The sequence below is a fragment of the Aneurinibacillus sp. Ricciae_BoGa-3 genome, assembly GCF_028421645.1.
Lineage (GTDB): Bacteria > Bacillota > Bacilli > Aneurinibacillales > Aneurinibacillaceae > Aneurinibacillus_B.
The window spans coordinates 57,672-110,378 of sequence record NZ_CP116888.1; the positions used below are offsets into that span (position 1 = coordinate 57,672).

At 36.5% G+C, this 52,707-nt stretch carries 81 protein-coding genes (2 of these 81 running past the window's edge); 24 read left to right on the forward strand and 57 right to left on the reverse strand.

Annotated elements, in window-relative coordinates; genetic code table 11:
* The 4 genes from PP175_RS25590 to PP175_RS25605 form a co-directional block, all read right to left on the reverse strand.
* Window positions 1–154: the 5' portion of a hypothetical protein gene (locus PP175_RS25590; RefSeq protein WP_272443938.1), read on the reverse strand. The gene continues 95 nt to the left of window position 1, outside the view; the window shows 154 of its 249 coding nt (coding positions 1–154); it begins with the start codon at window positions 152–154; its stop codon lies off the left edge, out of view.
* 63 nt (window positions 155–217) lie between these two features.
* A complete protein-coding gene (locus PP175_RS25595; protein WP_272443939.1) occupies window positions 218–619 on the reverse strand; it encodes a DUF6908 domain-containing protein in 402 nt (133 codons plus the stop codon).
* Window positions 620–827: 208 nt separating this feature from the next.
* Entirely contained in the window at window positions 828–1,004 is a 177-nt protein-coding gene (locus PP175_RS25600; RefSeq protein ID WP_272443940.1) for a hypothetical protein, read from the reverse strand.
* A gap of 18 nt (window positions 1,005–1,022) precedes the next feature.
* Entirely contained in the window at window positions 1,023–1,262 is a 240-nt protein-coding gene (locus PP175_RS25605; RefSeq protein WP_272443941.1) for a hypothetical protein, read from the reverse strand.
* Window positions 1,263–1,451: 189 nt separating this feature from the next.
* Between PP175_RS25605 and PP175_RS25610 the strand changes: the two genes are divergently transcribed.
* A complete protein-coding gene (locus tag PP175_RS25610) occupies window positions 1,452–3,149 on the forward strand; it encodes a methyl-accepting chemotaxis protein (RefSeq protein WP_272443942.1) in 1,698 nt (565 codons plus the stop codon).
* 215 nt (window positions 3,150–3,364) lie between these two features.
* Here PP175_RS25610 and PP175_RS25615 read toward each other — a convergent pair whose 3' ends face one another.
* The 5 genes from PP175_RS25615 to PP175_RS25635 form a co-directional block, all read right to left on the reverse strand.
* The gene (locus tag PP175_RS25615; protein WP_272443943.1) at window positions 3,365–4,147 is read right to left on the reverse strand and encodes a DUF4046 domain-containing protein; all 783 of its coding nucleotides are present in this window, start codon (window positions 4,145–4,147) and stop codon (window positions 3,365–3,367) included.
* 105 nt (window positions 4,148–4,252) lie between these two features.
* Window positions 4,253–4,750, reverse strand: a complete 498-nt coding sequence (locus PP175_RS25620; RefSeq protein ID WP_272443944.1) for a site-2 protease family protein — start codon at window positions 4,748–4,750, stop codon at window positions 4,253–4,255.
* Window positions 4,751–4,800: 50 nt separating this feature from the next.
* Complete coding sequence (locus tag PP175_RS25625) at window positions 4,801–5,067, reverse strand: hypothetical protein (RefSeq protein ID WP_272443945.1); 267 nt, start codon at window positions 5,065–5,067, stop codon at window positions 4,801–4,803.
* 76 nt (window positions 5,068–5,143) lie between these two features.
* A complete protein-coding gene (locus PP175_RS25630; protein WP_272443946.1) occupies window positions 5,144–5,587 on the reverse strand; it encodes a hypothetical protein in 444 nt (147 codons plus the stop codon).
* Between the two features lie 135 nt (window positions 5,588–5,722).
* Window positions 5,723–5,938: a hypothetical protein gene (locus PP175_RS25635; RefSeq protein ID WP_272443947.1), complete on the reverse strand. Its 216-nt coding sequence runs from the start codon at window positions 5,936–5,938 to the stop codon at window positions 5,723–5,725.
* Between the two features lie 370 nt (window positions 5,939–6,308).
* Between PP175_RS25635 and PP175_RS25640 the strand changes: the two genes are divergently transcribed.
* Window positions 6,309–6,515 carry a hypothetical protein gene (locus PP175_RS25640; protein ID WP_272443948.1) on the forward strand — a complete coding sequence of 69 codons (207 nt, stop codon included), beginning with the start codon at window positions 6,309–6,311 and terminating at the stop codon, window positions 6,513–6,515.
* Window positions 6,516–6,659: 144 nt separating this feature from the next.
* Here PP175_RS25640 and PP175_RS25645 read toward each other — a convergent pair whose 3' ends face one another.
* Window positions 6,660–7,892, reverse strand: coding sequence for a type IV secretory system conjugative DNA transfer family protein (locus PP175_RS25645; protein WP_272443949.1), 1,233 nt, complete (start codon window positions 7,890–7,892; stop codon window positions 6,660–6,662).
* Between the two features lie 387 nt (window positions 7,893–8,279).
* On the opposite strand from PP175_RS25645, the gene PP175_RS25650 reads away from it, so the two are divergent.
* Window positions 8,280–8,648, forward strand: a complete 369-nt coding sequence (locus tag PP175_RS25650; protein WP_272443950.1) for a hypothetical protein — start codon at window positions 8,280–8,282, stop codon at window positions 8,646–8,648.
* 142 nt (window positions 8,649–8,790) lie between these two features.
* The gene (locus PP175_RS25655; protein ID WP_272443951.1) at window positions 8,791–9,945 is read left to right on the forward strand and encodes a tyrosine-type recombinase/integrase; all 1,155 of its coding nucleotides are present in this window, start codon (window positions 8,791–8,793) and stop codon (window positions 9,943–9,945) included.
* 364 nt (window positions 9,946–10,309) lie between these two features.
* Here PP175_RS25655 and PP175_RS25665 read toward each other — a convergent pair whose 3' ends face one another.
* The 4 genes from PP175_RS25665 to PP175_RS25680 form a co-directional block, all read right to left on the reverse strand.
* Window positions 10,310–10,699, reverse strand: coding sequence for a hypothetical protein (locus tag PP175_RS25665; RefSeq protein ID WP_272443952.1), 390 nt, complete (start codon window positions 10,697–10,699; stop codon window positions 10,310–10,312).
* Window positions 10,700–11,129: 430 nt separating this feature from the next.
* Window positions 11,130–11,321, reverse strand: coding sequence for a hypothetical protein (locus tag PP175_RS25670; RefSeq protein ID WP_272443953.1), 192 nt, complete (start codon window positions 11,319–11,321; stop codon window positions 11,130–11,132).
* A gap of 257 nt (window positions 11,322–11,578) precedes the next feature.
* Complete coding sequence (locus PP175_RS25675) at window positions 11,579–12,340, reverse strand: uracil-DNA glycosylase (protein ID WP_272443954.1); 762 nt, start codon at window positions 12,338–12,340, stop codon at window positions 11,579–11,581.
* Window positions 12,341–12,356: 16 nt separating this feature from the next.
* Window positions 12,357–12,482, reverse strand: a complete 126-nt coding sequence (locus PP175_RS25680) for a hypothetical protein (RefSeq protein ID WP_272443955.1) — start codon at window positions 12,480–12,482, stop codon at window positions 12,357–12,359.
* A gap of 237 nt (window positions 12,483–12,719) precedes the next feature.
* On the opposite strand from PP175_RS25680, the gene PP175_RS25685 reads away from it, so the two are divergent.
* The 3 genes from PP175_RS25685 to PP175_RS25695 all read left to right on the forward strand — a co-directional run bounded on the left by PP175_RS25685 (window position 12,720) and on the right by PP175_RS25695 (window position 14,248).
* Entirely contained in the window at window positions 12,720–13,016 is a 297-nt protein-coding gene (locus PP175_RS25685; protein WP_272443956.1) for a hypothetical protein, read from the forward strand.
* Window positions 13,017–13,383: 367 nt separating this feature from the next.
* On the forward strand, window positions 13,384–13,881 hold the full coding sequence (locus tag PP175_RS25690; protein WP_272443957.1) for a hypothetical protein: 498 nt from the start codon (window positions 13,384–13,386) through the stop codon (window positions 13,879–13,881).
* A 157-nt stretch (window positions 13,882–14,038) separates the two neighbouring features.
* Window positions 14,039–14,248, forward strand: a complete 210-nt coding sequence (locus PP175_RS25695; protein ID WP_272443958.1) for a hypothetical protein — start codon at window positions 14,039–14,041, stop codon at window positions 14,246–14,248.
* Here PP175_RS25695 and PP175_RS25700 read toward each other — a convergent pair.
* Both PP175_RS25700 and PP175_RS25705 read right to left on the reverse strand, forming a co-directional pair.
* Complete coding sequence (locus tag PP175_RS25700) at window positions 14,245–14,895, reverse strand: hypothetical protein (RefSeq protein WP_272443959.1); 651 nt, start codon at window positions 14,893–14,895, stop codon at window positions 14,245–14,247. The genes PP175_RS25695 and PP175_RS25700 overlap by 4 nt on opposite strands.
* Window positions 14,896–15,153: 258 nt before the next feature.
* Window positions 15,154–15,366 carry a hypothetical protein gene (locus PP175_RS25705; protein ID WP_272443960.1) on the reverse strand — a complete coding sequence of 71 codons (213 nt, stop codon included), beginning with the start codon at window positions 15,364–15,366 and terminating at the stop codon, window positions 15,154–15,156.
* A gap of 200 nt (window positions 15,367–15,566) precedes the next feature.
* On the opposite strand from PP175_RS25705, the gene PP175_RS25710 reads away from it, so the two are divergent.
* Window positions 15,567–15,875 (forward strand): hypothetical protein, encoded by a 309-nt coding sequence (locus tag PP175_RS25710; protein WP_272443961.1) that lies wholly within the window; start codon window positions 15,567–15,569, stop codon window positions 15,873–15,875.
* 19 nt (window positions 15,876–15,894) lie between these two features.
* Window positions 15,895–16,221, forward strand: coding sequence for a hypothetical protein (locus PP175_RS25715; RefSeq protein ID WP_272443962.1), 327 nt, complete (start codon window positions 15,895–15,897; stop codon window positions 16,219–16,221).
* Window position 16,222: 1 nt separating this feature from the next.
* On the opposite strand, the gene PP175_RS25720 is transcribed toward PP175_RS25715, so the two are convergent.
* Window positions 16,223–16,810 (reverse strand): hypothetical protein, encoded by a 588-nt coding sequence (locus PP175_RS25720; protein ID WP_334314240.1) that lies wholly within the window; start codon window positions 16,808–16,810, stop codon window positions 16,223–16,225.
* Window positions 16,811–17,290: 480 nt separating this feature from the next.
* Between PP175_RS25720 and PP175_RS25725 the strand changes: the two genes are divergently transcribed.
* Window positions 17,291–17,461, forward strand: coding sequence for a hypothetical protein (locus PP175_RS25725; protein WP_272443963.1), 171 nt, complete (start codon window positions 17,291–17,293; stop codon window positions 17,459–17,461).
* A 129-nt stretch (window positions 17,462–17,590) separates the two neighbouring features.
* Here PP175_RS25725 and PP175_RS25730 read toward each other — a convergent pair whose 3' ends face one another.
* The 8 genes from PP175_RS25730 to PP175_RS25765 form a co-directional block, all read right to left on the reverse strand.
* Window positions 17,591–17,851 (reverse strand): hypothetical protein, encoded by a 261-nt coding sequence (locus PP175_RS25730; RefSeq protein ID WP_272443964.1) that lies wholly within the window; start codon window positions 17,849–17,851, stop codon window positions 17,591–17,593.
* A 122-nt stretch (window positions 17,852–17,973) separates the two neighbouring features.
* Window positions 17,974–18,243, reverse strand: coding sequence for a hypothetical protein (locus tag PP175_RS25735; protein ID WP_272443965.1), 270 nt, complete (start codon window positions 18,241–18,243; stop codon window positions 17,974–17,976).
* Between the two features lie 111 nt (window positions 18,244–18,354).
* On the reverse strand, window positions 18,355–18,693 hold the full coding sequence (locus tag PP175_RS25740) for a hypothetical protein (protein ID WP_272443966.1): 339 nt from the start codon (window positions 18,691–18,693) through the stop codon (window positions 18,355–18,357).
* A 28-nt stretch (window positions 18,694–18,721) separates the two neighbouring features.
* Entirely contained in the window at window positions 18,722–18,913 is a 192-nt protein-coding gene (locus tag PP175_RS25745) for a hypothetical protein (RefSeq protein ID WP_272443967.1), read from the reverse strand.
* Between the two features lie 46 nt (window positions 18,914–18,959).
* A complete protein-coding gene (locus tag PP175_RS25750; protein WP_272443968.1) occupies window positions 18,960–19,097 on the reverse strand; it encodes a hypothetical protein in 138 nt (45 codons plus the stop codon).
* 446 nt (window positions 19,098–19,543) lie between these two features.
* Window positions 19,544–19,741, reverse strand: a complete 198-nt coding sequence (locus PP175_RS25755; RefSeq protein WP_272443969.1) for a hypothetical protein — start codon at window positions 19,739–19,741, stop codon at window positions 19,544–19,546.
* Between the two features lie 141 nt (window positions 19,742–19,882).
* The gene (locus tag PP175_RS25760) at window positions 19,883–20,197 is read right to left on the reverse strand and encodes a hypothetical protein (protein ID WP_272443970.1); all 315 of its coding nucleotides are present in this window, start codon (window positions 20,195–20,197) and stop codon (window positions 19,883–19,885) included.
* A 223-nt stretch (window positions 20,198–20,420) separates the two neighbouring features.
* Complete coding sequence (locus tag PP175_RS25765) at window positions 20,421–20,786, reverse strand: hypothetical protein (RefSeq protein WP_272443971.1); 366 nt, start codon at window positions 20,784–20,786, stop codon at window positions 20,421–20,423.
* A 210-nt stretch (window positions 20,787–20,996) separates the two neighbouring features.
* Between PP175_RS25765 and PP175_RS25770 the strand changes: the two genes are divergently transcribed.
* Window positions 20,997–21,473 (forward strand): hypothetical protein, encoded by a 477-nt coding sequence (locus tag PP175_RS25770; protein WP_272443972.1) that lies wholly within the window; start codon window positions 20,997–20,999, stop codon window positions 21,471–21,473.
* 249 nt (window positions 21,474–21,722) lie between these two features.
* Here PP175_RS25770 and PP175_RS25775 read toward each other — a convergent pair whose 3' ends face one another.
* From PP175_RS25775 to PP175_RS25840, 14 genes are all read right to left on the reverse strand, one after another.
* A complete protein-coding gene (locus PP175_RS25775; RefSeq protein ID WP_272443973.1) occupies window positions 21,723–21,998 on the reverse strand; it encodes a hypothetical protein in 276 nt (91 codons plus the stop codon).
* Between the two features lie 171 nt (window positions 21,999–22,169).
* Window positions 22,170–22,772, reverse strand: coding sequence for a metallophosphoesterase family protein (locus PP175_RS25780; RefSeq protein WP_272443974.1), 603 nt, complete (start codon window positions 22,770–22,772; stop codon window positions 22,170–22,172).
* A gap of 494 nt (window positions 22,773–23,266) precedes the next feature.
* Complete coding sequence (locus tag PP175_RS25785; protein ID WP_272443975.1) at window positions 23,267–23,539, reverse strand: hypothetical protein; 273 nt, start codon at window positions 23,537–23,539, stop codon at window positions 23,267–23,269.
* A gap of 251 nt (window positions 23,540–23,790) precedes the next feature.
* The gene (locus tag PP175_RS25790; protein ID WP_272443976.1) at window positions 23,791–23,961 is read right to left on the reverse strand and encodes a hypothetical protein; all 171 of its coding nucleotides are present in this window, start codon (window positions 23,959–23,961) and stop codon (window positions 23,791–23,793) included.
* 24 nt (window positions 23,962–23,985) lie between these two features.
* A complete protein-coding gene (locus PP175_RS25795; RefSeq protein ID WP_272443977.1) occupies window positions 23,986–24,792 on the reverse strand; it encodes a hypothetical protein in 807 nt (268 codons plus the stop codon).
* A 238-nt stretch (window positions 24,793–25,030) separates the two neighbouring features.
* Window positions 25,031–25,351 carry a hypothetical protein gene (locus PP175_RS25800; protein ID WP_272443978.1) on the reverse strand — a complete coding sequence of 107 codons (321 nt, stop codon included), beginning with the start codon at window positions 25,349–25,351 and terminating at the stop codon, window positions 25,031–25,033.
* Window positions 25,352–25,383: 32 nt separating this feature from the next.
* A complete protein-coding gene (locus PP175_RS25805) occupies window positions 25,384–25,737 on the reverse strand; it encodes a helix-turn-helix domain-containing protein (RefSeq protein WP_272443979.1) in 354 nt (117 codons plus the stop codon).
* Between the two features lie 57 nt (window positions 25,738–25,794).
* Window positions 25,795–26,376 carry a hypothetical protein gene (locus tag PP175_RS25810; protein WP_272443980.1) on the reverse strand — a complete coding sequence of 194 codons (582 nt, stop codon included), beginning with the start codon at window positions 26,374–26,376 and terminating at the stop codon, window positions 25,795–25,797.
* A gap of 250 nt (window positions 26,377–26,626) precedes the next feature.
* Window positions 26,627–27,343 carry a hypothetical protein gene (locus tag PP175_RS25815; RefSeq protein ID WP_272443981.1) on the reverse strand — a complete coding sequence of 239 codons (717 nt, stop codon included), beginning with the start codon at window positions 27,341–27,343 and terminating at the stop codon, window positions 26,627–26,629.
* A gap of 123 nt (window positions 27,344–27,466) precedes the next feature.
* Entirely contained in the window at window positions 27,467–27,691 is a 225-nt protein-coding gene (locus PP175_RS25820) for a hypothetical protein (RefSeq protein WP_272443982.1), read from the reverse strand.
* Window positions 27,692–28,218: 527 nt separating this feature from the next.
* Entirely contained in the window at window positions 28,219–28,449 is a 231-nt protein-coding gene (locus tag PP175_RS25825) for a hypothetical protein (RefSeq protein ID WP_272443983.1), read from the reverse strand.
* A gap of 61 nt (window positions 28,450–28,510) precedes the next feature.
* Window positions 28,511–28,867: a DUF6891 domain-containing protein gene (locus tag PP175_RS25830; protein WP_272443984.1), complete on the reverse strand. Its 357-nt coding sequence runs from the start codon at window positions 28,865–28,867 to the stop codon at window positions 28,511–28,513.
* A 316-nt stretch (window positions 28,868–29,183) separates the two neighbouring features.
* A complete protein-coding gene (gene arfA / locus PP175_RS25835) occupies window positions 29,184–29,381 on the reverse strand; it encodes an alternative ribosome rescue factor ArfA (RefSeq protein ID WP_272443985.1) in 198 nt (65 codons plus the stop codon).
* A 143-nt stretch (window positions 29,382–29,524) separates the two neighbouring features.
* Window positions 29,525–29,809, reverse strand: coding sequence for a hypothetical protein (locus tag PP175_RS25840; RefSeq protein WP_272443986.1), 285 nt, complete (start codon window positions 29,807–29,809; stop codon window positions 29,525–29,527).
* A gap of 227 nt (window positions 29,810–30,036) precedes the next feature.
* Here PP175_RS25840 and PP175_RS25845 point away from each other — a divergent pair, with 227 nt between their 5' ends.
* The 3 genes from PP175_RS25845 (at window position 30,037) to PP175_RS25855 (ending at window position 31,461) form a co-directional block, all read left to right on the forward strand.
* The gene (locus PP175_RS25845) at window positions 30,037–30,273 is read left to right on the forward strand and encodes a hypothetical protein (protein ID WP_272443987.1); all 237 of its coding nucleotides are present in this window, start codon (window positions 30,037–30,039) and stop codon (window positions 30,271–30,273) included.
* A gap of 104 nt (window positions 30,274–30,377) precedes the next feature.
* Window positions 30,378–31,091 carry a hypothetical protein gene (locus PP175_RS25850; RefSeq protein ID WP_272443988.1) on the forward strand — a complete coding sequence of 238 codons (714 nt, stop codon included), beginning with the start codon at window positions 30,378–30,380 and terminating at the stop codon, window positions 31,089–31,091.
* Between the two features lie 97 nt (window positions 31,092–31,188).
* Window positions 31,189–31,461 carry a hypothetical protein gene (locus tag PP175_RS25855; RefSeq protein ID WP_272443989.1) on the forward strand — a complete coding sequence of 91 codons (273 nt, stop codon included), beginning with the start codon at window positions 31,189–31,191 and terminating at the stop codon, window positions 31,459–31,461.
* Between the two features lie 233 nt (window positions 31,462–31,694).
* On the opposite strand, the gene PP175_RS25860 is transcribed toward PP175_RS25855, so the two are convergent.
* On the reverse strand, window positions 31,695–32,213 hold the full coding sequence (locus PP175_RS25860; protein ID WP_272443990.1) for a DUF262 domain-containing protein: 519 nt from the start codon (window positions 32,211–32,213) through the stop codon (window positions 31,695–31,697).
* 351 nt (window positions 32,214–32,564) lie between these two features.
* Here PP175_RS25860 and PP175_RS25865 point away from each other — a divergent pair, with 351 nt between their 5' ends.
* A complete protein-coding gene (locus tag PP175_RS25865; protein ID WP_272443991.1) occupies window positions 32,565–32,831 on the forward strand; it encodes a hypothetical protein in 267 nt (88 codons plus the stop codon).
* Between the two features lie 89 nt (window positions 32,832–32,920).
* Here PP175_RS25865 and PP175_RS25870 read toward each other — a convergent pair whose 3' ends face one another.
* From PP175_RS25870 to PP175_RS25890, 5 genes are all read right to left on the reverse strand, one after another.
* The gene (locus tag PP175_RS25870; protein ID WP_272443992.1) at window positions 32,921–33,289 is read right to left on the reverse strand and encodes a hypothetical protein; all 369 of its coding nucleotides are present in this window, start codon (window positions 33,287–33,289) and stop codon (window positions 32,921–32,923) included.
* 36 nt (window positions 33,290–33,325) lie between these two features.
* The gene (locus tag PP175_RS25875; protein WP_272443993.1) at window positions 33,326–34,126 is read right to left on the reverse strand and encodes a hypothetical protein; all 801 of its coding nucleotides are present in this window, start codon (window positions 34,124–34,126) and stop codon (window positions 33,326–33,328) included.
* Between the two features lie 27 nt (window positions 34,127–34,153).
* Window positions 34,154–34,486, reverse strand: coding sequence for a hypothetical protein (locus PP175_RS25880; RefSeq protein ID WP_272443994.1), 333 nt, complete (start codon window positions 34,484–34,486; stop codon window positions 34,154–34,156).
* 22 nt (window positions 34,487–34,508) lie between these two features.
* Window positions 34,509–36,116, reverse strand: a complete 1,608-nt coding sequence (locus tag PP175_RS25885) for a hypothetical protein (RefSeq protein ID WP_272443995.1) — start codon at window positions 36,114–36,116, stop codon at window positions 34,509–34,511.
* A 477-nt stretch (window positions 36,117–36,593) separates the two neighbouring features.
* Window positions 36,594–37,058, reverse strand: coding sequence for a hypothetical protein (locus tag PP175_RS25890; RefSeq protein ID WP_272443996.1), 465 nt, complete (start codon window positions 37,056–37,058; stop codon window positions 36,594–36,596).
* 170 nt (window positions 37,059–37,228) lie between these two features.
* On the opposite strand from PP175_RS25890, the gene PP175_RS25895 reads away from it, so the two are divergent.
* Window positions 37,229–38,251: a hypothetical protein gene (locus PP175_RS25895; RefSeq protein ID WP_272443997.1), complete on the forward strand. Its 1,023-nt coding sequence runs from the start codon at window positions 37,229–37,231 to the stop codon at window positions 38,249–38,251.
* A gap of 63 nt (window positions 38,252–38,314) precedes the next feature.
* Here the strand turns inward: PP175_RS25895 and PP175_RS25900 are convergent, their stop codons facing one another.
* The 6 genes from PP175_RS25900 to PP175_RS25925 form a co-directional block, all read right to left on the reverse strand.
* Window positions 38,315–38,719, reverse strand: coding sequence for a hypothetical protein (locus tag PP175_RS25900; RefSeq protein ID WP_272443998.1), 405 nt, complete (start codon window positions 38,717–38,719; stop codon window positions 38,315–38,317).
* Window positions 38,720–38,794: 75 nt separating this feature from the next.
* Window positions 38,795–38,995 carry a hypothetical protein gene (locus PP175_RS25905; protein ID WP_272443999.1) on the reverse strand — a complete coding sequence of 67 codons (201 nt, stop codon included), beginning with the start codon at window positions 38,993–38,995 and terminating at the stop codon, window positions 38,795–38,797.
* 121 nt (window positions 38,996–39,116) lie between these two features.
* On the reverse strand, window positions 39,117–40,010 hold the full coding sequence (locus PP175_RS25910; protein ID WP_272444000.1) for a hypothetical protein: 894 nt from the start codon (window positions 40,008–40,010) through the stop codon (window positions 39,117–39,119).
* A gap of 599 nt (window positions 40,011–40,609) precedes the next feature.
* Window positions 40,610–40,981, reverse strand: coding sequence for a hypothetical protein (locus PP175_RS25915; RefSeq protein ID WP_272444001.1), 372 nt, complete (start codon window positions 40,979–40,981; stop codon window positions 40,610–40,612).
* A gap of 62 nt (window positions 40,982–41,043) precedes the next feature.
* Window positions 41,044–41,229 (reverse strand): hypothetical protein, encoded by a 186-nt coding sequence (locus PP175_RS25920; RefSeq protein ID WP_272444002.1) that lies wholly within the window; start codon window positions 41,227–41,229, stop codon window positions 41,044–41,046.
* 133 nt (window positions 41,230–41,362) lie between these two features.
* A complete protein-coding gene (locus PP175_RS25925; RefSeq protein ID WP_272444003.1) occupies window positions 41,363–42,508 on the reverse strand; it encodes a hypothetical protein in 1,146 nt (381 codons plus the stop codon).
* A 218-nt stretch (window positions 42,509–42,726) separates the two neighbouring features.
* Here PP175_RS25925 and PP175_RS25930 point away from each other — a divergent pair, with 218 nt between their 5' ends.
* The 4 genes from PP175_RS25930 (at window position 42,727) to PP175_RS25945 (ending at window position 46,098) form a co-directional block, all read left to right on the forward strand.
* Window positions 42,727–43,389: a 6-carboxytetrahydropterin synthase gene (locus PP175_RS25930; RefSeq protein ID WP_272444004.1), complete on the forward strand. Its 663-nt coding sequence runs from the start codon at window positions 42,727–42,729 to the stop codon at window positions 43,387–43,389.
* A gap of 157 nt (window positions 43,390–43,546) precedes the next feature.
* On the forward strand, window positions 43,547–44,197 hold the full coding sequence (locus PP175_RS25935; RefSeq protein WP_272444005.1) for a hypothetical protein: 651 nt from the start codon (window positions 43,547–43,549) through the stop codon (window positions 44,195–44,197).
* Between the two features lie 4 nt (window positions 44,198–44,201).
* Complete coding sequence (gene xrtG / locus PP175_RS25940; protein WP_272444006.1) at window positions 44,202–44,783, forward strand: exosortase family protein XrtG; 582 nt, start codon at window positions 44,202–44,204, stop codon at window positions 44,781–44,783.
* Window positions 44,776–46,098 carry a TIGR03111 family XrtG-associated glycosyltransferase gene (locus PP175_RS25945; protein ID WP_272444007.1) on the forward strand — a complete coding sequence of 441 codons (1,323 nt, stop codon included), beginning with the start codon at window positions 44,776–44,778 and terminating at the stop codon, window positions 46,096–46,098. Before xrtG ends, PP175_RS25945 begins: the two co-directional genes overlap by 8 nt.
* Before the next feature lie 93 nt (window positions 46,099–46,191).
* On the opposite strand, the gene PP175_RS25950 is transcribed toward PP175_RS25945, so the two are convergent.
* A complete protein-coding gene (locus PP175_RS25950) occupies window positions 46,192–46,743 on the reverse strand; it encodes a hypothetical protein (RefSeq protein ID WP_272444008.1) in 552 nt (183 codons plus the stop codon).
* 195 nt (window positions 46,744–46,938) lie between these two features.
* Between PP175_RS25950 and PP175_RS25955 the strand changes: the two genes are divergently transcribed.
* Window positions 46,939–47,985, forward strand: coding sequence for a hypothetical protein (locus tag PP175_RS25955; RefSeq protein ID WP_272444009.1), 1,047 nt, complete (start codon window positions 46,939–46,941; stop codon window positions 47,983–47,985).
* 51 nt (window positions 47,986–48,036) lie between these two features.
* Here the strand turns inward: PP175_RS25955 and PP175_RS25960 are convergent, their stop codons facing one another.
* Window positions 48,037–48,438: a hypothetical protein gene (locus PP175_RS25960; RefSeq protein WP_272444010.1), complete on the reverse strand. Its 402-nt coding sequence runs from the start codon at window positions 48,436–48,438 to the stop codon at window positions 48,037–48,039.
* A 236-nt stretch (window positions 48,439–48,674) separates the two neighbouring features.
* Between PP175_RS25960 and PP175_RS25965 the strand changes: the two genes are divergently transcribed.
* The 3 genes from PP175_RS25965 to PP175_RS25975 all read left to right on the forward strand — a co-directional run bounded on the left by PP175_RS25965 (window position 48,675) and on the right by PP175_RS25975 (window position 50,308).
* The gene (locus PP175_RS25965) at window positions 48,675–49,211 is read left to right on the forward strand and encodes a hypothetical protein (RefSeq protein ID WP_272444011.1); all 537 of its coding nucleotides are present in this window, start codon (window positions 48,675–48,677) and stop codon (window positions 49,209–49,211) included.
* Between the two features lie 249 nt (window positions 49,212–49,460).
* Complete coding sequence (locus tag PP175_RS25970) at window positions 49,461–49,937, forward strand: flagellar basal body-associated FliL family protein (protein ID WP_272444012.1); 477 nt, start codon at window positions 49,461–49,463, stop codon at window positions 49,935–49,937.
* Between the two features lie 185 nt (window positions 49,938–50,122).
* Window positions 50,123–50,308 carry a hypothetical protein gene (locus PP175_RS25975; RefSeq protein WP_272444013.1) on the forward strand — a complete coding sequence of 62 codons (186 nt, stop codon included), beginning with the start codon at window positions 50,123–50,125 and terminating at the stop codon, window positions 50,306–50,308.
* Window positions 50,309–50,596: 288 nt separating this feature from the next.
* Here the strand turns inward: PP175_RS25975 and PP175_RS25980 are convergent, their stop codons facing one another.
* The 4 genes from PP175_RS25980 to PP175_RS25995 form a co-directional block, all read right to left on the reverse strand.
* Window positions 50,597–50,764: a hypothetical protein gene (locus PP175_RS25980; RefSeq protein ID WP_272444014.1), complete on the reverse strand. Its 168-nt coding sequence runs from the start codon at window positions 50,762–50,764 to the stop codon at window positions 50,597–50,599.
* Window positions 50,765–50,919: 155 nt separating this feature from the next.
* A complete protein-coding gene (locus tag PP175_RS25985; protein ID WP_442870501.1) occupies window positions 50,920–51,684 on the reverse strand; it encodes a TerC family protein in 765 nt (254 codons plus the stop codon).
* Between the two features lie 29 nt (window positions 51,685–51,713).
* The gene (locus tag PP175_RS25990) at window positions 51,714–52,508 is read right to left on the reverse strand and encodes a hypothetical protein (protein WP_272444015.1); all 795 of its coding nucleotides are present in this window, start codon (window positions 52,506–52,508) and stop codon (window positions 51,714–51,716) included.
* A gap of 114 nt (window positions 52,509–52,622) precedes the next feature.
* Window positions 52,623–52,707: the 3' end of an AIM24 family protein gene (locus tag PP175_RS25995; protein ID WP_272444248.1), read on the reverse strand. The gene runs 671 nt beyond the window's last position; 85 of the gene's 756 nt are visible here — the last part of the coding sequence; its start codon lies beyond the right edge, outside the window; it ends in the stop codon at window positions 52,623–52,625.

Here is a 52,707-nt window from a genome sequence, read left to right on the forward strand (position 1 = left end):
TATTGAGACAGCGAAAAACAAGATACGCTCCACGCATACCCTTTTCATCCAATTGCACAATGCTTTCACCCGTGTAATACATTTTGTCTTTCTTACAATCAGGACAAACAAGGCTTTCTGGAATGATACCTCTTAGCAATTTAACTTCGCTCATTTTAATCACCCTCTATTTTTTATGGGAGTTGCTTTAGTTGATACGGTCATTTGATGTTCCTCCCTATTCTAAGTAGTAGGCTTTCCATTCTGTTGCACAGTTCGTCGCAAACGACCTAACATCTTTAAAAGCACTTGGATAATAGCGATATTGCTCGTTCACCAAAAGACCGACGGTTCTATCATCAAGTACCTGCTCTAAGCGAATCGGAAACCATTTATCCTCACCATACTCAGTCTCTTCACGATACTCAAAAACGAAAATAGGGTCAGAAATCAAATCTCCATTTTGTTTGCGATAGTAGCCGACAAAAATGGTGTTGCCCGTTTTCTCGATTACGAAGTCCAAAAAGTGTGGTCTTTGTACCTTGATTGTTACGTTGCTTGAAGCATAAAAATCTTTCAAGCTGATATGACCATGTTTTACAATTATTTTTTCTACTGTACTACGAAAACGTTTAAACATATATTGTTCCCCCTATTAGAATGAGATGTTATCTACCTTTTTTATATAAACTGCTATTATGATATGCATTTACAAAAGAAAAATCAGTGTATGCAAATTGAGAGCACATTCAAGGGAGGATGGAGTTCGATACTTATATGCCATACATAAAGAAAAGAATGACGATTTTACTCACCATTCTTTTTAGGTTACAAACGGGTTTATGAAATTATCTTGCTATTTGTTTGCGTTTAAAGATATTAAATTTCTCTGCAGATTCCATTTTTGGATGATGGTCTTTGTAACAATCCATACAATAGCCTTCTTTTTCTTCCATCTCAAATTGAGTAAGTTTCACTTGGCACGCATTGTTCTTGCATCGTTTTTCGAGTAATTGTATCGCCATTCGCTTCATTACACCCCTTTAATTTCCTAACACGAATTCATAACTAGAATGGGTTTGATATTGTATATCGGTAAGCAAGAAACATTCGGTAACCATGTTACTCTGCTCCTGTGTTCCAACTAACATTTGCGTAACAAGATATCGTGGATATTTCTCGATAATCTTTACTTCTATTAACTCTGATGTTTTACGTTTCCGTAATCCTATTCTGTTTCCGACTTGTAAATTTTCAATAAGTTCCATACTTCCGCCTCTCATACTCAATAAGTCCTTTTTTCTATATCGACATAATAAGCCAAATGGATTAGCAGAAAGCGTTATCAACCTTGATAAGTTTTATTTTTTGTCACATTATATAAAATATGTGTCGATTTTTGTTGACTAAAGTCTAAACATATCCTAAAATCGACCTATCAAAAAAACAAAAACATAAACAGGAGTAGAAAAATGCATAAATTAAGAAACATGAAAATTGGAATGCAAATCAATCTGATTGTGGTTGCGATTATGTTGATTCTTTCCGCAGTTTTAGGTTATGTCGTACTCAATGAAGTTTCAAAAGGAGTAAAGGCATCAGGTATTGAAAAAGCAAAAGGTGATGTAAAACTAGCTCAAATGATAATGGATGCTAAATTTCCTGGTGACTGGAATAATCAGAATAATCAACTGTACAAAGGGTCAACAAAAATCAGCGGTAATGATGATATTGTTGATGCTATTAATAAAATAACAGGAGACAACTTTAGTATTGTTTTAGGCAATGTTCGAGTAGCAACCAGTGTTTACCAAGATGGAAAACGAATAGAAGGTTCGCAGGTATCACAAAACGTTGTAGACCTTGCTGAAACACAAGGACAGAGTTATTTTGGGGAAGCGGTTGTAGCGGGTAAGACAGTTCAAACCGCTTATATTCCGATTAAAGATGCAACAGGTAAACCAATTGGTCTTCTGTATATCGGGGCATCTGATGAGCTTGTATCTTCCACAATCAATAACATCTTAAAAGTATTTATTACAGTTCTTATTATTCTCGTTATTGCATCGGTTGGTTTAGTCATGCTCTATACTAGACGGCTAAGAAAGAGACTTAATCATGTATCTAATGCCTTGACTGAAGCAGGAAAAGGCGATTTTACAATTGAACTTAAAGATGACGCAAAAGATGAAGTGGGAAAACTAGCTAATGATTTCAACAACATGAGAAACCAGCTTGCTCAGTTAATTGAACAGGTGGGAGAAAACTCCGAACAGTTAAGTGCCTACTCTAGTCAACTTCATGCAAGTGCAGAACAAACAAGCAAAGCTACCGAAGATATTAGCAATACGATTCAGGAGCTTGCAGACGGAACCGAGAAACAATTCTCAAGCATTGAGGAAACATCTGATATTGTTAAACGTGTATCCGAAGTTGTTGAATTAATTGATACCCATACCAGTGTTGCTTTTACCAAATCAGAAAAAACAGCGAATAAAGCTGATAATGGAAAAGGCTCTGTAAAGTCTGCCGTTGAACAAATTGAATCCATTGATACAACCGTAAATCGGTTAGCAGAAATGATTAAAGGTCTAGGCGAACGTTCCCTTCAAATTGGCAACATTGTAGAAATGATAACCGATATTTCAAATCAGACCAATTTATTGGCTCTCAATGCCGCCATCGAAGCGGCTCGTGCAGGTGAACATGGACGTGGATTTGCCGTTGTTGCCGATGAAGTTCGTAAACTAGCTGAACAATCCAAAGACTCCGCTAATCAAATTACAGAATTAGTAAACGCTACACAACAGGAAACAAATGAAGCAGTTGAGTCAATGGAGCATGTATTAGGAGAAGTCAAACAAGGAATGCAAGCAGTCAATGGAGCGGGAGATTCTTTCTATGAAATTGATAAAATGGTACACGAGGTTGGTGAGTTAATTCAATCAGTCGCATCTTCCTCTACTGAACTATCTCATGGAACCAAGCGTATTGTTGAATCGTTCCAAACTATTGAGGAAGTTGCACAACAAGCATCGGCTGGAACACAAAATGTGTCTGCGGCTACGCAAGAACAATTGGCTTCAATGGAAGAAATCACATCTTCTTCTGAAACATTATCGAACATGGCTGAAACCCTTCAAACAACCATTCAGCGTTTCAAAATTTAAGTTACCGAGACCTCTCTTTCCGAGAGGTTCTTTTTTGTTTAAGTGGTTTAAAAAAAGAGGCGTTTTTTACGCCTCTTTACCACTTCCATTCAAATCTTTCGTTCACGGTCTAGTAATTTTTATCTATAAGTATTGAAAATTTATTGCACAAAAAAGAGCGTACCCACTACGCTCTCGATTCTAAATCTCTATTTATATACCAAACGCTATCACTTTCAGTAGGGATGTAGCTTAATCTTTTGCAAATGCTCTTCATCTGGATAGGCGTCTGAAACGGCTTGACTAGGGTTTTCTGGATATAGAGCAGTAAGCATGTTGATTAGCCCGTGTTGAACAAAAGTGGCAATCGTTAAGTGATACGGAATCTCCCAAGCGATGTCGAGCTTTAACTTTTGCTCGATTAGCCATTTCGTTGCCTCTTTTGCTCTTTGCTTGTTCCAGTCATTTACCCGATGCTTTTTCAGTTCCCATACCTTGTACCGATTGGGATAGGCTGTATCCAATACAGAAAAGATAGAATCATTATGTAGTTTGAGCAAGGATGTCATCCCATTTTCGGTCAATAATGCTCTGCTAAACTTCTCTTTTATCTCTTCCTCTGTCCATTTCAATCGATTCTCTATCAAATCTCTTATCGCAACGATGCCCGCTTCTTTATCCCATTTTTTTACGGGTTTTTTGTCCTGAAAATCTTCTTTACTATACCGATTTGGATAGACACAATCGATAACCAAAAATACGGAACCATGAAATGCGGAGAGTAACCCGCTTAATTTATATTCAGCAAAGAAATCCACATTTAATTTTTTTTTAACATCCTCTTCATTCCAACGAAATAGTTCTTCGAGGACATACGTCATTATTGCTTTTGTGTGGTAATAAAGATGCGGTCGAACCCAAAATCGTATTGGAAACCGTTTAAGTTCTTTACGTAAGACCATCTGATAGATTTCAACAGGGGATTTTTCAACCATGCTGGCTTCTGCAGGTATTGCCATTCGTCATCACCTCTACCTTTTTTCATCATTTTCTCCTATTGTCTATTTTTTCATACGTGACATATAAAAAAGCTCTTTTTAAAAAGAGCTTTTTAAAGAAATCTATTATGATTTGACTCCATTTTGGAATAACGTTTTAATCAAATACCCATCTGTTCCTAGTTTTTTTACTGGTATATAATTAACCAAATTCAACATAGCGACCAATACAAATGCTTCTACAAAATGAAACGGCTTTAGTTCCTTCATTTCAAGTAAAATCGAGTGAAAATCGACCGATGAAAACAATAGTATTACAGCCACTAAAGTTGGCAACGCTCCCGCTATCAATATAAAAAATTTTTGTATATTGTTTATGTGTGGAGCAGAAGCATCCCAATTCACTTCGCCGTGATAAAACTTGACGCCAATCGATAACTTTTTGAATCGAATAATTTCTCTTCCCATTCCAATACTTATCTTATTAATTTTGCCTTTAAATAAAGCAATGACGAAAGCATGTCCCATTTCATGTATAGTAATGACAAAGAGACAGGATACAATCAATCTTGACCAGTCAGTTGAAATTAATAAAGCTCCTGTCTTTAAAAAGTCAAATAACATATATTCCCACCCTTTATATTTATGTCTTTAGCTTGCATTATACTTTTTTCTTACTCACACTTAAGACGTGTCCCATTCTTTTGACTTAATTTGAAACCTACGGCAACACCATCCATAAAGTTTTGGGCGGTAGCATAATCTTCAAATTCCTTAACTGTCTGGTTGTTATAGACAACCGCATAACGCTCTGCCCAATCTAGTTTGCAAAAGAATTTGTATAGGCTGACTCCGTCTACATCATAGAGAACCGTCCATTTTTCTGAATAATAATCAGTTGTAAACTGTTCTTGCCCCATATAATCTGTACGAATGACCATGATATTTCTTCCTTCCCGTTGTCAATTTTAAAAAGAAGAGAACAATAAAATTGCCTCTTCTTCTCCTTATTTATTGCTAGTTTCTTTCGGAAACATATTCATAAGGCATAGCTTTGATGTGTATGCTTAATTGCTTACCGTACCCTTCTACTCGATGAAGCTGACGGCTATCAATAACCAGGAGTTTCTGTTCCTCTTTGTAAAGAACAAATCCGATATTCTCAACTAAGAGAAACTCTTTTAACCTATCGACATGTTCGGTAGGTACTTCAATCACCAAAAAATCCTCGTATTGGACATAAGAAGTATCATATGCCTCATAGTTATCAATGAGTTTTTTCAATGTGTCCGAGTTTCCTTTAAATGTCCCATAGTGATTACCGTAACCTAATGCCAGTAGTTCTTTTAATGTCTTTTTAGAAAACCAGGTACTACAATTTGAGAAATCCATTCCTCTGAAAACGGCATACTTGATTTCTTCTTCCTCTAAAGCGTTTGGATGTTTTAGGTATTCTCCCATTATTGATTCCTGCCTTCCTTATCATCTGATGACTTGCATCGCCTGTATTTTGTAAACTCATATATTATAGAAAAACCCTAAAGAATTATTAGTTTGCAAAAAAAAAAGAGGCTTTCACACCTCTTTATCCTTTCGTTAGGCTACAATCGCTTCCCCAATTTCTTTCTCAAACGACTGTTCCAACATAATCCGTTCAAAGCATTTTTCAGCCCTGATTTTTTGTAGCTCTTTGATTTCCTTCGATTTATCGATTTTGTTTATCTTCACTTCAAGTTCTAATACCTCTTGTTGCAAACGAAGAATTTCATCTTCTTTCTTTAATTTTTCAATACGTAATAGGCACTCGTTCATATCAATACCTCCCGAATTTATCCCTGATAGGAATCCAATTTCTGATTGTTAATGTATTGTACAGAGAACGGACAGTGTTTATTCAAAATAACGAAAAACCAAAGCAAATCCTTGAAAAATTTTTGTAAATAATATGCAATTCTCCTTTATGCCAAACGTCTCTAATAAAACAAAGAGAAAGACTGGTTTAACATAGCCAGTCTTTTTGCTATCAATAAGGTTCCATTATGGCTATTACATACTCGTTATAAACAACTTATCCGCTGTATAAAATAGTAAATCATTTCAATAAATAAAGGCGTTTTATCAAACATATTTGTGAGAAAAGAGGAATTTACTTAAGAAGAACAATCAACAGGTTATATATGTAATGACATGGAATGAGGATAATTTGGTTTCAGAATCCATGAATATAGAGGCTTCACATGACGAAGAAGCGATTCGGACTGCCAATCAACTGATTAGTGAAAAATTCGTAGCTTCCTGGTTCTTAGACAAAGTAACCGTGAAACCTTTTGCTTTCGGTTTGTTAGCACAACGAACGGTAACTACACTCGATTATCAAGAAGCATTATAGGATTTGGGGAATTTCCTAACAGCACAAGAACACAGGTAAATTCACCTGTGTTTTTTTCGTTGTTTCTTCCTTTCCTAACAAGCTAAACCCATCAAAAAAAGGAACCAACCAGAAGTTGATTCCTAATTCCATACGGTTCGTTTTCTAACTCAATTGCAATTCTTTTTCATATCGCTTGCTTCTTCTTGCTATAAATTCTTGTTCTTCTTTTGTAAGCGGAATCGCTTCTGCTTTGCCTAATACCCTATCGCTTTGAACACGATTGTCTAGAAAAAGAAAGAGTTCACCTAGTTGCATCTTTTTCACTATCTCAGCACGGTTTATATCCAACAGGAATCGGCTCACCTCTTCCAAATCCCTACCTTGTAGAAATGGCATTAAAATATGGTTTCTTACATTGGACAAAAGGGTTGGTATTTGCGCATAACTTTGCGTTCCAGCCACAAGCGCAACCTTGTATTTTCGACACACACGCATGAAGTTTTCTGCAATTTTATCAATACGAGCGGCTTCATCTACATATAAGAAATTTGGAGTGACCTTATTCGTTTGCTTTATAACCGCTTCTTGATACGACAGGAATAGAAGTTGCATCAAAAGTTCTCCTGCATCACCCTTACGATAGCTTTGAGAATCAATAATTACAACATCTTTTCGTTGAATATGCTGAGAGAAGTCAAGTTCAACTCGGTCTGTATCAGGTGTTTCAATCAACATGTCATACACGTCACTATCGGTTAAAAGCTTTGAAAAAAGAATCCGAACGTTTATGCCATAAAGAAAGGTTTCTCCCTTTTCATGAAAGTATTCATTTAAGAACCAGGATTGGATAATAGTTGCTTCTTGTGGGTCTTTTTTGTTTGTGGTTACACGAGTAAACTCCACCACTTTTTTTCTACCCACACCTCCTGTATTTTGAATAAAATGTAGCAAATCATTTAAGGTTACGTTATCCCCGTGAAGCCGTTTTAACACTTTAACAGCGTTCGAAATTAAGAGTTTGCCCATTGACTTAAAGAGTTCATCGCTATCCTTATAATAGCTCGAAAATAATGCTTGAAGTAAGTTAATGACTTTTTCTTCTGTTCCCTTCATGGGGTTAAATTTCACTATATTTCCGAACGGATTAATATACACGATTTTTCTTCGATTACTTTTTGCTAATGCATAAGCTTTTATTGCTAAATCCCCTACGTTATCAAAGATAGTGACGCCCCTTTTGTTTTCAATATCTTGCTTTATCATCGGTAATAACACAGAATATGTTTTTCCAGAACCAGCAGGACCTACCACGATGGTGTTTAAAAAGCGACTATTCTCCTCTAAATAAATTTCTTCCCCTTCATATCTTCTAGCAATTAAAATCGGTTTTTCCATAAAAAAATTCCTCCTTATTCCCTTTTAATTTTGTTTATAGTCAATATATAACGGTTAGGTGTATTCTACAAGGTTAATCGTGTCGAACCATGTTCTAGCATTTGAACTTTGGTTCTAGAATAAGGAAGTTTTGTCCTGAAAAAGCCAATAGTTGTCTTGAAAGACTTATGTCCCTCCATAAGCAACAACGAATTTCATAAAGAATCTTTCTTTTCGTGTTGTCTATAATAGTAAAAATCAATGATTCAGGTGTTCTATAGTTGAAACGCATGCAACAGGAACATTCAGAAGTAAAAGGTTTGAACCAACAAGTGCAAGGTAACTTTAAGCTCAAGGTTCTTTGTAAACACCAAAAAGAATAATTTATATACTAGGGAGGAAATAACAATGGCAACATTTATTGAACAAGCACTTAAAACGGTTTTAGAAGGTAAATTCGATGTAGCGGAGCATAAAATTGGACGTTATCATGTGTGGATGAAATGGGATGGCTATTCGGCTATGGTAGACATCACCTACCTTACCGAAGATGGACAACATGATTTTACAATCTGTCAGTGGGATTCACTTGATAAGCGAATTGCATTGCCTGATGAAGATAACTTACATGGAACGAATCGTGAAAAAGTAAACATGGCAATACAAGCGATTCAATTATTGGGTTATCAATTGAATCAAATTTGTTTATATGCAAGTAAATTTGGGCATTCAGCATACGAGGATGTTACAGATGAATTTATTAAGCTAATTGCATAAAAAAGGTGAAAGCAAAAGCTGAGACACAGATTTTTTCTGTGTCTTTTCTTTCTCTAAACCGAACATACATTCATGTTTTTTGTTTTAGAACATGGATAGCTTTGGTATAATGAAACTAAGGCTTTTCATTGGGAGGTGTAGTATGAAGGCTGATATTGAAGTGAAATTACAAGAAAATTTACGTGATAAACTCTTGGGTCTTCCTGAGTTTGTGGTCGATTACATTTTTGATTTGGAATTCCGAAAAAAACAGATACGTACAAGGATTGAATATGCAAAAGACCTTAGACTTTTTCTAGAATTCTTACATAAAGAAAGAATCGTATCCTGTGAAGAGATTAAAGACATTACCCCATCCGACTTGGATAAACTTAAAGCGAGGGATATCGGTAATTTTTTAAGTTATCTCACCTCTTATAAAAAAGAATTCATAACAAAGACAGGCAAGCATAAAATCCAGGTATTTACCAACTCAGATGTGGGAAAATCCAGAAAGATAGCCACCCTGCATGAATTTTTTAGTTATCTTTTGGAAGAAGAACTGATTCAAAAAGATGTCACCAAAAAAGTGGATGTGAAAGTCGATAAACAAGCCGTAATCAAAAATCGATTGACCCCTGAAGATATGCAGAAATTTTATAGCACCATACTTGATGATTTAAATATCCAAAACAAGCGTATGGAGATTTTCCATCAAAAAGTGAAGTTTCGAGATTACATCATTGTTCTTCTACTCTCTTATACAGGGATACGCATATCTGAATTGGTGCAACTCGACATCGATGACATTGGAATCAATGAAAAAGTAATGATTGTGGTACGAAAAGGTGGCAAACAGGAAAAATTAACGCTTCCTGAACGGGTTATGGAAGACATTGCGGGTTACATTCAACAACGAAAAGCTCTAGAATACGACACGAAAGCCATGTTTATCTCCTTACATAAGAAACGGATTGACCCGAAAACGATTCGAGCCATGTTGGATAAGTATAGAATACGGGCTGGCATTGAAATGAAGGTTACACCCCATGTATTTAGACGAACGTTTGGCACAGAACACTACAACCGCTATCGAGACATGTATTTAACCGCTCAAATCATGGGACATAACTCTGCTGAAACCACTCGTAAGTTCTATGCTGACCCTGCGGAAGAACGACGGTCAAAATCCATGCAGGAGTTTGATTATAAACAGGATGGAAACGAAGAATCCTCTGTTTCCGTGAGCGTAGAGAAATTACAGAAAATCGCTAAACTCACAGGTGTAAGTATTGAGGACTTGTTAAAAGCTACCTAACTTATAAAACTAACTTCTCTAGCATAAATTAAGAGTGAACGGTTTCCCGATATGAAGACCATGCGTGGTTCGTATACGAATGGAAACTCCCTGATTTCCTTGCGAGGATATCAGTATAAATTAGAAAAACCAGGACGACATGACTTGTCCTGGTTTTTTGTTATACAGCAACCACCTAAACACATTCTTTCTACAGCATGCTCGAAGCCTTCCACAAACGCTAGGTAAACCTCTTACGAAACCTAAGTCCTTCTGATTTGGAAAAGATATTTATTCACCCAGATTCAGGTGAAGTTTCAGTAGGGAAGAATATAGGGATTTACGCTTGGCACGGTCGGTATCATCTTGCACCTATTACGGTTTTTTATTCCTCTTGGAGTAAAGCTTTTAGTATCTGTTTTGATTCCTCTGGTAGAATATGCAGTAAACGTCTAAGTCCCATCGAGCGTATCAAGCAGAGAGCTAAGGTATCTCTACCGATACCTTGGGAATCAAATGGGACGCCAGAATAAAATTCCCACTGACCATCTCCAGGAATAGCCTCCGAAAATTCTTCATACGACAACAACGAAGGCTCCGCTTTTGGAACAAGAGAATGTTTGTTCATTCCACCACTCTTCAACCTTCGTATCAATTCAATATCCAATCCAGTAGCTTTATGAATCACTTGTATGTCTACATCTTGCTCCAAGAGACTTTTTGCTACAGTATTTCGTACTTCTTCTCTTACCCCGTCAAGTATATGGTCATCCATAGAAAAGCCTCCTGAATTTGAAAAAGCTAAAATTGTATCCAGGGATGCAAAGACTTACGTTTCCACCTTCTGTGGCAATCAGAGCATTCAAAAAATCAGATGGTTATTCATGTTCGCTTCGCCAAAAGAGAAATGGCTTTATCTATTTTGCTTATGACCCCACTAAACCCCTTAACCACATTCACTTTCGTATGGGGTAAGTGTGTTTTTCGTTTTAACCCACGCTTTAAACCCATGCTACCACCAGTCCTTCCAATCACTCACTCATTCACTAACAACGACTCTACCAATTCTGTTTTGAGAGCTTCCAGTTTTAATGATACATTTTCTTTATACCAAATGCATCTGATGGGCGAATGGTTGAAGAATGGAAAGCATTTCAGTCGCCTCCACTGGCTCCACTATTTCACCAGCTTCAATGGTAAACGATTCATTTTGCTTTTCTATCAAGAATATCTTTCACGATGCATTGCAATCCGTCTTTATCTGTATAATTTTTCCCTTCGTTTTTTACCACTTTAATACGATTCGTTTGAATAAATTGTTCGTTTATTTCTTCCAATGTTAAATCAAAGTACGGAGACAATTTTTCTAGTGTATAAACAAAAGTTTCTTCACGCATGACCTTTTTCCTCCTCCCTTTTACTCACGAATGATATAATGACTTGAGTATACCAAAGAAGGAATAAATTTACAATATACCCAAACATACTGGAAAGTGTGTATTTTGCGAACTAAACATAATTAATTTATGGTAAACTACGACTGTTTTTTGATACCTATTCTGGTTTTATATTTACTTATTATGACGGTCAACAATGGATGAAAGAAATTGCTTATCAATAAAAAATGGAGGCATCGCCCCCACTATTTTTGCTTTCAATTTAAAATCCAACGAACTGTTTCTTTTGTCTCCTCAAAACAAGGACATTCTAAAAAGTTTGAACCATTTCGATACCCACCGTTATCTCCGTTGGTGCAAGGATGTTTACTCATATAGAGATTCTGTTCATCTACATCCCATTTCTGCAGGTTCTTCGCATACTTTCTAGCGTCTCCCCATAAAAAATAGCGGATGTTTGGGTTGTTTACTGCCATGTATTTTAATAAGAGCAGGAAGAATGGCTTCCAAATCTTTAAGTGACTGCCTGCTTGTGCAAAACCGCCTACTTCACAAGTAAAAGCTGTATTTAAAAAAAGAACCCCTTGTTCCTCCCAATACGAAAAGGCTTTGTCTGGTGTAGGAATAGCAAAACTTCCCTCCTGTATCGCCTGTCTTACGTCCCCTATTCCCGCTCCCACTTCTCGTCCTGTATACACTTTGTGTATCAGTTTAATCACGTTTTTTAATGAGCTATTGACGCCTTTATCAAACCAAGATGTTACCCCGCTCACTTCAAAACTACGCCCTGTAGCGACACCTGGTTGCGGATAAGGGTCTTTTCCAAGTATGACGCAAGTGACAGTCTGTAAATCCACTGTAGCAAAACGTAGAACACGTTCAGTTTGCGGTGTATAGTTCTGTCCAATCAGCGACTCGATTTTAACAAGCTCTTCCTGCACGTTCGGTTCAGAAAAGAATGCTTCCCACGATGGGTGTAACTTAATGTGTTTAAAAAATTGTGATGTCGTTAGAATCATAACCGTATACCCTCTCCTACCCTTTATTCAACAATGAATCGAGCAATTCTTGTAACGCCTCCATGTGGTCAAGATTCATCAATTGTTTGGTGACACTTAATACAGACCACTCTTTCGTTTGATGATTAAATTCTATAGACATAATGGGTTCTCCCCATTGATTTCTCTCATAATCTAAAAGAGAGTAGATGGTCTCCCTGCTATTTCCACCTTGATTCTCAAATTTCATTTTCATTTGCTCTCTTCCCCCATCTTATCACTGAATCGATTGCGATGCGATATTCACCTCTAACCACTATTTATTGTTTATAGTCTATTCAAATGATAATATAATACTAAAGTGAATGCAAAATTTATTTAAAAGAAAGGAGAAAGAAAAATGATAGCAATCATTCGACCCTATAAAATAATTTTATCTTTGATGGAATTATTTCTTGGACTTCCCCTTATCGGCGGCGTCTTTATTCTCGCACATGCCTGGACTCCTTTGCTTGTGATGTTTATTCTACATGCTGTTGGTTTGATGTTTGCTTTTATGACGAATCGTAGAAAAATCGGACACATTATCGGAATGGTTGGGAACGTTTTAGCTTTTATCCCAATCATCGGAATGTTCTTTCATCTTGTTATTGTGCTTATTCTTATTTATGAAATAAAGAAAGAAAAAGATGAATAATCAACATGTCTTTTCATAAGAAAGGAGTTCAGATATGAACTGGATACTCATACAAACCATCATTATTGGTGTTCTCTTTATAGGAGCCTTGTTCTTTTATACAAGTTATGGATGGCGTGGCTCCTTTCTCTTTTCTCCAGGAGCCAATATTTTATATATATTTGGGTACATGCTTCCACAAGCTATCGCTTTTTGCTCTCTCCTACTTGGGCTATGCTATTTATTTCTGTCTCCTGCCCATACACCCCTCCACCTCATTTGTTTCTTCTATATTCCTATCCTATATTTAGTTATCTCATGGGTAAGGAAATACGTTTTTGTTAAACGTATAAGAAGAAAAGAAGAGAAACAATCGGAGCAATGGAGTTTGGTTTATCACTGGCTAGAACAGTTTCCTTTTCTAACCGAACGGGATATCACCAAAAGCTATTTTTTTAACAAAAACGATGAAATAAGCGGAAATCTTTATATCGATATAGATAAAGAATACGCACCTTTAATAGAAGAAAAGGAAAAAGACTTACCTAAAGAACTACATTTAAACGTGCGAATTCGCTCCGACAAAGAAAGCCAATGGGTGCATCAAGTTCGCAAGTGGGTGAATGATTTGAACGGTATTGAGATTTCTACAATTGAAGAATGGACACATTACGATGAAAACCAAGAAAACCAGGGGAATATCTATATCGTAACCGAACCAAAAAACTTCGATAAAATCCAAGAACTTGCAAAGTCACTCCCTAAAAATATTCACTTTTCACTTTGTACACACCGTGAGTTTCTCCATTCTTTGTGGATTGCCTATACCAGAGAGTATTTAGACAAAAATAATCCTGGTGAGTATCGGATGTTTAAAACCGCATAAATTCATGTAGAGAACCTAGCATTCGTTAGGTTCTTCATTATGTGCAATGTTTGCCGTTTCCTGTTCATCATTCCTTTTCATCAATCATAGACTATACCGAAACATAATAGGACAAACACGAACCAACTTATAAACGAATAAAAAGGAGGTTATTTTCATGGCAAAGATAGTATCACTTTCAGATTTTAAAAGAAAAAAGAGAAGGGAAACCACTATGCTTGTGACGGCTCTTTCTCTATCTTTTATTGTTTGTAGCATTCTATTGGACATGAGACAAGCGCATCAATACAACAAAACAACCTTCCTTTTCAATTCAAATATCGCTAACAAAAAAAGCCCTGAAATTTTTCAAGGGCTTTTCTGTTAAAAACCTAGCGTTTGCCAATTTTTAAACTGTCCGTTTTGGTAAATACCAATCATGCCTGTTTTAAGAACATCAGGATGGGCATCGTTATAGGCTTTATCCGTATCCGCACTATATGCCTCTTGATTCATATAAAAACTTCCTTCATCTAAGTGTTCTTTATCCAGTATGGCTTTACACAACTGCTCCGCCTGTACTGGAGACATGGTAGATTTATCGAAGTTCGGAATCAAAATCGTACCATAAAGAGCTTCACGATTTGATGGCACACTCTCATTTATCACTTGATATTTCGTGCCATTTACCGAACCGTCAATTTGTTGTTGATTAGAAGTGGTTTGATTAAGTAATGGTTGTTTGGTAACACTATCCCAAACCCCTTTAAGCTGTCCGTTTTCCATATAAACATCATATTGCCCATGTGTGCTGCTAATGATTCCTTTCTCTCCTTTAAACCATTGTCCAACTGGATTATATTGTTTAATGCTACCTAACATATTTGCGGAATCAAAAGATTGGACGGAAGTAGGAATCGGTACAGGTTGTTTTTTCGTCCCATGTGAGGCAACACCTATAATCATCCCTCCCACTACAATAACCCCTACGGCAATCAGCACAATTTTTATTCTTTGGGCTTTTTCTCGATTCATGACATGTCCACTCCCTTCTTTTTACGTATCCTATTATATTGGGTACAAAAGGAAGCTATAAGCGATAGAGGGTTCCATAACGTATGACACTTTAACAAAATCGTTATGATTTCATCTATCAATAATGATACGGACACAAATAATCTATAGAATTGAAAAAAACAATCGCATTTATGTGAAGTACGATTGTTTTTCGTTTCGTATATTGGCTTTAAACTTGAATCGTCTTTTCAAGTGCTCCCGTAAAAGCACCGCCTCCTACCGATAACTGTCCTTGTTTCTTTCGAAATCCGCACCCTCAATCTTAACCAAAACACCTTCATACATTTGTTCATGGACTTGTTTTTTCGGAATGCAATAGGCAATATCATGTTCTTCTAATTGTTCAGTAGACGCTAATACAGTGTCTCCATTTTGATAGTTTTTATATGAAATGGGGTTTAGAAAAACGGTTATCAGGTTGTCATCCATCGGATAATACCCCTCCTTCATTAACGTAGATATTCCCCATTAGTATTGGTATACCCAATTAGTTCTTTTTTAGACCTTACTAGTCCATGAATCATATTGAAACAACCAAAATATATATATATTTGTTTATAGTCAATATTTTATTTTTGTAGTATATTTAATATATCAATATATCATTCTTTCATGAGGTGAATAATAGGATGTTTACAAAACAAAAAGAACAAACAGAAGAGAAGGTCATTAAAGATTCAACGGTTTTGAGGTTACACCCAACCCAATTCATACCGACAGGAGGATATGTCATAGATACACCAACTTTCGGAGGTTTTGTAAACCCTTCTCAAATCATCATCCATATGGGTCAACCTTATCGTTATTTTGTCGAAGAAGGACAAACTATTTCTCTTTATGAATACGGGAATTTATCACCTATTGAATTTGTAGTAAAAGAGCTTCATTTTGCCAAGAATGAAATCGTATTGGAACGAGTATCAAAATATAATTTTTAAAAAAGAAGGATGCTATTGGATGTTTATAAACAAACCCCTAATATTGGTTTCACTTTTAATTTGTATGGGATTACTGGCTTCCTGTAGTACACAAAGTCCACAACTATCCTTTGTTCAACCACTCATTTTTCATGCGTCTATTCCAGAGCCAACTAAGTTCCCCGCAAATGTACCTGTGGACTATTATGTAGCAAATGGCTATGAAAGTTTAGTTGGGAAAAATCGGGTATTTAACTTTCAGGGTGGAATTGATGGAATTAACCATCAAAACTCACCTCTTTTCAAAATTTCATTTAGTGTGGTTAAGCAATACTACTTTCAAAGTGCTGGTGAACTATCAGGGTGAGTTATATTGTCTTACGCCATCTTGTATCGTACATCTCTTGAACCTCTCGCAATAACTCCCAATACTGACTTCTATACTTCTCCTTTTCTTTTCTTTCGTTGTTTAATTGCCTACTCATTGAATCTGTAAAAAGAGGACTTTCGCTTTTAAATATTTTTTCGGTTTCTCTTGAAAGTGAACGAATCATAGAATTTTTTAAAATCTCTTCGTCAATAGTCAAATCTTGTTTTTTAGCTCTTTTCACCGACATTCCACCTACATAAACACCTATATGAGAAGGTACTTCATCTTTCACTTTTTCATAAAGCTCTTTTGTCATTACGTAGTAATTGAAGTGTCCGCAAAAGGTTTTCTTTGCCTTACTGCGAAAGTCCGAAACCGATACTTTTATTTCATAACAACGCCAAATCCCTTTAGTGTCAAAAGTCATATAATCCACTCGTTCTTCCCCGAACCAGCCAATAGTTACTTCAAAACAACCAAATACTCCTTGCTTCTTTGTCGCTGAATATATTTGTCGTTCCAACTGGATTGTTTCCTCTGTCTTAGCGATATTAATTCCTCCTCTCTTATCACCTTGAAGTTTCAAGAAACTACTTGTATATAAATCAACCGAATTATTTATTCACCACACTGAAAGTTGCATACCCAAAAAATCGTTTTTTTGTATTTCAGTTACAAAATGCGCGGTCTCCGTACTATAAAATATTCCCTACTGACAAAACAAAGGATGGGTATGTTATTCACGATTCTGACGAAGAGAACTATAGTATTCCCGACCCACAAAAAATTGGATACAGCACAGCCTACCCATTAGACCATAAAAACGGTCATTTCGTCATGCATTTTGAAAACGAACAAGAGTATCAAGAATTCTTCCCCAGACTAGGAGATACAGCTATGGTTGGGGTTTATAGCTTTTGTGACTATTACAAGTGTCATCCAAATAAATCCACCTCTGTCTCGCAAACCTCTACCAATCAAAAATCTATTACAAAGTAAAAACTGCATAGAATAAAGTGTTAAATTCGTGGTAAAAATCAATGATTATACCTTTGGAGGGATGTGGATGTTCATTTGGATTATTGCGGGGTTCCTACTCTATGTGCTTATCGGTATTGGACTGCTGATTTACCATGTTATAAACGACCCTTGGGGCGAGTTTTTACTCTATGTGGCTCCATTGTTTATCGTAGCTTACCCCTATTTCATTCTGAAGCATTTGTTAACAGGCAAATAAAAAAGCAAAGAAGGTTGGGAAATCTCCTTTCCTCTTCTTTGCTTTTTATTTTTTAATCTTATATATAAAAATTGTGACGGTCAACAACGAACAAAGGAAATCAAGCGTAATAATTTTATATCATATAATTCAATTTACTATTTGATACATCCGTAATTTTTCTTGCAGGGCGTTAATTTGAGCAGTTACACATCTCATTTCCTCTTTAAGTTCATTAGGTACGTGTTTTTCATTTTCCAATACTGTATTAGCCCATGACATTTGCGAAGATGCGTTACCCATATGTGCTAATGATTGAAAAATGAAATCATCCAGTTTACCGAGTTGCTTGAAGTTTTCGTAGTTCGGCTGATGTGCTTCGTAACTTCCAAATTCCGCTTTTTTATTCATTCGTCTAACACTCCTTTTATTTGTAAATTTGCTATTCTAATCTTTGATTCTCACCGCATAATCCGAAGAGCAAAAAATCATTTACTTTACGTTGAGCTACTCTTCTCGTTTGTTACAAAACATCAAGGAATATCATATTCCGCCTTTAATTGTTGAATTCTCTCATTCATCTTTGTTATTTGTGCTATCGCTTTTTCTACCTCCTCATTACGCTTCCATTCAAAACAATCTTCGCAATAGAGAAGGCTGTCATACATGACCCAATTATGATTAACTTCGTTTCCACATCCATCTAAACGACAATGTAACGATTCGAATTCGCTTTTATAGAATGCAAGTTGTTCTTCTTGTGATAGTTTGTCAATGTCATCCCATTTAATTATTTGTTTCATGTTTAACCCCTCTCATTTATTTTATAAGGGTAAATAACTTTCAGGGCGGAAATGATGGGGAAATCCATAAAAAATCACCACTTTATGTGGTGTAAAGTTTCGTTTAGTGAATTAATCAATGTTAAAATATTCACTTCCTGTATGGAAATCCACTCTCTTTGCAAATTCACCAGTTATTGTGGCTGATTTGACCCCGTTCCCAATGTTATTCTTTTTCTCTTTGCCATCATAATATTTTCCTTTTTCAAAATAGATAACATTACTCATTTTAAAATCTTTTAAACACAGATATTTTTGCTTCATTTTACTTTCCTCTCCTTTCCTACTCACTTTCCTGCTATCATAAGACGAAAAATGGAATAACCAATATAAAAGAGAACCCAAATGCCCCATAACGTAACGAGCCAAAGTAAAGCTTGTGCTAGGATGGTTTTGATTTTTTGTAACCACATATTCACTGTATTCCTTTCTAACCCTATTATAAGACATTTATTAGGAATACTTTCGCAATGAAAACCATAGCGATTTCGCAAGCTGTTGTTTTAATTAAAATGCTAAATGAATCATCAGAAAAATAGCAGATTTTCTTTGTACGTAAAATCTCAGTTACAATGACAATCGTAATAGGAATTGCAATTAGCATAATTAACAATGGCATTGAAATAAACATATTCTTCCTCCTTATTGGTATTCTATGACCTTATCTCGACATCAACTTAATGAATCGGTGTTGCACTAATCGCTTGAAACAGCGTGTACATAATATAGAAACTTAGACCCATCCCACCTGCAAACATGATTGCGGAAAAGATAGTTGCATAAGCTGTTTTGTTTTTAGATTCGTTGGCTTTCATTTTCGTTTACACCTTCTTTATTTAGATATATTTGTAAATGTGGATTACAACACTAATAAGTAATGTGCATGTATACCATTCAATGACGCCAAATGGCTCGTCTTTTTGTATCATACCCCTAATGAAATTTATAGGGATTACCAAAAGACAGGCTACTGGAATAAGTAAAAAAACAAAGTTCTGAAATATATTATCTCCCAAAAACTCTGGAATGTGATTTGCTAAGAGGTCATAAAACGTATACATGGCTGATATGCATGCAGTTATTGTGATTAATCCTTTCATTACCGAGAGAAAAAATTTAATTATTAATTGATTGTTTTTCATTTCGTTATGGTCATACCTATCTAAATACTAGTAATCCTGTCTAAATGAACATACATAACGGGAGAATTGCACCTAATATAATCGAAGCCTCCATTATGTCTTGCATTCCTAATCCGCAATCAAATAAAAAGTACAAGAAATATAACGACCAATCCTATTCCAAGTGCTGAAAACTCCAAGACCTCTTCTCTTACCATATGGACATTTTTCTCATGGTTTTTACCAACATAGCTAAGTAACGTGACAAATAATCCAGATAGAAATAAAATGATTAAAGAAATGACGAGTACTTCTGTGATACCTTTATCAAAACTCATAGGATTTTTTCTCCCAAACCATTAATTTTAAGTATCTGTCAGTGTACACTTCCCGACAGTTTTATGAAAACATAAGTGATGCCTACAAAAATGGTGAAAGCATTTTTAACAAGTGCATGAGTTATACTCCTAGTAATTCAATTAAGCAATGGACTTACCGTTTCGGGTAAAAGTGGCATAATCTACGTTTATTCCCCATTCCATTCGTTTATTTCGAACCTCTTGTATATTCACTTCATAGGCGAAAGCGATTTGCTTATCCGCTAACCCTTCCTTGATGTAAAGTGTATGTAATTCTTCTTTTGTAATTGTGGAAAAATCCAAAAGAACGCCATCTAACCTTTTCTGCAGTTCTTTTGCAAAAAGAAGTTGTTTCCTTTTTTTAGCTCCTTCAATATAAAATTGGATGCGGAACATTTGTTGTAAAGTATGTGGATTATCAAGATTGTAATTCATTATTTCACCCTTTTTCGTTATTTAGTCAAATAATTGTACGTATCGTTTATTGTCAATTTATATAAGGTAAAAAAAGAGAAAGGTTATTTGACCTTTAACAAAAGTATACCAGTTATTTTAGACAATAGTCAATAAAACTATTTGTATTTACTAAAGAAAAAAACCTCTGCTAACGTCAATAGCAAAGGTTAAAAAGGATTATGTATTGAAAGAAATACCTTTACTACCTTTTTCTTCGACTGGATTGTTTGTCTAACCGATAAAAGGTGAAATCATCTAGCAAAGTAAAAGCAAGTAGTGTTCCATCGGTGCGCACAATCGATAAAAATTCAAACAATTGCTCTTTCGTAATGGGTCTCTTTGTTCTATCTTTTCTTTTGGTTAGCATTATCCGCTCCCCTTCTTCCTGGACTTCATAATCCTGTTCTCCCTGTATAAAAACAAATCCACCTTGTGACAGCACGAAAAAAATATTCTCTTCATCGGGTGTACCCACTACTTTATGTCCTTCTAATTCAAACAAGTCTTCCAAACTATATTTTTTGTAATCCTCTACATTGAGCATATTGTAATCCTCTACACTGAGCATGTTCTACTTCAACTCTTTCCTCGTATATATCATATAGTCCACAGTTATACTTTAACAAAAACAGATAGACAAAGGAAAGGGATTACGTGTGTAAAGTGAAATTTGAATTAGTTTCCCTAATTGTTCTTATAAGAGGTAATAATATGCAAAATTTCTTTTTTGTTATAAAATGGATATAGAGAAGAATATATAGAGTGGAGAACGGTTGATATGAGAAGAGTAAAGTTTAAAGCTTATCCGTCCTTTTTTATTTTGGTCGCTATTTTTGCTGTATGGGGATTGTATCAATGGTTTGAAGACCCGTTTCAAATGAACAGTAGTGAAGAGGGCTATTTGTATACGCAGAACAACATAGTCATGTTTATTCAGTGGGCAGACACAAATAACCAATTAACAGGTCAGGTACAAGAAACCTATTTAGACAATACCAATACCCTTCATCATGACAGTCACCCTTTCACGGGCTCACACGGTAAAAACAACCTGAGTCTAATGCTATCGAAGAATATCTCGAATGGATGGTCAGGGGAAACGTGGACAGGCAATTTAAACGGAAAGGAATTAGAGCTTGTTATACCAGCGAACGGTCAACTTTCAACTGTACCTTTTACGCTAGGAACTTTATCCGATTACAACCAAAAAGTAAGTGAATTACAACAACAAGCACAACAAGCGTCTACCCAATAATTTTAATAGATAAAAAAGTGAAGTCATCCTTCAGTAAGGATATACAGGAACTATTTGTTTCTTCGTCTGTTTCGAGTTGATAATATAACATTTGATGAAAAAAGTGCGCCACCAATGATTAGTACAACAGCAACGATAGCAACCAGCATCAGTCCCATATCTATTTCCCTTTCCTTCAAATTGTGTATTTTTTACAATCTTGTGGTATAATAAAGGGTAAGTAAAGGCGTATGCCTACATTAGTGGTCTTTAGATGTCTTCAGAAGGAGATGGGAAAGTTTTCGCAGGCTGACCCATCTCCTTCTTTTTGTTTTTCTCAACTTGGTTTGGTTTGCTATCGAATCGCCATGTCGTAAAGGTTTTCGCCTTCCCTTTCACGAAGTCCGTTAAGCTTTCTTGTTTTGCATTTAAGCGAATATTTTCCTGCTTATAGCAGAAAACAGCCAAGATTGATACAAACGCAATTGCTCCAACTATAACCATTGCTACAATTGAAACAATCGCAATGATTGTCTCATTATTCATCGTAATACCTCCAATACCTTGTCCACGTTCAAGCATACGCCCTTACCCATTATTAGGACACAATAAAGGTTGGAGATATTACAATAACATCTAAAAAGTCCTATTCCTATTATACCACATTTATCCATTCAATCATACTCCACACTCCTCTCTACCCGTTTGATTTCAAACTTAGTAGTTCTCTAAATCTAACACTATTTCTGTTTCACCCGTTTCAGTATTCAATATAACGCCACCATACATACCAATCACTTCTGTTTGTTGATATCGACTTTTGATGTTCTTATGTTGATGTCCGTGCAATACATAGGCGGGTTTTTTGGTCTCCATATACGTAAGCAATCCCTCATACCCCTCATGCGCTAAATCTCCTCGGTCATGAATCCCCTTGGGTGAGTTATGTGAGAGAACAACATCCGCAAAAGGAAGTTCACCAAGTACAAGGTTCGTTTCCTCCTGTGTATGAATAGGAGCCTTCCCTCTCTTATATCTCACACATCCTTCTACTCCTACTAGTTGCAAATTTCCTACTCTAACATGCTTACCATGTAGATTCGGGATATTACAGTATTCCAGGTCTCCAAGGTAATCATGGTTGCCATGCACACCCACAATCGGTTTATCTGAAAAATGCTCTTTAATGGATATCAGAAACATAATATCAATATCACCAAGAATCCAAACGGTATCAAATCGTGTCTGGTCAATATTTAAGAATGATTGCCAAGTCGTATAATCTACGACATGCAAATCAGCAAAAACTAAAGCGTTCAACTATAAAGCCTCCTTTTCTTTGTCTATCTACTATCAATATAGTAGGAGAGCTGATGCTTGATTAAAATATAGAAGTTAAAGTAAGTAGGATAAGTATTTACTTAATTTTATTTTTATTGTGTAACCGTTGAGGCTTATCACCAGGACGTAACTTCAGCAATGTTTACAGTTATTCGGACTTTCAGGAGGTGTTACGGATGCAGAACAAATGACAGTAAGTTATATAATAAGGATGATGGCTGGAGCATATATGTATCTAAAAGACGATAAACCTCGACATATTCATTTGATTAAAGGGGATAAGGAAGTTGTTTTTAGTGTCACCTAAAGGGATTAATATGAAAGAATTCAGTGCATTACTGAAATCAACAAACACTTGAATACAACTGGAAAGAATTGAAAAAAGAGAGGGTAGCCTCTATGATAGCCCCTCTCCTTGTTCAATGTTTTTCTCTTTTCGGACTTCTTAAATATCTTACCGTTTATTTCGATTTTTAGTTAAAGTATTTCAAACCTGGTATTTTTACATCTGTTTTTAATATGTCGATAAATTTATTCCACTTAGATGGATTTTTTGTTTTACACGCATCCACCAACTCGTTAATCGTGTTTATTCGGGTGTTTAAAGCAACATTGTTCCTTGCTTTAGCAAAGTTTACTGCTATTTCAGTAAATCCTTCTTCGAATTGGTGTTCCACAAACACCTTTTCTGCACCAGAAACAATTCCTAATAAAATTTCTGCTTCTTTTTCTTGTATCTTAACCATAGTCACTTCTCCCTTATTTTTGATTATTAATCCTTAAACAATAGTAAAGTAATATTGCTCTTCACTTCTTGAAAACATCTTTAAAGCTGAACACCTAAACTTTTATCCACGATATATAGTGAAAATTCGCAGCCTTTTGTCTGAATTTCTATTATTATAGAAAGAAAAACAAAAAAAATAAGCGATTCATCTCCAACACGCCAGGGGCATGCAAAAAGGAGACTTCACGCTAAGAATGCTAAGTTAAGTAATTACCAGTCTTGTTGCAGTTCTCGTATCGTATAAACAATGAGATTGCCATCATCGTCTGGAACCTCAATGAAGTTCTCTCTACCCACTTGGATGTTGTACCGTTCTCTCACGCCATCCACGGTTACCACTGCCACATCATCTTCTATGTACAAAAGTTTAACAACCACCATACCGAAATCTCTCCTCCTTCCATTTTATACAATCGTAACCTCTTCGATATCTCTATATCGTACCAGTATTTCTTCTTCATTTCTTTCATTGTCATAATCGATAATTTTTTCTAGCTTTACCTTGGCTTGATAGACGTTTCCCACGCCAAAGTGGTGAGCAAATTTAGTGGCTATGCTTTTAGATAATGTCCATGAATAAGCCTCTTCTACAGGAGTGGAACGTTTTCCTTCTCCTCTGTATACCGTTATGTAACCATCTTTATCGGTGATGTTTAACCTTTTTAGTATTTTAATCGCATCTTGGGTAGGCGCATGAAGAAATACTTCTTCCAAAATTTCTTCTGGAAACATGGAAAATCCATAGTTTGATAAAGTATAAACCTCTTTAAAAACTTCATACAGTTGGACTTTATCTATCTCTTTATAAAGTTTTATAAAATAGTCAATGGCAAACATATTCCATTCAGGAAAGAATATGAGCGAATAGTCTTTTTTCTCAAATGCTTTTTTCGCTTGCTCGTCAGCTTTCAACCGTTTGATTCCAATTTCGTTGAGTAACCATGTGGGGTCAACCGTTCCAATATCCTGGGTAAAATAATCGCCTACATAAAACAAATTCCGAATTGAATTTAGGTTTTTATTATACTTTATCCGATTTGTATCGTATCCATTTTCGTTCAATAACCTTTTCCATTCATTGAAGGAAAGTGATTGATATTCCGCTTTCCAGGTTGATTTCGGAAACGATTTATAATAACGCTCACCCACAGGCAATAAATCCGCTAATCGCAACTGTTCATTTGCGCTAAAGTAAAAATCTCCGAAATCCATCTAACTTATTCCTTCCCTTCTGATTCTATTTATTAACTAAATCTACTTGAACGATACATTCGCAATAATCCATTACTCTTGTATTAATGGTGACCTTAACAGGATTATCCACCTGTTCTTTAATCAACTCATACCGTCATACAACTTATCCACTTGTTCTTTCGCAAAAGAAAGCGGAACTTTTACATAAGCGTCTGGTGCAAGTGGAAAGGATTCTCCGTAAATCTTCACTTCCCTTTTAATCGGTTCTTCTGGAATTACCACAAAATCCTTTTCTTGATTGAAATAGATATCGGTCTTGTGGTCCAACCAGTTTTTTGTTTTTTACGTACACCATTGTATCGCCCGATAACAACAACTCATGTCTGGTTTGAGATAAGCGATTCACTACGCTTGGATTTTCTTTACGGTAGGCATCCGTGTAAGAAAGAAGGCTTTCCTGTTCTTTATCAATAAAAGCATAACACCCCTGAATCATTCCACCAAAAGCATGGATGTGCCGTTGTTCATAGTTTGTAAACCCTTCATCTGCATAGCGTATCAGGCGTATTTTTTCCATGTTGGGTACTCCATTTCTAATAGCAATCGGTACTACTCTTCTTTATCCTTAAATAACTCTCGCTTTTTACGAATCATCTCAAACATGAAAACCAATTCTTCTTCTGATGCAATTATGCCATCTATTTCAACCCTGTAATTCTCTAATAATTGTTTATCTGTAACCACAATCGTTTCCTGTGAGAAATCGGTATCCAGTATATAATCCACGGATACCTGGTAAAATTTCGATAGTGTTTCCACCATGTCGGCGGTTAGCTTCCTTTTCCCCTTTTCAATACCAGAATAATATTGAGGTGAAATGCCTAACACTTTTGCGATTTCATAACCTTTTTTGTTTTTTTGAGTTCGTAATTGTTTTAAACGAATGTTTTCTTTGCTTTCCAAGGGGTATCCTCCCTAGATAGTCTAACAGGTATCGCTGATTAAACCGTCACCTATCTTTTATTGGTCATCCTGTTTGTATTCACCGATTACCCTAAACTTGTCACCACCATAAATGATGCGGGGTCTATGTTTACTTATCCGTCCATCTGCTTTAAGTGGAATGTGACGTAAGTTTGGGGGATAGGATTCTTCTTCTGGCATCGCAATAACTCCCCGCTTCCCGTTTTCAAATTCCACAATATCATTGAGCTTAACGTCCTGTTCACGTAAATTGCGTACATAACCAAAAGCAGAAATCGTTTTGACTTCTAATAAATCGTGGATGTACGCCACCATTTCCTCTTCGTTTATGAATAGTTTATGTTTCGGGTGTACCTTGTTCATTGTATCTTCTATAATATATTTTTCGCCGTAGAAAACAGTGGGAACATTAAGTACCCCTTGTACGTTAAAATCTCTTCGTATTTTTAGGGTGAGATTATCTATATTCGGATGTTCTATCTCGATTTGTTCATTGTTTTGAAGGTTCTTCATCGCTTCTACAGTGAGCTTGTCCAGACGTACAGGTGTAGGATTGAAGGCTTTTTCAATGAAGCTTTGTGTCTTATCTTCATTATTTTTATTATCAGCGTTTTTCATCGCATCCACACTTTCTTTTATTTTTTCACCGTTATCTATAATTTAATTATACTTTATTAATATAAACAAGTAAAATATTTTTTACCATATATTAAATGCATATCGAAAGCAAATAATATAGGTTTAAACTACATATATGTTACTTAGAAAGCTCGGTGTTGTCCACTTTAACAATAAAGAAACAAAGGAAGTTGTAAACCCCTTTGTTTTCATCCTATCTTATATTTGATTGAAAAATACTTTGGCGAATTTAAAAAAAATGAGTATCTTCCCTCCTGTGCGACACGTTAAATAACGTCCATTCCCCTTTTCCAAGAAGACTTACTAATCCATCTGCATTTAAGCTCGCTTCTTTTTCAGATATTTTATCTCTTGGAGTTGAAAGTCTCTTCAACGTTGTTTTATCTACGACTTGAATTTTCCTCGTCTTCTTTCCATCTGTCCTATCAAAAATAAGACTCAACTGGTCACCATCCTGGTAGACACGAACAACAAAAAGGATGTAAATTTCTGCGAGTGAATGATTATCCGTACTGATACTTTCTGTTAAGGTATCCGCAAGATGTTCACCTTTATTCTGGTCTACGTAAAAGTTTCCACCAAGCTCCTTTGTTTTGGGTAATGTTCCAATATTAATTTGTTTTAATGTAAGCTCTCTATACCAACCAACAATACGGCTTAAATCAAAACCTTCTGTCCATCCTGAATCATGGTCTGCAGTTTTGAGCCAACCATTCATCATGTTATTCTTCCACCAGTCATTTTTATCAAGTATTTCTTTTAATCTTTCTTTGGGAATCTTGACCCATACTTGCCTATAATTACTCGGCGCAAAAGCACGTAAAATAAATTCTTCTCCGCCCATATCTACAACAAATTCTATCGTTTTATCTACATTCTCAGATGATTTTGGTGTGATATGACGTACAAATAAAGTAGTTAATCTGTCAAACTCTCCTTTTAACACGACAGTTTCCTCCTTTTTAATACTAAAGTTCCGAACTATATTTACTTATTATTATAAAAGACCGTATTGTGCAACCGATAAATTAAACGCTCCGATTTTAGCCATGATTTCGTACTCGTGAACCTATTGAATAGATTCCCATTCTTCTTCTTTAAAAAGCGGAATTAACTCTTTGAATGTTTCTTCGATATCCCATATCCGACTGTTCCATTTAATCGCCAGAAACAATGCATGTTCGGCTTTTTTCTGGTACTTTGTATCCGTCAATCCAAATTTAACAAATAACTCGTGTCTTAACTCCTGATAATCAGATTCAGAGAGCCATCCTTTTTTGTCCACTGCGTGCATAGTTGCTCCGCCTCCTAAAGGTTCCCTTTTTTAAAGAATACGTCAAGTCCATTAAAATCGCCTTCATCTGACTCAACGTTTGCCATTTTATCTATCGCTTCTTTTACTTGCTCTGCTGCAGCTTTTGTATGTCTGCATCTGTGAATGGTTTTTCTTTTTTAGTCATATCAATCCGCTCCTCTAACGCTTAGTGCGTTGTATTGTTTTGATTCTATTATTGAGTTTTGCCAAACTGCTTTAAGTTCAGCTATAAAGTAAAAAACTATCCATTTCGATTTCTTCTAAATCAGTTAGGCTATCTGCAGACACGCAATGCGTCTTTAATACGATATAGCCCTCATGCCCTTCCCCGTACAGACACTCTAAATAAGAACCTTTATACGTGCCATGTACCAATAGGATGTACTCTTCTTCAACAGAATTTCCTATATACGTTTTGAGATTATCTAAACCATCATCATTGTCTTTTCCAACACCGTAAATGCCTTTGCCTAAATCATGAACCCAATCGTCCGAATCCCTAACGGTTATACCATTCTTATCGATGGAATCATAATTTTCAACGGAAGATGCATGGAAAAAACTACGGATATGAAGTCTACCTGCAACTGTTCAGCAAGGCTTTCCAGAGAAACGTCTTGTTGTTCCAGTCTATCATTCTGTTCACTCGTGAGAATGAGGTGCTCAAACAGAAAAGAATTTACTTCATCTCCACCTGTTTGTTCTACGTTCCAATTTAAGTTTTTTACTGCTGACATATTCGTCTCTCTCCTTTTGAAAGCAAAAAGCCCAAAACATTTTTCAGGCTATACATTTGCCTTATCCTATTTTTCTAAACGATTGCAAATTTAGAACCTCTTCATTTTCTGGAACAATTCCAATGCAGTACTGAGAGGTTCCTTTCCAACGTGTTGGTAATCCACACTGATTTGCAATTTGAACAATTTCTTTTCCGTTACCCGACCAGGATAGCCACAATGTCGAAACCAATTCATTTTGTTTGGTAAAGGCGTCAGCACCCTGTTTGGTATAAAACACAACCTTATCTGTATTCACATGTTCACCGTGTAGTATTTCCCATGCAGAGCTATTTGTTGCTCCAACAGCTTGTTTCGCCACATAACCCTTTTTGCGTAATTCCCGAAAGAATTGATTGACCTGCTTTTTCACAATCATCGTATTCCTCCTAAGTAAAATTTGCTGTAGTCCAATAAGAAAAAAATGAAGCATTTCCCTTGTTTATAACGTTTTTATATTATAGAAAAAAAACAAAGGTTTATTATTATTTATGTAAACTTTATTTTACTATTTATTTTATATAAGATAGATTCAGATTAACATATCGGCTACAGAATTACCATATATATAAGAAGAAAGACGATACGGTTGAAATTAAGTTCTTTGGATTTAAAAAAGAAGAGGAATCTAACTAAGAATTATTTGTTGAGGTGTGATGGTTTTAGGAGTTCTCATACGAAGCGGATAAAACGTGTTACCGCACAAAAAAAGACAGGTCATCATTTCTGTGAGCCTGTCCTTTATGTTTCGCTTTTCTGCTATACGAACCTTTTCCTTTGCTTGCTTTGTGAATGCCCGTTCCTCTGCTTATTTCAGAAGTCGTAAACTTTCTAAATTTCAGAGGGTCAACTTTCACCGTAAAACTCATATCCATCGTTTTCTTTTTTGCCATTTTTCTTCATCCTCCTATGATGTATGTCTATTTATCACTGCTCATTATATTCAATGAACTAACAAATGAATCATCGCAAATTTAAGTCGGAGTTGTAAACAGCTTATGATGTTATATTCCTTCTAGCTTCAGCTAACGGACTATCAGTAGTAATAGCTTCCCTCCAGTGTTTTTATTATTTTATGAGAAAGATTTTTTACATTCAAGCCCGTCATTTCCTGATAATGTTCCAATATATTTCGAAGCGTTTCAATATCTTTTTTTGTTACTAGTTCATCAACTGTTTTAATCCCTTCATCAGAGCACTCCTCGCATATATTATCCTGTTTCGTTAACTCATTAATCACTGGACAATCTTTATCTCCATACTTACAACCATGCCGCACACAACAATGTCTTTCGTGAACGCCGTATTTACTCTTATCCATATTCATCGCTCCTCTAAACTCATAAGTTTTTTTCCTTTTAAGTATCTTTTTAATCCATTGCAATCCTGTTCAGTTTGGTTATTTATGCGTGATAAATCCATATTATCATCAATATGCAAGTTTGACCAATCTGTAAATTTACTTTTACCAAATACATTTTACATGATATTATATAAATAATAAATACCTAAATTATTAGCACTTAAAATAGATAAGGACGGATACATATGGACAACAAACTACAAATCCTAAAAAATGATATCGCTTTTCAACAGGAAAATTACGATTCTGGTCGCCAATCTGTAAAAGAGGAATTAGAAAGGTTGCTAAAAGATTTCGATGTATCCTCTATCGAAGGAATAGCGATTAATCTTACAGAAATCCTAAGAAAAGCGCAAGAAGTTGCGGTAAAAGAAATTGGCTTAAATAAAACGAAGGGAATTGTTAAATTTATTGAATCATAATAAAAGAAACAAAGATATAAATTACAAGCTTCCCCCTTATAATAAAAGGATATAAATAATCAGGATAAAAACACACTTTATCATTTATTTAGGAGGGTTCTATTATGAACTACGGAATTAAAATAGGTTATTTAATCATTGAAAATGGTGAGTACACGGATGTAGTCGCTTGGGAAGACATTAAACCCTATTTAGATAGAGGATGCGATTATACCGAATGTTACTATGTTGTGGACAATGATACGGATTTAGTCCCAGATGAAGCAAAAGATTATCACCTTGTCATGTCCGATGCAGAAAAGGAATTAAAACGTATCAAGGAGAGACACGTAGAATCATTCTTTGGCATTCCCGTGTTTGCATGGAAAGAATACAACGGGATTGATGAAAGTGGAAATCTATTTGTAAATGTAGAGTTCTTCTTGGAATCACTCAAGCAGTACAACGGGCTGGATATCAATGTGCTCCATGATTGGGCAATTGATATTTGGACAGATGAAGGAAAGAAACTCGATAGCTTCTCCCTGATTGAGGTTCCAGAGTTCCGTGAAGCTCTGCAGGCTATTGTCAGCAAACCTATCCCCTCTCTTGAAACAAAAATTCGCACAACCGTGAAGAAGGCGTTCCAAGATAATGGCACTTTTGATGATGTTAAATTCTATCAAATCCGCCATGTAGTAGATGTTCTTTTAGCCAAAGCCGATGAAATAAAAAGACAAGAACCAAACGCCTCGGAAGAAGATATCATGCAAATGGTTGACACCGAAGTGGTCAATGTCATCGATAACCATATTCGGGAGTGGTCTTTAGAAGACTAGATATTGAGGTTAGGCGATTCAAAGGCAGAAACGACAAACCAAGGATAAGTCATTTCTTATCTTTGGTTTTTTGAATCTAACAATAGGAGCGTAAACAATGGGCGAAATCGCTGATTATTACATCGAGCGTCAATTTCAACGGCATATGCACCCTGAACGGGAAATCGTGCGGGAGAAAAAGGAAAGACAGTATCAGATGGAATCACTGGATGATAACGGACTGATGCAAAAAGCTGAACAAGCCATAAAAGCAAAACGATACAATGAACGTTTCATCGCTATCTGTGAAAAGATTCTTAAGCAGAATCCCCCTGCCCTATCAGAAAAACAACGCAACTGCTTCTATGGATTGCTTGGTGATTCGCTTTAAAGAAATAGAACAATATGAATGGTTTTTTTAGTCGATAATATATGTTCCAACTTCAAATGTAAGTAATCTGTTGAAATGTTTATGATGGACAATAGCGCAATAACAGAAAAAGGAGAGTGCTGATATAAAAGCATTCTCCTTTCATTTTATTATCTTGTTTTCTCTTTGTTTTATTATTATAGACAATGACATTGCATTCCTTCTGTTAGAAAACGAAAAGCCCCCTAATGGAACTATTCTTCTAAAGCCAATAATGCTTTTACACGATTGATTTCTTCATCTGTGTGGACTACACCCCCTGTGTTAAAATCAATATAATACTGCAAAACTTCCTTACGTGTCTGCAATTGATTGATATTGATTTTTATCCCTTGATTCATTCTTGGTCTATCTTCATAATCCCTAGAGTAAGCTCCAAACACCTTGATTTCGTTGTTTACAAAGCGTGTGATGGCAATACTTCTTTGTAACCCATCTACACAAACGAACGCTTTGTAGGCGGTTTTTGCTTCGCTTTGCCACCACGGACAATTTAAATAAATGACCCGTGCCGTTTTTCCTCCTCGAAGCAAAAACTCAAGGTAACGTATCTGTTGTTCTTCCGTCCAGACTGGACCTCTTTGGAAATCAGGATTCATTTCAAGACCATACTCTTTTTGCCACTTTTCAATCTGTATTACGAATTGTTCTAAATCGTAATCCACTTCCCAACTGCCGACACGGGTAAATTGAGGGATATCTCTGTATTTCATCTGAATACCTCCTGGTTAATCGTGTTCAAATCATAAACACCTTTATTATCAAATATTGATGTATTATATGCGTTGTTTCCATCGTCTATTAGATTGCTAATATAAAAATAGAGAGGTACAATATCCTCCCTATCTACCTTTCTATTATTCGGTTAGCACCATGTCGAAATATTCACCCTGACACTCTCCGCTAATCACAACACTATGAAAGTATCCGCTACCTTTATACCATTGAATCGTTTCCGCAATGGCTTTATACGTCCAATAGCTTCGTTTCCCAACACGGTCAGGATTTCGGAGCTTCCCCCTACTTTTAACAACCGTAAAAACCTCATATTGGAGGCGGTTGCCATGCAACAAAACGCAGAGATTATCACGTTACAAGACAAGTTTGGAAATAGTGTTGAGGTTTTTAAAAGACCTTTAGAAGTGGGGGATAGAGTGGTAATTATGGATGATGAAAAAAATAGGACACTCTTATACCATATACCAACCCAAAAATATGTGGTTTCTACCGTAACAAAGATAATTGATGAAGGATACAATGAGCGAAGAATTGTAACTGATGCAATTGGCGGTAGTTGGCGTGAAGTTTTGGTTTATCAAGTCATTGAATAAATTTAAAAAAGAGGTTGGTACGATAGTACCACCTCTTTTCTATGAGCACTACTAGAGAACTCCCATTTCATTAATTAAGTGGACACGGCTTATTCCCTAATAAAAATACACGATTCCTGAATCAATAATCGTAGTGAATTATCTTTTATTTGTTGTATATCATCTTGTGTTTTCACTTGTAACACGATGATGTTCTTTTTTATTTTCCCTGTAGAAAGTAAAGAAAAAAGATGGTCAATGGGATTTTCGCCTTGTTCCTCATTTTCTTCTTCCCAAGCTAAGATTTGTTCAATATGCAGAAGTTGAAACTGATAATCTGTGGTAACCTGTATTCCTGTCTGGTTTTGATACCGTTCAGCGATTCTACCCAATACTTTGCTTCTCTCTTGTTTATCGGTTCCACTAAATTGATGTACGGGTAGATTGGTTAAAATATGCTTGAATCCTGTTTCGCTCATAGCAAAGCTCCTTCTATTTCATAAGTTTAATACTTGTTAGCTGTCTATCTTTGTTACATCCAATACCGCTTCAGGATGAATAAGTATTTCCTGCTCATTGCGGTCGTCAATGTAATCAATGACATCATCAATATGTACCTTTCCCTGGTATACCATGCCGTTTGTATCAAAACGATTGGCAAAGAAATTCGCTACTTTTTGATTGGTTGTCCAACTGTAGGCATCTCTATAGGGAGTTGAACGGCTTCCTTCTCCACGAAATACTGTGATAAACCCATCGCTGTCTGATTTTAACTTCCGTTTAAAACTCTTATCTGGATTTAACTCTAAAACGTCTTCTAAAATGTTTCGGTCTATCAAATCAAAACCATACTCCATCCTTACATACAGTTCTTTAAATACCTCATATTTTTTGTCGAGTGGAATTTCTTCATACAAATCATGAAAGACAGACAAGGCAAAACGCTTTTCTGCTAAAACCAAAATTTTATCATAATCCCCTTCTGCTAATAATTGGGGTATCTGTTGTCTGCGTTCGGCTATTGTCTCTTTAATCCGATAAAATTCAAGTGTATGTTGGTCGAGATTCATCATTTCTACATATATCAAGTCTTCATGATAGACATACGGGAACAGCAGATTCGTTGAAAGAAGAAGGTTGTCGGGAGAAACCTGCAGGTATTCCATTGTCCTCACCATTTGACCGTTAGAAGGAACCGCATATTTGCCACTTTCCTCAATCATTGCCCTGATTTTCTTATCTTCTAAGAATCTAAAAGGTAGAACCATATTCTGCTCAATAAATTGTTTCACCATCTCATGTAAGACACTATCCATGCTTATACACCCTCTCTATTCACACCGCTATTGCTTTACTTGAGTTTGAATCTCAAACTCGATGCCGAACGTCTGTTGAGACGGACTTGGTGACTTTTGTATGACTTTGAATCCTGTAAAGGAACAGATGTCGTTATCCGCAAAGATGGTAGCAAACACATCGCAAATTTCTAAGGATAAACCCGCAAGAATTTCGAACTCGTCATGAGCCATGTTGATAGTGTGGTTATCCAGTGTAAAGTGTCGTTGTATCGTTACATAATCTCTTTCATCCTGAGCTTGTTGTTCTGAAACCAACATAGAAGGAAAACTATCTTGAAGGTAGGTTTGTAAGTTTTGTTCCAAACTTGATATATTCATGTTATTTCCCTCCTTTTTGAATTTATAATGATAAACCGCATTTGCTACTTGGTGAAATCTTTTCATACATGTTTTTCACGCTTACCCGAATATTATTATTGGCATTAAGGTAAAACAGATTGGTGTCATTCTTACTCATTTGGTTCATAACTTTTTCGTAAAACTTATGAGAAAATATTGCTGTGTTAATAAATACAGCATCCACACTATCAAGCGTTTTCAAATCTGTACGAATAGCATCGGGATGGATAACGATAAAGGATGGTAAGGTTTCTTTGATTTTGTTCTGCCAATTCGGATGTCCTCCGATAATGACGACTTTGTGCTGTTGTAGCTTATCCACCATACCCTCTAAATCGATAGCCTGACTCTCCTCTTCTTGATTCTCCTGTTCCAAGGAATAAATATAATCACAAAGCGCATGTACCTCCTTGCTTTTGTCCTCCATCTGCTCTTTTTCAGCTTTTAGCGACGCATTTTCTTTCTGCAGACGCTTTAACTCTTCCCATAGCTTGTTGTTTTCATCCTTCAATTTCGCTTCGTTTGCCTTCATTTCTTCTTGCTGGCTTTTTATTCTCTCTTCTTTCACAGCCAATTCTTTTTCATATTCACGCAGTTCATAATAAAAGTCATCCTGTAATTGATTAAAGTAAATGCCTTTCGCTCGGTTGTATTCACCCGCTAGAGCTTTCATAAAGAAACAAGCGATGACGAAGTTATCAAGGTCTTCTTCTCCCATTTGGTTGCCTTCTTGTCCGTTAATCGCCTCAAACATAATTTGTTCAAGGTCTTCTGGTGTAAGAACATTCGAAGAGGTTAAATCCATTTCGTTAATCCCCAACACCTTTAACCATCCAGAATAAGCTCCAATGTACTTCGATATCCCTTGATTAAAGACTTTTGTTCGTACCTCTTCGTATTCTTCTTTAGTTAATCCTTTAAGAGAATTGATTTTTTTGGTTTCCTCATTAATTATCCCGTCAAATAGAATATCAAGTGGAATGGTTCGGTTTTTCTTCGCAATAAAATAACGTTCATACAAATTATCCATACGTTCTCGGTTCTTATTGAAGTTCTCTTCGGTAAAATACATCTGTTTTACAAGCAAATCCTCTGTGTACCGAATAAAGAGGCTTTGAAAGTACTGACCGTATTCGGTTTGCATATCGATATGTACGCCTTCTCTTTGACAAAGATACAACAAAACAACATTGTGGAAGAACAAATCGCTTTCGCTTGTTTTATCTTCCCCGCCCATTTTTCGTTGGAACGCCATTGAAAAATCGTCGATTCGAACACGCTGTCTATTCTTAATAAAATTCCAACAGAATTTGTATCCCTTTTTAATCAACTTATATATCAGGTCAAAATCATTATGGTTGTAGCACCATTCGACAATGCCAGCCACTTTCTTCATCCGCACTTCTTTATCTATGGTATAACGTGTAAAGGTGACATCATCATAGAAGCCACTATTTTTATAGGTTTCATAATAATCCAGTTTGTTTGCTTCATAGATGGTATCAATTTCTTCATGGAGGAACGTTCTTGCCCCTAATGCAACAATTAAATAGAGTCGTATGTTTATCGTAAACGGTTCAGACTTATTTGTCGTATGCGGTTTATACATATCAAAAAACTCCTTTAAGATAAGGATGTATTAGTCTTCACAATCGTTATTGTTTCATTGGTTCGGAATACTTGTTTTCAAGCCAATTAAGTTCGATATCTACAAGGTGTTTCTTCCATATTCAATGTGTGATTTAGGCTGATTGCATAATTTCATTTTATCTGTAATTAATTTTTATGTCAATTATTTTTTACCAATTACTTCTTTAGATATCGAGACAATATATACATTTTGCTAAAAAAAAACCACACAGCGAAAATCCAATTGGCTGTGTGGTTTATCAAAACGTCAATTCATTTATTAGAAAGGTTTGTTAGGATACCATACTTGTAGATACAACGCATGGTCGTAATCATTATAAGACGCCTTCACTGTTCTTCCGTTTGCTGTGAACGTGTCTGGAATGTTATTGTTTTGCAGTTCCTTGTCCACTTATTTTTGGATGATTAATTTTCCTTCTCTTAAAGAATTGCTTGATTACGCCAATGAATCTTCAGCAACTTGTTTTAACTGTTCTAAGGTGTGCCTATACGTTTCTTTTGTGGTTCCAAGCGGAAAGAAAATACAAAGTTCATGTCGTTCGGCAAAACCTGTTTCATCCCCTACCATCACCACAATGCCTTGTTCTACTTCTTTCGAAAGGATTTCTGCCTTACGCTTTAGTTTGGCTAACACTTCGTCGCTTTTCAAGTTTCGTTCAATAGCAAAATCTCTGTCAATCTCAAATTTCTGTTTGTCATGAGAATATTCTTCGTCATAGAGATAACCAAACTGGTCATCGAGTGTCACCAGATACCCCTCTTCCTCTTTACCGAATCCCTCTCGGTTTATCCATTCTTCTGCCTCTTGCATACCCTCTGGTGGTGTTTTAACATGGTCGAAATATTCATCACATCGATTTTTGATAAAGAATAACTTTGCTCCGTTCATATTGGTGTACATCAACTAGCCCTCCCATTCGTGTTTAGGTGTATTTCTTATTCGCATTACCATTATATTCTTTTACATTAATATTGTAAATTATTTTTTACATAAGATTTATTGTATTTTTTACCCATATAATCGTGTTATAATACTAACAGTATGACGGACAACATAGGAGGATGGAGATAGTGGAAAATCGTTATCGAATTGAAGACGAGTTTGCCATTCTTGAAGTGCCGTACAAAGGGAACATGGTAGAGATTCAAATTGACAAAGAAGACATCGGGAAAGTTTCTTCGATTTCAGGACGGTGGATTTTGCTAAAAAAAACGCCTGCTATCTTTTATATTGTGTGCAATCAAGACAAGACTATTTCTTTACACAAATTATTGGTTGGAGCTACCAAAGAGGATAGCGTCTACTTCAAGGAAAAGACGTATACCAATCTATCAAAATCAAATCTAATGATAAACACCTATGAGACGGATGAAGCCTTTCGACAAAAACGAAAAGAAGCGTACCAGAACATGTCCGCGCAAGGAAAAGTGAATCTCCTTCGAGGCATACGGGATAATCGCTATTCAAAAGAATGGTCAACCAAGCTCTCGGATAAAAAGAAGGGGAAACAAAATGCTTCATCAAAGCTTAACGAAAAAATCGTACGGAGAATCCGTGAAGAATATTCGTTGCACCAGGTTACACAACAAACGTTGGCAGAATACTATAAGGTAGGGCGTACAACAATCGGGGATATAGTCAACTACAGAACTTGGGCTGAAATTGGAGAAGACCCGAAAAAGAATTATCGTATTTATGTTGAAAATCAAATCATAGACTTAGACTTAAGGGAAACACCGATTCAGGAGTATCTTTTTACCAATAAAGATATTCTTCAACAGGATGTTGTCCTTCATGTAACCGCTACCCACTCCGAAGAATATATCTTTATACAAAAAATCGGGAAAATAAAGTTGTATGTAGAAGTGCGGGATAAAAACAAAGGATTTGTCCACAGTTTTGAGATTGTATTCCCTGAGTTTCTTACACCTATGAACATTCATAATTATGTCATTACCCATCGAAAACCTACACGCTATATGCATCGACATGATATTCACTATTATATGTGCATTATTTCTACTTTCTTATTCGGGCAATCCGTGGCACAAGAAAAGACCCTCGAAAAATCAGGGTCTCTTTGTACTCCTTAATATTAAAAACGTATTTCATAAGTCCTAAGTCTGAATCAAACGCTATACGGTATTGACATAGAACTAGCCGTTCCATCCTTGTCTACGTAATTTTTCTAACCAATCATGGTGTTTTCTCATACCCTCAAAATACGTGGGACCTTTCATGAAATCTAAACACTCCTTTTCGAAGGTACGCTGGTTTCTCGCCTTCGATTTAAAGGATAAATTTTTTACCCACTGCCCTTCACTTACGATTCGGACATCTCCGTTTTCTTGCAAATGAAACTGTATCCCGCCTACCAAGTGAAACGGAATGATGCGTGAATCCGTATCTTCTTCCACCCTTTCAACTTTAGAAACCACTTGCGGTTTTTCATCCTTTAATACAGATTTACGTTGTTTTTCGATTTCTTCATTTCTTTGTTTGTATTTTTTGTAGGCTCTCCAAACAAACCAGATAACCAGAACCAATACAATGAGTTTCATCCTCTTTCCTCCTTACCGCTTCGAACAAAAACACCCAGGCATATTGCTAATATTTACACAGATAGTCATCCAATCTTATAACTTTTTCCCACACATTGGACAGTAATGAACTTTTATCCTCAAATCACTAAAAGTCCCACAAATATTCAAACTAAATTGTTCATATTCAACATCATCAAGAATAAAAGCCTCATAATGTTGTTTGGTTCCATCTGTTTTTACTTCCAACGGTAGATTTTCACCTGTAGCTTCGCTTAAATCACAGTATTTACACATGCTTACACGCCTCCTTTAAAAAAATCTAATCCGTAGTTGATATGTATCTATATTACCTTCTCGTATCGTTTATAGTCAACAATAACACCCCGTTGTATGAGGTGTTATTGTTTGTCCTTTACTATACGGTTGTTTTTGTTTTTTGACTATTATCATTTGTATCACTCGCAACGTGTTGTTTGAGTGGTTTCATGACATCTTCCGTACTAATCAATGGATTGATAAGGCTTAGTAGTCTCTTTTGTTCACCGAGTAATTTTTCCTTGCCTTCTGGTGAACGCAACCAACTTTGTACCGCCATAAATTTTTCAAAACCCTCTTCGTTCTTTTCAATTTTTAACTCCTTCCATTTTTTCTCCATCAAAATTTGATTTGCCTGTTCAATTACCCGTTTTTTCAAAGGGGGGATATGCTCCACAATTTTTTCCTTGTGAAGTTGTTGAATAACAGGGATATGATTCACAATGTCGATTACCATACCGTTTAATGAAAGGTGACCCAATCCAGGTAGGGCGACATCCCAATCTTGTTTTCGCTTCTCCCATTGTCTTTTCGTAATCGTTTCAGGTCTGTTTGTCTGGTTTTGATAATGATAGTCGCTAATCAGCTCAAGAGCTTCCCACGCTTTGCGGTACTCCTGATGCTGGCATAGAAACACCGCCAAAAGTTTTCTCTTCATAGGGTATACAACCATACGACAATCAAAATTGGCATCCAAATCAAAGGTTTCGCCTGCTTTAAACTTTCTGTGTTCTCGATGTAAATCACAATAGGCTTCTGAAACCACCGCACAGTCCATATCAACTTGTTTTTCCCCATACTTATCTTTTACTGCCTGTTCTCCCTGTAGTGTAACCGTATCTATCATGTCGGTGATTCGCTCTGCTACGAGACGTTCACATATTTCAACAGCCACTTCTTGCATTTTGGTTCGTAACTCCATCGAAAATGCCTGTAGTTCATCTAACGAAAGTTTTCTTTTGAAAATATAGCCATCTGTTATGACGGTACTCATGTTCGTCCACCTTTCTTAGGATAAGCCCTGTTATATCTAGCTCTGCCACCTTGTTCTTTGGTTCTCCTATATTATAGAAATCCGAAAAAAAATAAATGAATCGAAGAATGATAAGCGGTTAATTTACCGTATAATGAGTGAGAAAGAACGGATAATGTGCATCCTTCGTTATCGAATATTTAGCACTTCCGTAAGTAGAATATAAGAAGTTTCATAAGTCAGGTTTTATATAAAACGTTCATCAGGCAGAATCATTAATGAATCTCCCACCACTTAGCAAAGCTTGAAGTGTGGGTTTCTTCTCTTTCAAGTCAAGAAGTTCCTGAAAGACCATTCGGTCTTTTGCTTTCACGAAGAAAGAGAATCTTCTCGTCTCTATAAGAAGCAACATCTCTCGATGGGTGGATTCGCACCTTCTACTACTCCCCGACTATGCGGGTCGTAGATACTTTGGAATCCCTTTTAATTAACATGTAACGTTCTAATTAAAACAAAAGCGAGATTTCCCACCTCTTGGGTTAGGTCTCGCTTTTTACATAGTAGTTCCTGTTAGATATCAAATGGTTTGTTCATTTGCGATTATCCGCTAACAGTCAAAATCAAACCTGTAACGTTTTGGGGTAGTCATCAACCCATTTTTCATATTCATAGTTTCTTGAAGCCTCTAATCCATCATTAGAATCCCAAAACTTTAATTGGCTTAATAGGTAATCCATTTGCCCATCATTCGTTGGAAGCGGTAAAATTAACGGGCATTTGCTCCATTTATCAAAACAATCGACATGGTCAATCGCAATCTTCCCATTAAGGTACGAGTAAGAAGCTCCTACACTATTTGGGTCATGCGGAGAACAAAATCCACCGATTACGTTCTGCCCTGTTACCGTTACAAAATCGTACAAGTCACCAATTTCCAGTTCGATGGTATAGCCCGCTTGTTTGAGCCTTTCGATAATCGTTTTTATGTTCATATCTTAGCTAACCTCCTGCTGTAAGTAATAAACCTTAACTCAATTTTCTATGATTATTTGACTTATATGGCATCGTAGATATTTCTTATTTCTACGCATAATTGAAAGGCTTTCTGTAATTTTTCTTGGGCTAATGAATGTGCGTCCGTATCCCTATCATTCTCATGCAAACTTTTTGCATGACCGACAAGTTTCTGTATTTCATTCACTTTTTCCAGGATGATTTTTGTGTTACCCCTTGCTTTCATACTTTCACCTCTTTTGCATCCAAATTTACCTTCATTGCCACGATATTCTGTATTTATTCCACCCTACCTCACACATTTCTCTTTCGTTTAGCACCTCTTAGAGATTGTTTAAATTGAACAAGAAGAAGGCTAATTATAACTTGATGTCTTTCCAATCAACTTTTTGCATAACCTTCTTTTCTTTTGGTACATATTTGTACCCCATGCCTTCGTACGTTCTCTTTTTGATATCCTCACGAAGATGGTCTCGCACATAATTAACGATAAATCCATCTACCTTCATGTTAATGATTTTCACAAAATCCTTTTGCAAATTCGGGTCAGCAAAATAATTCGTTAAGATGCTTCGGTCAAACCGTTTACGTTTTTCAATTCCCTTACTAAGCTCTAACCTTCGTATTTGACCAAGCAAGGACACAAAGACTTCCAAGATACGATAAAGATTTGCCCCATATTTTCTATCCGTTGTCTCGTACTGCTCAACTTGCCCCTTTTTCTTCACTTGGAAAGTTGGTTGACTCGTCAATATTTCGTAAATGGCTTTTACATCATCATGGAACCACTCGTTATTCCATAAGGTTTTATACGTTCCTTTAGCACTCCCCGCTACTATCCGATAGGATTCTAAATCATTGCCTTTTGTATAAATATTTAACGCATGAAACATGCTGTACTCTGGAAGAGCCATCTTTGTCGCAAACAACAGCCGATACCGATGATACAAACCAAGTTGAAAACCTCTGTCCATATATTTGCGAGTTCCTTCGTTATCGACAAACTTCCATGAATTATAAATCATCATGGCGTTAATCCATTCTCTATCATTGAGTGGTGGATAAACCTTCACGAGAATATCGATGTCAGGGACTTCATCATTACAAAACATCCTCTTAAACCCATCTAAAAGTTCTAATTTCGAATCATGATTTTCAAATTTACCGTCACAGGAAGCGGCAATAGGCATCAATTCATAGCCAAAGGAAATCCCTTTCTTTGTCATCCCGTCCATTTCGGTCTGATTTTGCTTGATTTCCTTCACAATGCTTCTGGCTTCTTTCACAAGCAAATCGTCCGAATTAACTTTGATACCGTTCATCTTCCGTTGCTTAATCTTCATAATAGTTTCCGCAAGTTTGGAATCTGAGTTGAAGAGTTGTAGCACCATAGGTGAAAGATTGTATCCTACCTGTAAGCGCTGACTCATTTCTTTTGCATTCACTTTATATAATTTGTATTGTTTTTGAAGTTGGTGGTCAATCATGGTATGGAGGTATTGCATCGTCTGTCCCTCTTTTCTCTATGTATTGTCTGTTATTCCAATTTTATCACATACAAAATATGTTGTATATATCATTGTGTAATTTATTTTTTACATTTCAGACATACAGAAATTGAGATACAAGAGGTTGAACAAGGGTAAAACGTGTATTCGATTGACGCTAAAGCCCAGGCATTTTAAAATAGAATTAACAAAACGGAGAGGAAAGGAGGAGAAAATTGAGCAAGGAAAATCGATACAGACTCAAGTTCTACCTAAACGCCCGACATTTTCTAAATGAAAATGGAAAATCATCGGAGATTTCCCCTCATACCTGGGAGGTTGGCTTGTTTATTCTCAAACAGGATGAAGAGAAAACGTTTAGGGAAGTCGAAAAAAAAATAGAAGCCTTCTTTGACAACTTTGATAATCAACTGATTAACGACATTCCTCCTTTCAATCTGCTTAATCCCACAACCGAAAACATCGGTAAGGTCTTCTACAAGCAACTGTCAAATATTCTTAGTGAATATGGACGGGTACTTGAAACATTACAAATTAGCGAAAATCCCACACGAACCTATATCGTAAATGAATATGAAAGTTATTTTCATGACTTACGAAAACAAGTCGAGGCAGATATAGAACGATATAAAATCAATCAAGACAAACAGGAAGAGTTGACTCCCCCACTAACTTCCGAAAACAAAGATAAAAAAGGAGTTCCTCCCGCCTCAATCATCGAGAGCAAAAAGGAATTTGAGTATTCTTTATATGAAGATTCTCGCCAAACGAAGCGAGAAAGGATAAGACGAAAACGAAACAAGAAGGTTAAAATTGGAATTGGAGTTGCTACCGCCGTTACCATCGGTATTGTCGTGGCATCCAAAACATATCTATAAGGGCTATATCATTTAACAGGTTGCGAAAGCACACAACAGAACAAATCAGCAGGATAGAAAATCATTTCTTCCTTATTTGTTTTGCTCGCATTCCTAAATGATATAGCCCTTTTTGTTTTGCTTAAAATCACAAATATTTGAGGAGGAAATAGAAGATATGAAAAAATTCACAACGAAAATGGCAGGTGTTGCCTTCTTATTAACAAGTCTAAGCTTTACGAGTGTACAAGCGGATGTTACACAAGCCACTCAACAAGTAAATCAGCCAGAAACGGGAATTGGAGGGTTTATCCATCATCTGTTGGGCGGGATTTTAGATACACACGAAGATACCCCTTCCATCCAGGCTAAACCAACGCCTACTCCTTCCCTTTCCAATTGGGGAATGGATTCGAATAATCTGCACCTTTACTTTAAAGGGGAAGATAAAATCCCAACGAACTATCAAACTTCTCATAACATAGATACCGAATATGGACGCATGACGTTAGATTCCCAACGGCAAGGCAATCAAAATGAAGTCATTAATACATTAAAAGATGCCAACGGTAAGGTGGTCTATACCGAGCCTACAAAAGTAACGGATAGCAAAAGTTTTCAAGCAGACATCCCATTTGACCACATCACACATTCCGCTTCTTCTGGATTTGAGTTGAAAATCAAGGATTGTAATGATAAACAAACCCCTCCTGTTGTTATCTCCACAGCAAACACCGTTCCGAGCTTTACCGTTTACGGCATAGGGGTCGCTACCATTGGTGCTGGATTCATCCTTGCAAAACGACGTAAAAAAGGAGGCGTTTGCTAAATCCATGATGATAGTAACTCTCTTTGCCTTAGTTTTGTGGGGAGCCTTTACCTATGCGCTTCACAAACGGGGATTGAATTTTTTCACTTTTTTAATGGGGAGTATCGGAACCTTTCTTTTCACCGTTGCCCTTCTACGAGATGCGCTTTATAACGTATTTGTCAAAGTGCTCATGACGATTCTTTCTCTTATCGGAAACCTCACACATACATTTGAAAGTTATATCGGAGCCAATTCCATTACCGTTTTTCATAAAACGGATGCCCTCTCCTTTTTCATTAGTTACGAATGTTCGGGTGTCATTGAGTTTCTAGTTTTTGCTAGTCTTCTATTGTTTTTCCCCACCTATTCCCGAATCAAAAAGACAAAACTTCTCTTGATTGGCTTTTTCAGTATTCTTGGTAGTAACCTCTTGCGTTTGCTATTCATTATTTACACCGACAAAATTTTTGGTAATGGCTCTTTCTTCTTGAGCCATATGGTTATCGGTCGTTTAATCTATTTCGCTTTAATCATCGCCTTATACTACCTGGTATTTACAAAACCTCATGTTGAGTTAAGAAAGGAACGAACATCTCATGCTTAGTGAACTACTTGCAAAATCCATGCTTTGGGGAGGAGCCTTCCTCTTCCCCATCTCCATTGAATTTATTAAAAACAGTATCATGGTTCCTACCGTTTTATATAGTGCTATCAAATCTAAAAAAAGAGCTAAATCAACTGAAACACCGCTTATTTCTCTTTTAATCCCCGTATACAACTCCGCCAAAACATTAAAAATGTGTTTAGATTCGGTAGCCAATCAGACATATCCAGCCGATAAAATAGAAATCTTCTTGCTTAATAATGGACAAGATGATGGAAGTCATGAAATCTTCCAGTCATTTCATAACGAGCACCCTGAACTAAACATGTGGTGGCTTGACACCAAAGCTGGAAAATCCAAAGCCTTAAACAAAGGTATCTTTTTAAGTAAAGGCAAGTACATCATTAATATCGATAGTGACGGATGGTTAGACAAGGAAGCGTTATCTAATGTCGTTTCTCGTTTTGAAACCTCCCCTGATATCAGTTGTATGACAGGGGTTGTCCTTACTGACCCGCACCTCATTGAACAAACGAAGAGCAAATCACTCAAACGTCTGCAGAAATGTGAGTTCTTTGAATACATCGAGTCCTTTTTAGTCGGGCGTAATTTTCAGTCCACAACCAACAACCTCTATACATTAGCAGGAGCCTTTTCCTGCTTTAGAAGAGAGGTGATTGGTAAAACGAGTTTGTACAATTTTGATACACTTGGTGAGGATACACACATGACGTTGCAGGTAAGAAATCAGGAAAAAGGTAAAATCGCCTTATGTGAAAATGCATTTATCTATGTAGACCCGATTGAGAGTTTGGACAAGCTGTATATGCAACGACAAAGATGGCAACGTTCCGTAATTGAAATGGCACAAATGTTTAAAGAGTATCACACAGGAGGCATCGTTGACCTGTTTAAAAAACCGTTAATGCGCCTATTCATCCTCGACCACACCTTACTCCTCCTTCGTGCCATATGGGTAAGCACACTGGTGTATTTCCTCACCATCAACTATCCGATTCCATACCTCGTAGCAGGATTGGCGATGCTGTATGCCATCTACATTGGAAACAGCCTTTTGTATCAACGAATGGCCCTCTTATTTATCGACAAATCCTCTCCGATTCGTTCCTATATCAAGAAAAACCAGTATGTCTCCTTTGGGATGATGTCCTATCGTTTCTTGTTGTTTCTCACACGTTTGGCAGGGATTGTAAACAGCCTCACCTCAGAAGCAAAATGGTATGCGAAACCATTAAGCCAAGAGTTTAATGAAGTAAAAGCCATGTTTTCCTTTAAAAAATTACGCAAAAATTGAGTAGCAGGGTTCTATCCCTTGCTACTTTTTTATTTTGGACAGAAGATTCTCTCCCTCTTTATAATCAGGCAAAAGAAAAACCACCAGAGGTGGTCATCTTAAGTCGTTGGACTTATTACTTAACTTCTTTTTATTTTTAAATGCGGTGCTCAAAATCAAATTAATAACCCATACCCAAATTGCCGCTGACGCATATTTTGAAACATCAGGAGCGTTTGTACCTACATGATAGACAGCTATTAACATTAAAACGCTGTATAGATAAGTTAGAGCCGATTTCAGTATTGTAGATTTCGTTTTTTCGGCAATACTCATTTTTTCCATAATAGTCAGTGCAACGCCACCGTATATCCACATAATCAATTGAATTCCGATAATAACCAATGAAAGCGTATAAGAACGAATGGACACATCCACAAAAATCAAAATGTCGTATAGTGTGACGAGAACAGACGTAGGAATCATCAATCCAAAGCTCGCCTTTATTCGCTTGTAAACTACTTTAATGTTTTCGATAGATTCACCTTCTATCTTTTCAGGGTGCTTTAGAGAATATCCCATACGTACGAATATAAAGGAAGTTATGAATAGCGTAATCATCATGAGTACCAATGAGAGAATAGCGGATAAAACCAACCAAACCATAATTTTTTCACCTCCTGTATTTTCTCTTACTTTTGATAAAGATTACTCCACAATCATAGTTATTTTGTTGACTTTAGTCAATTATTATTTGAATAAGCAAACAAGAAGTAAATCACCAAAACCATTTTTATTGACTATATGCTAAATCAAACGTATAATGTTTTATAGGAATTCGAACGGAAAGGAGTTGATACTGTGAGTGATAAATTGATGTATCTCAAAAACGTATTGGAGAGCATCGAGGAGTTAGAGGTTCGCCATAAAGACCTTAAACTGGCTAAAGAACAAATCAGCCTGAATGCGACAATCGATGTAGAAGGTGAAGTAAAAGTTGGGAACATGCGTATTCCATTAAATGAGCTAGGAAGAAACGTTCCGCCTGCCATTGCTTCTAATTTTAGAATGGTGTTGAATCAATATGTGGATTATCTTATTCAAGGAAATGCAGAGCACCAACAAAACCTACTAGCCAACATTCAAATTGCCCATCTAAATTCAAACGAAACGAACTATCAACAGATTCAAGCACCGATTGGCTGTGAAGACGTAAAAAAAAACTGGAGTAATGGACAGTTAACAGAAACCAAGTCTTTTTTGGAACAACGCCCACCCCTTTCTTTCTCTTATCCAGAGAAAACGGAACAAAAAGCGTTATCGGTCTCACTTCCTGTTGAGTTTTCCAGTCATGGTTTGATTCTCGAAACTAAAGAAGAGGAAGTTGTCCAACAAACGTCACCCCTTGTGTTATCAGAAGTCACCGCATCACCTGTACAAGAGAAGGAAGAAAATAAGCCTGTAGAAAGCGTTCCTCAATTCATAGAACCTTCATATGAAGAAGCGCAACCAATGGTTGAGAAAGACGATTCACCTCTTGTACTGAATGCGGAACAATTGACTTCCTCCCGCATCCTGGATAAAGAAAATTATCAGCAAGCATTACGCAAACTCATAGCCCAAGAGTTCTACAAATACAAAGAAGGCGACATCATCTTACCTGAAGAAATCCAGGAAAAAGTCCAGAAAAAGACTGGAAAAGGCATTACACTAGAAGAAATCAATGATTTAGCATGGAATTTAATTGCCCAAGATGTATTAATCGTGAAATATCGTACGCAATGTATGAATGGGCATTCATTGGTTACGGACTACATTGACCCACCTCTTCCGAAAAAAGTACATTGTTCCGTTTGCAAACATTCTATACGAGACATCGACATTTGCTTTTATAAGCTTCCAGAATAAAAGACCATTGAGGTAAAGCACTCCCCAATGGTCTTTTCATTTGCTTTTTCTTTAGTTGTCAAAGCTTTTCTCTACTCTTACGGGTTGACGAGCATAACCTGTTCTAGGATTATAAAAATCCGAATGAAGCAGGTATACGTCTCCTACCCGATTATAGAGGGTTTTAAATTCTAACGGTTTTAAATCCCTTCTAAGCAGTCTAAACAAATGAGATTCACATAAGTGGAATTCCGTATCTGAATCCTCATAGGAGATTCCTTTATCCCCACATATCTCACAATTCATGGGTTGGGTTTCACTCTTCTCCGCCTTTGCTTCTGGATTATCAAACAAATTATCCGCAAAGACAATCTGGTGATTCGTACAAAGAACCACTCGTTTTTCTCCGTTATCAATCCTTGCTAATACAAATTCATCATCAAATTTACAGCCATCAGCCATACATCCTGCCATAATAAGTTCCTCCGTTCCTCTGTTTCCGTATCAAGCCTTTTATCCATTCATTTTAACTTGAGACATGGACAAAGTAAATTCCATAATCTGCAGGCAAAAGGCATCCCATTGTTTGTATCCTAACAACATGAAGTCTCCATCCTCTCTTATATTTATATGGTAAAATATAATTTACATATTTATGTTTATATTGTATAATGTAAATAACATAAGATTTATCAAAGGAGCCAATACATATGGAAAAATCAGTGACAATTACCCTTTCCCCGATGACGTTCGTGGTTAAAGGAAAAACAAATGAAGAATTAGTAGAAAATGCGAAGCAAGCCATGTTAGAGCAACTTCAAAAACAGTTTCCTTCCATTGCCGTCTCTATCAACGACGCAAACGTCCTGACAGACGAGCAAGCTACACCTGGAACTATTGTAGCAACAAAAGAAGGTATCGGTATTATTACGGCTCTGAATGAAAAAACCATCAATGTTACATTGACTGCACACCGTATGGTACAAGGTGCGCCACAAGCATTTAAACTCTCCACCGCAACCTTTGAAGAGGCCCGTAGTAAACGTGCGGATTGGATGAAACCAAACTGGTCAGAAGGCGATACCGCTTATCTTAAAAACAAAGGCAATATCGAAGAGGTTGTGGTTGGCAAAAAATCAGGAAGTAAATTCAAAGTATACATCATCAACGGTGGAGGCGTACATTACACCCTTACCGAACAGCAGATGAATGCGATATTGCGTGATGAAAAACAACAATGGAAGTAGATAGAAGGGGGCGTTGCCCCCTTCTTCTTCTCTTACGGATGGAGGATGAAGATAGCGTTATTAACACTAATTCCTTGAACATCCAGAAGAAAGATGGGATTCCTACCTTATCGTTTGGTTATTTGACGGAGGTCTACTCCGTTCTTTTAATACGATATAAAACATGTTCGATTTTGTAAAAAATACTTTACAATTTAATTCAGTAACGATATAATTATTTTATAAACAACAGAAGGGAAGACTTAACAATTGGCAAAGACAGCAACCGCCCCAAAACAGAAAACAAAAAAACAACTGGTGATGAAAAGTATCATTGTGATACTTCTTATAATTCTTGTTGCCGCAGGAGTCGGTGTATATGCCCTCTTCACAAGTAGCGCACATGCGGCAAAAGGCAAATCCCCTTTTGCTGGTATGTTTGCGAAAGCACCTGAACAGGATAAACTTTTCCCGCTCTCTACCTTTACCATAGAGCTTGCAGACCAAAGTTACGCATCCATTTCGATGAATATTGGTTATACAGGAAGTGCGGATGCCGAATTAAAAAACAATACGTCTATCATTCGGGACAAAATTATTTCAGAAGTCATGAAGTTGCAACAAGCAGATTTTACAGCTAAAAACCTGGATAGCACAAAAACTCGTATCATTAAAGCCATTAAACCATTGGTTAAGTCAGGTTCGATTAACCATATTTATATGGACAATTTAGCCGTACAACAGTAAAGAACTGAACAGCCTTAAAAGACGTTGCGCATGGATGTGTGAACGTCTTTTTTATTGTTCAAGTATAAATGCGTTGGATAGAGTGAGTTGTGAAAGGTTCGCCACTCTCTCTTTTTTAATTTTGATAGATAGACAATAGAATATAAATTGATTCACAAATCAAAAAAGTGAGGTGAAATAAAAGGATGAAAAACCTGGGCATTGCCATCTTAATTCCAAGTAGCTTTCTCTTATGTGTACATGTCATGAGTTTTAATCAAAGTATCCTGCGAGATGTATTTTGCATCGGATATTTTATCGGTTTAGCCCTTATCTTTGGTGGGCATTTAGGAGAAAAAATGATGGGGCAAAAATCCAATGATATTGAATAAAAAGGAACCTTCCTGATGAAATAAACACTCCCCCTGCCCTTCCCATAAATTCAGAGTGAAAAAGAAAAAGAGATTGAAACAAAGTCCAATCTCTCCTCTATATAAAATGCCTACACAAGCGTTAGCTTGTATACAGCATGTAAGCAGGATGTCTCATGAAGACACCGCAACTATGATTGTTTTACTACTATTATATACACGCTCTTCAAACCTATAAATCAACTTAGAGCGTACATATTTTTATTTCATTTATGTAAAAAGAATAAGACGTAGGTTTATCACCAAGCATTATTCTTCGTTTTTCAATCCTAGCTTTTTTTCCAATTCTTGTAAAATCGCATCGAAACCGTTTGATACTTTTACCTCCTGCTTGGCAACCGATATATCTTTATTCGGTCTTGGCAGTTGTTTGGCAATCGGATAAATAGGCTGAATGGGTTCCACTTTTCTAGTCACCCTTCTCTCCCTTTCTTTTCATAACGCCTTGTTATGCCTGTTTTCTGTATTTATGTATTATATGAAGAGTCTATTGATTGTTATTCCATGAAGACGGTCAATATCGCATAGAAGAAACAAGAATCCCCACCATTCGGCAGGGATTCTTCTTTGTGCTAGTTTTGCAGTTTTGGCTTTCTGGCAAAATGAATACCAAACGTAATGGAAAAGCTTACTAACAAGAATAAGAAGAACAGAACATCAGGCAGTTCAATTCCGATATAAGGGATTTCCAGTAGCATTTTGACCGCAATATACGCAATGATGACATAGGCTGTCACTTCTAGTTCAGGAACTTTAGCCATGAGTACCGTAAACAATTGGGCTACTCCACGCATCATGAGAATACCTAGACATCCTCCGATAAAGACAATACCTACGATGTTCGATACCCCGAACGCCGCCATTACACTGTCAACCGAGAATGAGATATCCATTAATTCAACCGAAACAACCGTTGACCAGAAAAGTCCAATGTATTTAGCAAGACCACTTGGTTTGGCATCGTCTTCTTCGCCTTCCCCATCCTTATTTCGATTTTTGAAAAACTCGATAACCTTCCATACTAGAAACAATCCACCGAGCAATTTGATAAACCATAGTTTAATGAGGGCTGTTCCAAATCCGATGACGATAAAACGGAAGATATATGCACCCCATAATCCATAGAGCAGAGCTTTCTTTTGCTGTTTTTCGGGCAATACACTAACCTGCGCTGAAAGCACAATGGCATTGTCTGCGGATAGCAAACCTTCCATTAAAACGAGTGTTCCAATCAACCCCCATGCTTGAGGACTTGTAAAGATATGCATCCACATGTCACCGTCAAAATAGGCTCCATACGAACTTGACAACCACTGTAAAATCACATTCACGTTCATTTCCTCCTGTTAAGTGCGAATAGGCGTGTCTATTCTTCCTCTTTATCTTCTTCATTGTTTTCATCCCGTTTCACGTCTGTAATCCTGATATATTTAAAAAAACAAGCCAAATACCAGAACAGAAGCAAGGATGATACGGTATAGTAATTGATGTCTGAACCCCCAAATCCATTTTGGAGAACAAACAAGACTTGCAACAGACAATTGAGAAACAATCCTTTGTATATCAACATGGTTTTTCGTTTCGCAAGATTTAAGATGATACCTAAGAAGAATCCATAATAACCAAGTGAATAAAGGAGAGAGGTAAGGCTAAACCATGATAAAAAGAAGTGCTGAACCGCCATCAGTGCAACGCTGTAAATCATGATTTTTTCCGAACCCTCCATCAAAATAGAGGTTGTTCGATAGTGTTCCAGCAACCCTTTCAATGTCACCGTGAAATTAGAAAAGTAAAAATTGGTGATAGCTGTATAACGATATTTCACTTTCCATGCAAGTACGAATGACAGGACTGCCATTGCCGTACCTCCTAAAAAAGGCAAAAAACGAAATTCACCCATTAAGAAAATAGCCGTCACCAACAACACAATGCCGATGGCAATAAATCCTTTCTTTTCAATTCCATCCTTCATCGTGATGGGTAGGTTTTCAATGTTCATTTTCTTTGGTGTAAAAGAAATGGTTGGTTTTTCTTCTTCATGACCAAACAATTGTCGCATCGCTTCATCTGCGCTTAGTTCTTCTTGTTGTGTATCTGCTTTTTTCGCTTTACTTTGACGTTGTTTATAAAGCAAATCTTCATATCCTGAATTTCGCTTCATTTTATCCCCCCTTTCAGTTTGTATGTACAGGGTAAAGGATTTCTCCCTTACCTTTTTTGAAACGTGCGTCGCCTACTTAAAATGGATGTTTTTGCATTCCAGTTTCGTTGTCCATTAGTGAATAAGCCCACCGAAAATACCACCGCCACCATTTCCAAAGGTGTTACCAAAAGCACTCTCTTGCATATCAGGTTGATAG

What these genes read in the sequence shown, in the direction of transcription:
- PP175_RS25595 (WP_272443939.1), bottom strand. Translation starts at nt 619, where the DNA reads ATGTTTAAACGTTTTCGTAGTACAGTAGAAAAAATAATTGTAAAACAT.
- PP175_RS25600 (WP_272443940.1), bottom strand. Translation starts at nt 1,004, where the DNA reads ATGGCGATACAATTACTCGAAAAACGATGCAAGAACAATGCGTGCCAA.
- PP175_RS25605 (WP_272443941.1), bottom strand. Translation starts at nt 1,262, where the DNA reads ATGAGAGGCGGAAGTATGGAACTTATTGAAAATTTACAAGTCGGAAAC.
- PP175_RS25610 (WP_272443942.1), top strand. Translation starts at nt 1,452, where the DNA reads ATGCATAAATTAAGAAACATGAAAATTGGAATGCAAATCAATCTGATT.
- PP175_RS25615 (WP_272443943.1), bottom strand. Translation starts at nt 4,147, where the DNA reads ATGGCAATACCTGCAGAAGCCAGCATGGTTGAAAAATCCCCTGTTGAA.
- PP175_RS25620 (WP_272443944.1), bottom strand. Translation starts at nt 4,750, where the DNA reads ATGTTATTTGACTTTTTAAAGACAGGAGCTTTATTAATTTCAACTGAC.
- PP175_RS25625 (WP_272443945.1), bottom strand. Translation starts at nt 5,067, where the DNA reads ATGGTCATTCGTACAGATTATATGGGGCAAGAACAGTTTACAACTGAT.
- PP175_RS25630 (WP_272443946.1), bottom strand. Translation starts at nt 5,587, where the DNA reads ATGGGAGAATACCTAAAACATCCAAACGCTTTAGAGGAAGAAGAAATC.
- PP175_RS25635 (WP_272443947.1), bottom strand. Translation starts at nt 5,938, where the DNA reads ATGAACGAGTGCCTATTACGTATTGAAAAATTAAAGAAAGAAGATGAA.
- PP175_RS25640 (WP_272443948.1), top strand. Translation starts at nt 6,309, where the DNA reads ATGACATGGAATGAGGATAATTTGGTTTCAGAATCCATGAATATAGAG.
- PP175_RS25645 (WP_272443949.1), bottom strand. Translation starts at nt 7,892, where the DNA reads ATGGAAAAACCGATTTTAATTGCTAGAAGATATGAAGGGGAAGAAATT.
- PP175_RS25650 (WP_272443950.1), top strand. Translation starts at nt 8,280, where the DNA reads ATGGCAACATTTATTGAACAAGCACTTAAAACGGTTTTAGAAGGTAAA.
- PP175_RS25655 (WP_272443951.1), top strand. Translation starts at nt 8,791, where the DNA reads ATGAAGGCTGATATTGAAGTGAAATTACAAGAAAATTTACGTGATAAA.
- PP175_RS25665 (WP_272443952.1), bottom strand. Translation starts at nt 10,699, where the DNA reads ATGGATGACCATATACTTGACGGGGTAAGAGAAGAAGTACGAAATACT.
- PP175_RS25670 (WP_272443953.1), bottom strand. Translation starts at nt 11,321, where the DNA reads ATGCGTGAAGAAACTTTTGTTTATACACTAGAAAAATTGTCTCCGTAC.
- PP175_RS25675 (WP_272443954.1), bottom strand. Translation starts at nt 12,340, where the DNA reads ATGATTCTAACGACATCACAATTTTTTAAACACATTAAGTTACACCCA.
- PP175_RS25680 (WP_272443955.1), bottom strand. Translation starts at nt 12,482, where the DNA reads ATGTCTATAGAATTTAATCATCAAACGAAAGAGTGGTCTGTATTAAGT.
- PP175_RS25685 (WP_272443956.1), top strand. Translation starts at nt 12,720, where the DNA reads ATGATAGCAATCATTCGACCCTATAAAATAATTTTATCTTTGATGGAA.
- PP175_RS25695 (WP_272443958.1), top strand. Translation starts at nt 14,039, where the DNA reads ATGGCAAAGATAGTATCACTTTCAGATTTTAAAAGAAAAAAGAGAAGG.
- PP175_RS25700 (WP_272443959.1), bottom strand. Translation starts at nt 14,895, where the DNA reads ATGAATCGAGAAAAAGCCCAAAGAATAAAAATTGTGCTGATTGCCGTA.
- PP175_RS25705 (WP_272443960.1), bottom strand. Translation starts at nt 15,366, where the DNA reads ATGGATGACAACCTGATAACCGTTTTTCTAAACCCCATTTCATATAAA.
- PP175_RS25710 (WP_272443961.1), top strand. Translation starts at nt 15,567, where the DNA reads ATGTTTACAAAACAAAAAGAACAAACAGAAGAGAAGGTCATTAAAGAT.
- PP175_RS25715 (WP_272443962.1), top strand. Translation starts at nt 15,895, where the DNA reads ATGTTTATAAACAAACCCCTAATATTGGTTTCACTTTTAATTTGTATG.
- PP175_RS25725 (WP_272443963.1), top strand. Translation starts at nt 17,291, where the DNA reads ATGTTCATTTGGATTATTGCGGGGTTCCTACTCTATGTGCTTATCGGT.
- PP175_RS25730 (WP_272443964.1), bottom strand. Translation starts at nt 17,851, where the DNA reads ATGAATAAAAAAGCGGAATTTGGAAGTTACGAAGCACATCAGCCGAAC.
- PP175_RS25735 (WP_272443965.1), bottom strand. Translation starts at nt 18,243, where the DNA reads ATGAAACAAATAATTAAATGGGATGACATTGACAAACTATCACAAGAA.
- PP175_RS25745 (WP_272443967.1), bottom strand. Translation starts at nt 18,913, where the DNA reads ATGTTTATTTCAATGCCATTGTTAATTATGCTAATTGCAATTCCTATT.
- PP175_RS25750 (WP_272443968.1), bottom strand. Translation starts at nt 19,097, where the DNA reads ATGAAAGCCAACGAATCTAAAAACAAAACAGCTTATGCAACTATCTTT.
- PP175_RS25755 (WP_272443969.1), bottom strand. Translation starts at nt 19,741, where the DNA reads ATGAGTTTTGATAAAGGTATCACAGAAGTACTCGTCATTTCTTTAATC.
- PP175_RS25760 (WP_272443970.1), bottom strand. Translation starts at nt 20,197, where the DNA reads ATGAATTACAATCTTGATAATCCACATACTTTACAACAAATGTTCCGC.
- PP175_RS25765 (WP_272443971.1), bottom strand. Translation starts at nt 20,786, where the DNA reads ATGCTCAGTGTAGAGGATTACAATATGCTCAATGTAGAGGATTACAAA.
- PP175_RS25770 (WP_272443972.1), top strand. Translation starts at nt 20,997, where the DNA reads ATGAGAAGAGTAAAGTTTAAAGCTTATCCGTCCTTTTTTATTTTGGTC.
- PP175_RS25775 (WP_272443973.1), bottom strand. Translation starts at nt 21,998, where the DNA reads ATGAATAATGAGACAATCATTGCGATTGTTTCAATTGTAGCAATGGTT.
- PP175_RS25785 (WP_272443975.1), bottom strand. Translation starts at nt 23,539, where the DNA reads ATGGTTAAGATACAAGAAAAAGAAGCAGAAATTTTATTAGGAATTGTT.
- PP175_RS25790 (WP_272443976.1), bottom strand. Translation starts at nt 23,961, where the DNA reads ATGGTGGTTGTTAAACTTTTGTACATAGAAGATGATGTGGCAGTGGTA.
- PP175_RS25795 (WP_272443977.1), bottom strand. Translation starts at nt 24,792, where the DNA reads ATGGATTTCGGAGATTTTTACTTTAGCGCAAATGAACAGTTGCGATTA.
- PP175_RS25800 (WP_272443978.1), bottom strand. Translation starts at nt 25,351, where the DNA reads ATGGAAAAAATACGCCTGATACGCTATGCAGATGAAGGGTTTACAAAC.
- PP175_RS25810 (WP_272443980.1), bottom strand. Translation starts at nt 26,376, where the DNA reads ATGAAAAACGCTGATAATAAAAATAATGAAGATAAGACACAAAGCTTC.
- PP175_RS25820 (WP_272443982.1), bottom strand. Translation starts at nt 27,691, where the DNA reads ATGCACGCAGTGGACAAAAAAGGATGGCTCTCTGAATCTGATTATCAG.
- PP175_RS25825 (WP_272443983.1), bottom strand. Translation starts at nt 28,449, where the DNA reads ATGTCAGCAGTAAAAAACTTAAATTGGAACGTAGAACAAACAGGTGGA.
- PP175_RS25830 (WP_272443984.1), bottom strand. Translation starts at nt 28,867, where the DNA reads ATGATTGTGAAAAAGCAGGTCAATCAATTCTTTCGGGAATTACGCAAA.
- arfA (WP_272443985.1), bottom strand. Translation starts at nt 29,381, where the DNA reads ATGGCAAAAAAGAAAACGATGGATATGAGTTTTACGGTGAAAGTTGAC.
- PP175_RS25840 (WP_272443986.1), bottom strand. Translation starts at nt 29,809, where the DNA reads ATGGATAAGAGTAAATACGGCGTTCACGAAAGACATTGTTGTGTGCGG.
- PP175_RS25845 (WP_272443987.1), top strand. Translation starts at nt 30,037, where the DNA reads ATGGACAACAAACTACAAATCCTAAAAAATGATATCGCTTTTCAACAG.
- PP175_RS25850 (WP_272443988.1), top strand. Translation starts at nt 30,378, where the DNA reads ATGAACTACGGAATTAAAATAGGTTATTTAATCATTGAAAATGGTGAG.
- PP175_RS25855 (WP_272443989.1), top strand. Translation starts at nt 31,189, where the DNA reads ATGGGCGAAATCGCTGATTATTACATCGAGCGTCAATTTCAACGGCAT.
- PP175_RS25860 (WP_272443990.1), bottom strand. Translation starts at nt 32,213, where the DNA reads ATGAAATACAGAGATATCCCTCAATTTACCCGTGTCGGCAGTTGGGAA.
- PP175_RS25865 (WP_272443991.1), top strand. Translation starts at nt 32,565, where the DNA reads ATGCAACAAAACGCAGAGATTATCACGTTACAAGACAAGTTTGGAAAT.
- PP175_RS25870 (WP_272443992.1), bottom strand. Translation starts at nt 33,289, where the DNA reads ATGAGCGAAACAGGATTCAAGCATATTTTAACCAATCTACCCGTACAT.
- PP175_RS25875 (WP_272443993.1), bottom strand. Translation starts at nt 34,126, where the DNA reads ATGGATAGTGTCTTACATGAGATGGTGAAACAATTTATTGAGCAGAAT.
- PP175_RS25880 (WP_272443994.1), bottom strand. Translation starts at nt 34,486, where the DNA reads ATGAATATATCAAGTTTGGAACAAAACTTACAAACCTACCTTCAAGAT.
- PP175_RS25885 (WP_272443995.1), bottom strand. Translation starts at nt 36,116, where the DNA reads ATGTATAAACCGCATACGACAAATAAGTCTGAACCGTTTACGATAAAC.
- PP175_RS25890 (WP_272443996.1), bottom strand. Translation starts at nt 37,058, where the DNA reads ATGTACACCAATATGAACGGAGCAAAGTTATTCTTTATCAAAAATCGA.
- PP175_RS25900 (WP_272443998.1), bottom strand. Translation starts at nt 38,719, where the DNA reads ATGAAACTCATTGTATTGGTTCTGGTTATCTGGTTTGTTTGGAGAGCC.
- PP175_RS25905 (WP_272443999.1), bottom strand. Translation starts at nt 38,995, where the DNA reads ATGTGTAAATACTGTGATTTAAGCGAAGCTACAGGTGAAAATCTACCG.
- PP175_RS25910 (WP_272444000.1), bottom strand. Translation starts at nt 40,010, where the DNA reads ATGAGTACCGTCATAACAGATGGCTATATTTTCAAAAGAAAACTTTCG.
- PP175_RS25915 (WP_272444001.1), bottom strand. Translation starts at nt 40,981, where the DNA reads ATGAACATAAAAACGATTATCGAAAGGCTCAAACAAGCGGGCTATACC.
- PP175_RS25920 (WP_272444002.1), bottom strand. Translation starts at nt 41,229, where the DNA reads ATGAAAGCAAGGGGTAACACAAAAATCATCCTGGAAAAAGTGAATGAA.
- PP175_RS25925 (WP_272444003.1), bottom strand. Translation starts at nt 42,508, where the DNA reads ATGCAATACCTCCATACCATGATTGACCACCAACTTCAAAAACAATAC.
- PP175_RS25935 (WP_272444005.1), top strand. Translation starts at nt 43,547, where the DNA reads ATGAAAAAATTCACAACGAAAATGGCAGGTGTTGCCTTCTTATTAACA.
- xrtG (WP_272444006.1), top strand. Translation starts at nt 44,202, where the DNA reads ATGATGATAGTAACTCTCTTTGCCTTAGTTTTGTGGGGAGCCTTTACC.
- PP175_RS25945 (WP_272444007.1), top strand. Translation starts at nt 44,776, where the DNA reads ATGCTTAGTGAACTACTTGCAAAATCCATGCTTTGGGGAGGAGCCTTC.
- PP175_RS25950 (WP_272444008.1), bottom strand. Translation starts at nt 46,743, where the DNA reads ATGGTTTGGTTGGTTTTATCCGCTATTCTCTCATTGGTACTCATGATG.
- PP175_RS25960 (WP_272444010.1), bottom strand. Translation starts at nt 48,438, where the DNA reads ATGGCAGGATGTATGGCTGATGGCTGTAAATTTGATGATGAATTTGTA.
- PP175_RS25965 (WP_272444011.1), top strand. Translation starts at nt 48,675, where the DNA reads ATGGAAAAATCAGTGACAATTACCCTTTCCCCGATGACGTTCGTGGTT.
- PP175_RS25975 (WP_272444013.1), top strand. Translation starts at nt 50,123, where the DNA reads ATGAAAAACCTGGGCATTGCCATCTTAATTCCAAGTAGCTTTCTCTTA.
- PP175_RS25985 (WP_442870501.1), bottom strand. Translation starts at nt 51,684, where the DNA reads ATGAACGTGAATGTGATTTTACAGTGGTTGTCAAGTTCGTATGGAGCC.
- PP175_RS25990 (WP_272444015.1), bottom strand. Translation starts at nt 52,508, where the DNA reads ATGAAGCGAAATTCAGGATATGAAGATTTGCTTTATAAACAACGTCAA.